We start from the raw sequence: 57,245 nt of genomic DNA on the forward strand, positions 1-57,245 counted from the left end.
GACGTCGCCGGGGTCGTCCTCGACGAGCAGCACGTCGATCTCGTGGATCGGGTCGGTCACGGGGTCGCCTCCACAGGGCTCGCGGTCTCCGGGGACAGGACGGGCAGGGCGACGACGAACGTCGTCCCCGGTCCGTCGGTGGGTTCGAGCCACATCGAGCCGTCGTGGCGCTCGACGATCTTGCGGCACATCGCCAGCCCGATCCCGGTCCCGGGGTAGGCGTCCTTGGCGTGCAGTCGCTGGAAGATGACGAAGATCCGGTCGGCGTACTCGGCGTCGATCCCGATGCCGTTGTCGCGGAAGCGCAGCAGCCACCGTCCGTCGTCCTCCGGGTCGCGCTGCGCGTCGATCCGGACCCGCGGGGGCTCCTCGCCGCGGAACTTCAACGAGTTGCCCAGCAGGTTCTGGAACACGGTCGTGAGCAGGGCCGGCTCGCCGAGGACCTGGGGAAGCTCGCCGCGCTCGACGGTCCCGCCGGACTCCTCGAGCGCCCGCCCCACGTTCTCGGTCGCGGCGTCGACGAGCTCGCCGAGGTCCACCGGGCGCATCGGCTCGCCCTGCCGGCCGACGCGGGAGAACGCGAGCAGGTCGTTGATCAGCACCTGCATGCGCTTGGCGCCGTCGGTGGCGAACTCGATGTACTGGTCGGCGCGCTCGTCGAGCTGCCCGGCGTAGCGGCGCTGCAGCAGCTGGCAGAAGCTCGCCACCTTGCGCAGCGGCTCCTGCAGGTCGTGCGAGGCGACGTAGGCGAACTGCTCGAGGTCGGAGTTGGAGCGCGCCAGGTCGAGGCTGCGGGCGTCGAGCTCCTGGCGGGCCCGCTCGGTGTCGGAGAGCTCGCGGACGATGAGCCGGCGCATCGCCTCGACGTCCTCGCCGAGCTGGGTGATCTCCCGGGGCCCGGCGGGCGCGACCTCGTGCTCGAGCTCGCCGTCGGCCACCTGGCGGACCTCCGCCGCGAGCCGGTGCGTCGGCGCCACGACGACCCGGCGCAGCCAGAGCAGCAGGGCGGCGATGCCGAGCGCGAGCCCGAGCAGCGTGACGAGCCCGACCACGGCGAGCATGGTCGCGGCGCCGTCGAGGTTGTCGCGGGCGTCGTCGCGCAGGGTCTGCAGGTGCTCGCGCTGGACGTCGAGCGCGGCGCGCACCTCGTCGAACGCGGCGCGGCCCAGCTCCACCGACGGGGGCGCGCCGCCCTGGGTGATCGCGGCGACGGCGGGCTCGGCGTACACCGCCCGCCAGCGGGTCAGGGCGTCCTGCACGGCGCCGAGGTCGGCGAGGACGACCGGGTCCCCGCCCGCCACCGCGCGCAGGTCGGCGAGGGCCTGCGCCTCGTCGGCGCGCCCGCGCTCGTAGGGCGCGAGGAAGTCCGGCGTGCGGGCGAGGGCGTAGCCCCGCACCCCGGTCTCCTGGTCGACCGTGGCCGCGTCGAGGCGCTGGGCGGCCAGCAGCGCCGGGTCGAGCCGGTCGATCAGCGCGCTCCGCCGCTCGTCCAGCGCGGACAGCGAGACGGCCCCGATGACGGCGGCCACGAGCAGCAGGACCGCGACCACAGCCCCGGTGACCGCGAGGATCCGCCGCAGCGACCACCGCGCCAGGCCGGTGCGCCGCCGCGGGTGCGGGGAGACGAGGGGGGCGGGCCCCGGGGTCGGCGGTCCGGGCGCCGCGGTCCCGGTGTCGGCGTCCGTCGCGGTCGCGCTCACGTGTCCGACACCAGCAGCACGGCCGCGACGTCGTCGGGCCGGGCCGTCGACAGCGACCGCACGCGCTCCATCACGGCGTCCAGCATCGTCGCCGGGTCGTCGCGCCACGGCACCGGGCCCGCCGTGACCTCCCGCAGCAGCGCCTGCAGGCCGTCGGTCCACAGCACGTCGCCCGACGGCTGGCGGCCCTCGATGAGCCCGTCGGTGTAGAGCAGCAGCGACCACTTGGGCGGCAGCTCGACCTCCAGCGGCCGCCACGTCGTCCCGTTGCCGATGCCCAGCGGCAGGCCCAGGCTCTCGGTGGACAGCAGGCGGGTGTCCTCGCCCTCGCCGACCAGCGCCGGCGGCGGGTGGCCGGCCAGGCGCAGCGTCAGGCGCTGACGGGTCGGGTCGACGGTCGCCGCGGCCAGCGTCGTGAACAGCGTCGGGTGGTTGCGCTCGCTGATGAGCAGCTCGTGCATCGTCGGCAGCACCCGGTCGGGGTCGATGCCCGAGAGCACCAGCGTGCGCCACGCGATGCGCAGACTCACCCCGAGCGCGGCCTCGTCGGGCCCGTGCCCGCAGACGTCGCCGATCACCGCGTGCAGCTGCCCGTCCCGGTCCTCCACGACGTCGTAGAAGTCGCCGCCCAGCAGCGTCTGCTCGGTGCCCGGCTCGTAGCGGGCGAGGATGCGCACCGCGGGGTCGTCGAGCAGCGGCGAGGGGAGCAGGCCGCGCTCGAGGCGGGAGTTCTCGTCGGCGCGCAGCTGGGCGTCGCGCAGGGCCCGCCGGACGCGGTCGCTGCGGCGGCGCTCGACGGCGTAGCGCACGGCGCGGGCGAGCGTCGGGCCGTCGACGGCGTCCTTGACCAGGTAGTCCTGCGCGCCGACGCCCACCGCGTCGGCGCCGAGCTGCTCGTCGCGCCGACCCGTGAGGACGAGCACGGCGGGCCCGTCGGTGGCGAGCACGCGGCGCAGCCCCTCGAAGCCGTGGGCGTCGGGGAGCGCCAGGTCGAGCAGCACGCAGTCCGGCCCGGACGCCCCGTCGCCGCCGTCGGCGCCCGCGAGCACGGCCTCGGCGTCGGCGAGCGACGCGGCGCGCTCGAGATCGACCGCGAGGTCGGCGTCGGCGAAGTGCTCGGTGACGAGGAGGGCGTCGGCGTCGTCGTCCTCCACGAGCAGCACCCGCAGCGGCGCGGACGCGTCCGGCTCGACCGGCTCCATGCGTCCTCCCTCCCTGCTCACGGGCCCCCCGACCGTAGTCGCTCGGCGTTCTCCGACCGGGTGCGGGCGCCCCTCCTGCGCCGACCGTGCCCGTAGGCTCGGCCGAGTGAGTGCCCCGACGGTCCCGAACGTGCTGGCCGCCCGGTACGCGTCCCCCGAGCTGACCGCGCTCTGGTCGCCCGAGCGCAAGATCGTGCTCGAGCGCGAGCTGTGGATCGCGGTGCTGACCGCGCAACGCGAGCTGGGGGTCGAGGTACCCGACGGCGTGCTGGAGGATTACCGCGCCGTCGTCGACCGGGTCGACCTGGCGTCGATCGCGGCACGCGAGCGGGTGACCCGCCACGACGTCAAGGCGCGCATCGAGGAGTTCGACGCGCTCGCGGGCCACCAGCACGCCCACAAGGGCATGACCAGCCGCGACCTCACCGAGAACGTCGAGCAGCTCCAGATCCGTGACTCGCTGCGCCTCGTGGCGGACAAGACGGTCGCAGTGCTCGCCCGCCTGGCCCGGCGCGCCTCCGAGCACGCCGAGCTCGTCATGGCCGGGCGCAGCCACAACGTCGCCGCCCAGGCCACGACGCTGGGCAAGAGGTTCGCGAGCGCGGCCGACGAGACGCTCGTCGCGTACCGGCGGCTCACCGAGCTGGTCGAGCGCTACCCGCTGCGCGGCATCAAGGGCCCGGTCGGCACCGCGCAGGACATGCTGGGGCTCCTCGGCGGCTCCGCCGAGAAGCTGGCCGAGCTCGAGCGCCGCGTCGCCGAGCACCTGGGTTTCACCGAGGTGCTCACCAGCGTCGGGCAGGTCTACCCCCGCTCGCTGGACCACGACGTGCTCTCCGCGCTGGTCCAGCTCGCCGCGGGCCCGAGCAGCCTCGCCACGACCATCCGCCTCATGGCGGGCCAGGAGCTGGTCACCGAGGGCTTCCGGCCGGGCCAGGTCGGCTCCAGCGCGATGCCGCACAAGATGAACACCCGCTCGTGCGAGCGCGTCAACGGCCTCGCGGTGGTGCTGCGCGGCAACGCGGCGATGGTCGCCGAGCTCGCCGGCGGGCAGTGGAACGAGGGCGACGTGTCCGACTCGGTCGTGCGCCGCGTCGCGCTGCCCGACGCGTTCTTCGCCGTCGACGGGCTGCTCGAGACGATCCTCACCGTCCTCGACGAGTTCGGCGCCTACCCGGCGGTGATCGCCCGCGAGCTCGACCGCTACCTGCCCTTCCTCGCCACCACCGCCGTGCTCATGGCCGCGGTGCGCGCCGGGGTGGGTCGCGAGACCGGGCACGAGATCGTCTCCGAGCACGCCCGCGCCGTCGCCCTGGACATGCGCGAGAAGGGCACCGAGGGCAACGACCTGCTCGCCCGCCTCGGTGGCGACGCCCGCCTCGGGCTCACGGCGGCCGACCTCGACGCCGCCGTGGGCGACCCGCGCGCCTTCGTCGGGGCCGCCGGGGCGCAGGTCGCCGAGATCACCCGGCAGGTGGACGCGATCGTGGCGCAGCGACCCGACGCGGCGGCGTACACGCCCGCCCCCATCCTCTAGGAGGGTGGAGCTCCCCATCGGCGTGCTCCCCTGATCGGCGTCTCCCGTAACCTGCGCGCCCGTGGTCTCGCTGAGCAGCTATCGCCACCTCGCCTCCGGCAAGGTCCGGGACCTCTACGAGGTCGACGACGAGACCCTGCTGCTCGTCGCGTCCGACCGGATCTCGGCCTACGACCACGTCCTCGCGACGCCGATCCCCGACAAGGGCCGCGTGCTCACGGCGATGAGCGTGTTCTGGTTCGAGCTCCTCGGGGGGCCCGACGTCGCGACGCCGCCGATCGCCCACCACCTGATCGCCGCACGGGACGAGCGCATCCCCGACGAGGTGCGCGGGCGGGCGCTGCTCGTGCGCCGGCTGGAGATGATCCCGGTGGAGTGCGTCGCGCGGGGCTACCTCGCCGGCTCCGGCACCGCCGACTACCGCCGCGACGGCGCGATCTGCGGCGTCCCGCTGCCCGACGGGCTGACCGAGGCCAGCGTGCTCCCGACGCCGATCTTCACGCCCGCGACGAAGGCCGCCCGGGGCGAGCACGACGAGAACGTCAGCTTCGAGACCGTCGCCGCGACCGTCGGGCGCGACCTCGCCGGCGCGCTGCGCGACCAGACCCTCGCGGTCTACGCCCGCGGCGCCGCGTACGCCGCCTCGCGGGGCCTCATCCTCGCCGACACCAAGCTCGAGTTCGGCCTGTCCCCGGACGGCACGCTGGTGCTGGGCGACGAGGTGCTCACGCCCGACTCGTCGCGGTTCTGGCCCGCCGAGGGCTACGAGCCGGGCGCGGTCCAGCCGAGCTTCGACAAGCAGTACGTCCGCGAGTGGCTCACCTCGCCCGCCTCCGGGTGGGACCGGCACTCGGGCGAGGCGCCGCCGCCGCTCCCGGACGACGTGGTCGAGGCCACGCGGGCCCGCTACATCGAGGCCTACACGCGCCTGACCGGCCGGGAGTGGCCGCCCGCGATGTGACCGTGGGAGCGGCGCGTGCGGCCGTCGTCCGGCCGAGCCGCGGTGTTCACCCGACGGACGCCCGCCCGGCACCTCCACCTGGCCTCATGGGTCCCGTGACTCGCGCCGCCCGCCTGCTCGTCTCGGTCACCGGTCTCGAGCCCGGCGCGCCCCTCGCGGCCGCCGTGGCGCTCGCCGATGCCCTCGACGCCCGCCGCGTGCCCGTGACCTGGCTCGCCGGCCCGCGCCCGCACCCCGAGGTCGTGGCCTGGGCGACCGCGCGCCGCCGCCTCGGCGAGGCCGTGCTGCTGCACGGCACGCGCCCGGAGTCCGCAGGCGGCACGCGTCGTCCCTACCGTCGCCTGCCCGCCCACGAGGCCGGCCTGCGCCTGACGGCCGCGCTGCGCAGCCGCGACGCCCTCGGCCTCCCGGTCGACGGGTTCGCCGCGCCGGGCTGGGCCGCCTCGCCGGGCACCCGGACCGCGCTCACCACGGCCGGCATCGGCCTGCTCCTCGACGACGGCGGCGTGCACCGGCTCGGCCTCGGCGGCGCGCTCGTCACGTCGTGGGAGGGCCCCGTCGTCGGCCCCGAGCCGCGGCGCGCCCGTCCGTCGCGCCGCCGCGTGGAGCCGGACCTGGTCCACCTCGCCCTGCCCGCGGGCCTGCAGGCCGCCACCGCCGGCGAGCTCGTCGACCGGGCGCTCGCCGAGGGCGCCACCCCGCTCGGCGCCGCCGAGCTCGTGCCCCGCCGTGCCCCGCGCCGTCGCGGCGCCGCCGGCGACCCGGAGCACTGGTCGATCACCGCGTAGGTGCGCTCCGCGCTCGTGAGCACTTCGGAGTGCTCCAGCACTCCTTTCTGCTCACGTGGCGAACGCCACCCCGCGGGGCGCGATCCGCACGTCGGTGCCCTGGGGGGCGAGGTTCGCGAAGAGGTTGTAGTGCAGATCGGGGTTGGCCAGCACGGCCTCGTGGATCGGCACCGCGAGCGGCGGGGCGACCGCGCGCAGGTAGTCGACGGCCTCGGACGCCTTGAGCCACGGCGCCGCGGTCGGCAGGAGCAGCACGTCCGGGGTGCGCTCGGGCACGGTGAAGGCGTCGCCGGGGTGCAGCACGCTGCCGTCGATCCAGTACCCGTTGTTGGCGATCCCCGGGATGTCGGGGTGGATCACCGCGTGGTCGCCGCCGATCACCTCGATCTCCGCGCCACCGACGGTGAACGTCTCGCCGGGCTCGCGGACCGTGTGGGCGATGTCCCGCTCGCGCAGCTGCTCCGCGGTGCCGGGGTCGACGACGAGCTCCGCGTCCGGGTTCTGCCCGAGGAGCGCCGGCAGCTTGTCGAGGTCGAGGTGATCGACGTGCTGGTGCGTCACGAGGATCGCGGTCAGGCCCTCGAGGGTCTCGTAGCCCGACGAGAAGGCGCCGGGGTCGATGAGGATGCGCGCCGAGCCGGTGTCGGCGACCACGCACGCATGGCCGAGGTGCACGAGTTCCACGCCACCCGAGTTCCCCTCCCGCGCCCCGGTAACCTGGACGGCGTGGCTCGCGTGATCGTCGACGTGCTCCCCAAGGCCGAGATCCTCGACCCGCAGGGGCAGGCGGTGGCCCGCGCGATGGGCCGCCTCGGGGTCAGCGGGGTGGCCGACGTGCGTCAGGGCAAGCACTTCGAGCTCGAGGTCGACGACTCCGTCGACGACGCCGAGCTCGAGCGCATCGCCGGGTCGCTGCTGGCCAACCCGGTGATCGAGGAGTGGGTCGTGCGGAGGGTGCCGTGAGCAGGATCGGGGTCATCACGTTCCCCGGGACGCTGGACGACGTCGACGCGGCGCGCGCCGTGCGCTATGCCGGCGCCGAGCCGGTGGCGCTCTGGCACGACGACGCCGACCTGCAGGGCGTCGACGCGGTGGTCGTGCCGGGCGGGTTCTCCTACGGCGACTACCTGCGCGCCGGCGCGATCGCCGCCCGCTCGCCGGTGATGGGACCGGTCGTCGAGGCCGGCCGGGCGGGCATGCCCGTGCTCGGCATCTGCAACGGCTTCCAGATCCTCTGCGAGGCGGGGCTGCTGCCCGGCGCGCTGGTGCGCAACCACGGTCTGCGCTTCGTGTGCCGCGAGGTGGGCCTGCGGGTCGAGGCCGACACCGCGTGGACCTCGAGCTTCACCGTGGGCCAGGAGATCCGGGTGCCGCTGAAGTCGGGCGAGGGCCGCTACGTCGCCGACGCCGCGACCCTCGACGCGCTCGAGGCCGAGGGTCGCGTGGTCTTCCGCTACACCGAGCCCGCGCCCAACGGCGCACTGCGCGACATCGCCGGCATCAGCTCCGCCGACGGTCGCGTCGTCGGGCTCATGCCGCATCCGGAGCACGCCATCGACGCGCTCACCGGCCCGGGCACCGACGGCCTGGGCCTCTTCACCTCCGTGCTGCGCCGCCTCACGGCAGCAGCGTGACCCGCAGCTCCCAGAGATCGGCGTAGACGAGCAGCATCCGCCCGCCGAGGTGCAGCACGAGCCCGCGCATCTCGTCGGGCCGGTCGACGTGGGTGAGCAGGCGTGACACGTCCTCGACGGCCTCGCCGACGACCTCGTCGAACGGCGCGTCCGCCGAGACGTCGCGCCCGCCGGGCTCGCTGGGCTGGGCCGCCGGGAGCAGGGGCACGACCGTGTCGCCGCGGGCACCGGGCGCCAGCGCGAGCACGACGACACCACCGGAGCCGTCGTCGACCAGGAACTCGAGCATCCCGGCGGCCGCGTCGACGTGTGGCAGGACGCTCTGCGGGACGCGGCCGGCGAGCTCGAGGGCGTGGCGGCGGACCCCGAGCAGCTCCCGGTCGAGCACCAGCGGGAGCTGCGCGAGGACGTCGCCGGCCCCCGGCGTGGACGCCGCGGCGTCCTCGCCGGACCCTGGGCCGGACGCCGTGCCGGTCGCCGAGGAGACGGAGGCGGTGGTCATGGCTCCATGATGTATCGAGGGTCCGACACTCCCGGGTATTGCCCGACACGCCAGCATCGTGTCGCGGCGAAATGACCGTACGGAACCATGAACGGCCATCCGATCGAGCGAACGGCCCATGCCGCTCCCGCGAGTGGTGGTGCACACGGTGGGCGTGTGGCGTATGTCGGTCGGTGGAGTCGGTGACGTGCCCCTGAGCGGGTTTGTCGACCGCACGTCGTGGGTAGCGGCGCGCTCACCGCGCGCGACCGGTCGTGAGCGGCCCGGCGAGACCCGGCCCACGGCCCCGACGGCGACCCGCGCGGGGCGCCTACCCTCGTCGGGGTGACCGTCCCCCAGGGTCCGGCCCCCGTCGCCCCCGTGCAAGCCAGTCCCCCTGCACCGTCCTCGGCCCCGCCCGTCGACACCGTCGAGCGCGCCGCGAGCACCCCCGACGAGGCCCAGCCCCACGCGGCGCTCGGCCTGCGCGACGAGGAGTACGCGCGCATCCGGGACATCCTCGGTCGCCGTCCCACCGAGGCCGAGCTGGCCATGTACTCGGTGATGTGGTCGGAGCACTGCTCCTACAAGTCGTCGAAGGTCCACCTGCGCCGCTTCGGCGAGACCACCACCGAGGCCATGCGCGCGCGGCTGCTCGCGGGCATCGGGGAGAACGCCGGCGTGGTCGACGTCGGGGACGGGTGGGCGGTCACCTTCAAGATCGAGTCGCACAACCACCCGTCGTACGTCGAGCCCCACCAGGGGGCGGCCACCGGCGTCGGCGGGATCGTCCGCGACATCATGGCGATGGGCGCGCGGCCGGTGGCGGTCATGGACGGGCTGCGGGTGGGCCCGCTCGACGCGCCGGACACCGCACGGGTGCTGCCCGGCGTCGTCTCCGGGGTCGGCTTCTACGGCAACTGCCTGGGGCTGCCGAACATCGGCGGCGAGGTCGTCTTCGACCCCACCTACGCCGGCAACCCGCTGGTCAACGCCCTGTGCGTCGGCGTGCTGCGCCACGAGGACCTGCACCTCGCCTTCGCGTCGGGCACCGGCAACAAGATCGTGCTGTTCGGCGCCCGCACGGGGCTCGACGGCATCGGCGGCGTGTCGGTGCTCGCCTCCGAGACGTTCGACGCCGCGGACCCCACCCAGGCCCCGAGCCGCAAGAAGCTGCCGAGCGTGCAGGTCGGCGACCCGTTCGCCGAGAAGGTGCTCATCGAGTGCTGCCTCGAGCTCTTCGGCGGCGGGCTGGTCGTCGGCATCCAGGACCTCGGCGGTGCCGGGCTGTCCTGCGCGACGTCCGAGCTCGCGAGCGCCGGCGACGGCGGCATGCACATCGACCTCGACGCCGTCCCCCTGCGCGCCGCGGACATGACCGCCGCCGAGATCCTCTCCAGCGAGTCGCAGGAGCGGATGTGCGCGGTGGTCACCCCGGAGAACGTCGACGCGTTCATGGCGGTCTGCCGGCGCTGGGACGTCACGGCGACCGTGATCGGCGAGGTCACCGACGGCGACCGCCTGCGCATCACCCACCAGGGCGCGACCGTCGTCGACGTGCCGCCGCGCACCGTCGCCCACGACGGCCCGGTCTACGAGCGGCCCTACGCGCGGCCCGCCTGGCAGGACACGCTGCAGGCCGACAGCGTCGCCGGTCGCCCGCGACCGTCGACGCCCGGCGAGATCGCCGAGCAGGTCCGCGCCCTCGTCGCCTCGCCCGCGCTGGCCTCCCGCGCCTGGGTGACCGAGCAGTACGACCGTTACGTGCGCGGCAACACCACGTCCGCGACCCCGGCGGACGCGGGTGTGGTGCGCGTCGACGAGGAGAGCGGGCGGGGCGTCGCGGTCGCCATCGACGCGAACGGCCGCTTCTGCCAGCTCGACCCGCGGGCCGGCGCGCAGCTCGCCCTCGCCGAGTCGGTGCGCAACGTCGCCTCCTCGGGCGCGGTGCCGGTGGCGGTGACCGACTGCCTCAACTTCGGCTCGCCCGAGGACCCGGCGGTGATGTGGCAGTTCGCCGAGGCGGTCGCGGGCCTGGCCGACGGCTGCGCGGCGCTCGGGCTGCCTGTGACCGGCGGCAACGTCAGCTTCTACAACCAGACCGGCAGCACGGCGATCCTGCCGACGCCGGTGGTCGGGGTGCTCGGCATCCTCGACGACGTCACGCGCGCGGTGCCGCACGGGCTCGGCCCCGAGGGCCACGCGGTGTGGCTGCTCGGCGAGACCCGCGACGAGCTCGACGGCTCGGCGTGGGCGGGCGTCGTCCACGACCACCTGGGCGGGCGGCCCCCGCAGGTCGACCTCGCGGCGGAGGCCCGGCTCGCCGGGCTCGTGGCCGGCGCCGCGTCCGAGGGCCTGCTCTCGGGCGCGCACGACCTCTCCGACGGCGGCCTGGCGCAGGCGCTGGTCGAGGCCGCGCTGGGCACCGGGCGGGGGGCGCGCGTCGCGCTGCCGTCCGGGCCGCAGGGCCTGGACGCCGCGACCGTGCTGTTCTCCGAGTCCGGCGCGCGGATGCTCGTCACCGTGGCCCCGGGCGACGAGGCCGAGCTCGCCCGCCGCTGCGCCGACGCCGGCCAGCCGGCGGCCCGGCTCGGCGAGGTCGGCGGGGACGCGGTGGCGATCGAGGGCGTCGACGACCTCCCGCTCGCCGAGCTCCGGTCGCTCTGGGAGGCGACGCTGCCGGCGGCGCTGGACTGAGCACCGCCCCCCGTGGCAGCGAACGGCGCGTTCGCTGCTTCTAGCGCAACGAACAGCGCGTTCGCTGCTGTCGGGGTCGGCTCAGAGCGCGGCGACGAACGCCCGCCCGTAGCGCCGGTAGCCGCGGCCGTTGGGGTGGGCGAGGTCGGGGCCGCTGTCGAGCAGGCGGTTGATGTCGTGCGTCGCCGCCTCGAGCGCGACGGGGCGCAGGTCCGGGTGGGCGGCGACGACCTCGCGCGCGACGGCCGAGAGCACCCGGCCCCGCCGCTGCACCACGCCGCGCTGGAGGTCGGGCACGTCGGCGACCAGCGCGCCGGACGGCAGCGCCGCGCACAGCGCGTCGAGGTCGCGGCGGAAGTCCCCGACCGGTGTGTCCTGCGCGGCGTCGTTGGTGCCGACCGCGAGCGCGACGACGGCGTCCGGGCCGGTCCAGCCGTCGGGCACCGCCGGCAGCTGCTCGGCGAGGACGTCGGCCACGGTCGCGCCGACGACGCCGAGGTTCACCACCCGCACGCGGACGCCCCGGCGCTCCTCGATCGCGTCCGCCAGCCGCCCGGCCCACGAGCGCTCCGGGTGCACGGCGCCCAGGCCCTGCGCGAGCGAGTCGCCGAGCGCCACGAGCAGCACGTCGCCCGGGCTGCGCCGGCGGCGCCGCCAGTACGCGGCGTGGTCGGTCTCCATCGTCGTGGCGATCCACAGGCGGCGCGCCTGCCAGGCCACGAGGCCGAGCACGCCGGCGAGGAACAGGGCACGGGCGCGCGGCACCCGATCACGCTAGCCGGTGGTCTCCGGCCCGCCTCTCCGCCTGCCGGCCCCCGTTATCCTCGACCACCGTGCCGAAGCGAGCCCCCGACCCCGCGCAGGTGCGCGCGGACCTGCTCGCGGTCGCCGGCTGGGTCCGCGACCCCGAGGGCCACGAGCGCCCGGCGCGCCCGCTGCTCGCCGCGGCGGTCCGGTCGTCGCTGCGCACCCTCGAGCACACCGCACCCGGGCACAGCGTCGAGGTGCGCGTACCCCCGTTCGGCGCTGTGCAGTGCGTCGAAGGGCCGCGCCACACCCGCGGCACCCCGCCGAACGTCGTGGAGACCGACGCGGCGACGTGGCTCGGGCTCGCGCTCGGGGTACTCACGTGGGACGCCGCCGCCGACCGGATGTCGGCGTCGGGCCATCGCGCCGCCGAGATCGCGCGATGGCTCCCGGTGGTGGACGTGCATCGAACGTGTGAGAACAGCTGATCTCTCTCGGGTGCGCCCGTACCATGACCATCACCGCACCGTGACGGACCGGTCAGGTGGACCGCGGAGGGAGGCCGGGTGCAGCGGCCGAGCTGGGCTCCGGACGAGGTCGACATCGAACGGCCCAGCGCCGCCCGGGTCTACGACCACTACCTCGGTGGTCTCCACAACTTCGCCGTCGACCGGGCGATGGCCGCCCGCGCCGTCGCCGACTGGCCCGAGCTGCCGCGGATCATGCAGGCCAACCGGGCGTTCCTGCGCCGCGCGGTGCGCCACCTCGCCTCGCAGGGCATCGACCAGTTCCTCGACATCGGGTCGGGCATCCCGACGGTCGGCAACGTCCACGAGGTCGCCCAGGCGGCGAACCCCGACGTCCACGTGGTCTACGTCGACATCGACCCCGTGGCCGTCGCCCATTCGCGCGCGATCCTCGCCGACGACCCGCGCACCGGCGTCGTCCAGGCCGACTTCACCGACGTGTCCGCGGTCCTCGACGACCCCGTGACGCGCTCGCTGCTCGATCTGTCCCGCCCGGTCGGCGTGCTCGTGGTCGCGCTGCTGCACTTCGTGGGCGACGAGCGGCGGCCCGCCGAGGTCCTCGCGCGCTACCGCGAGGCCATGGCCCCGGGCAGCTTCCTCGTCGTCAGCCACGCCAGCGCCGACGGCGCGCCCGACCGCGCCGACGAGCACCAGTCGCTCTACCGGCGCACGGCGACGCCGATGACGATGCGCTCGCGCGACGAGGTGGGGGCGCTGCTCGCGGGATTCACGCTCGAGGAGCCCGGGATCGTGTTCCTGCCCGAGTGGCGCCCCGACGACCCGGCCGCCGCGCCCGCGCACCCCGAGCGCTTCACCGGCTACGCCGCCGTGGGTCGTCGTGACTGAGCCCGGGGTGCCCGCCGACGAGCCGGACGAGCCCGGCGACCCCGTCGACGCGCTCGCCGCAGCCTGGGCCGCTGAGGTCGAGGGCACCAGCTACGTCCCCATGGCCGCCGACGAGCTGCAGGCGCACCTGCGCGCGCTCGCCGGGCTCGTCGTCGACGGCGTGCTGGCCGACCCGCCGCGCCCGGAGGTGGGCGCCGAGGTCGGCCGGCGTCTCGTCGCCGCGCACTTCACCGGGCCGGCGACCCTCGAGCGCACCGTGCTGCTGCTCGCGCGACGCCTGCCCGCGGTGTGGGGCGACGGGGTCCTGCCGGCCGTGCAGGCGCTCACCGGGACGCTCGCCGCGGGCTACGCCGAGGCGCTGCGCGACCGGACGCTCGACGAGCAGGAGGCGATCCGGCGCGCCGTGCTCGCGGCGCGCCACCACACCGAGCAGGCGCTGCACGCGAGCGAGGCCCGGTTCCGCGCCATGTTCCACGAGGCCGCGATCGGCATCGGCCTCGGCGACATGGAGGGCCGGATCCTCGAGGTCAACCCGGCCCTGACGCGCATGTTCGGCCACACCGCCGACGAGTTCCGCAGCCTGACCGTCGGCGACCTGACCCACCCGGACGACGCCCCTTCGGTGTGGCGGCTCTACGAACGCCTGCTGCGCGGGGAGATCGACAACTTCCGCCTCGAGAAGCGCTTCTTCCGCCGCACGGGCGAGGAGATCATCGGGCACCTGACGCTGTCGCTGGTGCGCGACGGGGAGGGCCGGCCCGCCTACCAGCTCGCCATGCTCGAGGACGCCACCGAGCGGCACCGCCTCCAGGAGCACCTGGCCTACCAGGCCTACCACGACCCGCTCACCACGCTGGCCAACCGCACGCGGTTCACCGAACGCCTCGAGCGCGTCTTCGCCGAGGCCGGGCCGGACCCGGACCGCCGGGTCGGCGTCTGCTTCCTCGACCTCGACGGCTTCAAGACCATCAACGACAGCCTCGGCCACAGCGTCGGCGACCTCATGCTCCAGGAGGTGGCCCGCCGGCTCGCCGCGTGCGTCACCGAGGGCGAGCTGGTCGCGCGCACCGGCGGCGACGAGTTCGTCGTGCTCGTCGAGGACACCCACGGCGTCGACCGCCTCGTCGAGCTGGCCGATCGGCTCCTCGCCGCCCTCGCGACCCCGCTGCGCCTGGCCGGGCAGGAGCTCGTGGTCGGCGCGAGCATCGGGGTGGTCGAGCAGGCGGTCACCGAGACCACGGCGTCGGAGCTGATGCGCGCCGCGGACATCACGCTCTACACCGCGAAGAACGAGGGCCGCGGGCGCTGGGCCGTCCACGACCCGTCGCGCGACGAGGCCGAGACCGCGCGGTTCACCCTGTCGGCGGCGCTGCCCTCGGCGGTGGCGCACGACGAGTTCTTCGTGCTGTACCAGCCGCTGGTGTCGCTCGCCGACCAGCGGGTCCGCGGGGTCGAGGCGCTCGTGCGCTGGCAGCACCCGCGCCTCGGGGTGCTCTCGCCGTCGCTGTTCATCGAGCCGGCCGAGGAGACCGGGATCATCGTGGCGCTGGGCCGCCAGGTGCTGGAGCACGCCTGCCGCGACGCCCGCGCGTGGTACGAGGAGTTCGGTCCCGCCGCCCCGTTCGTCAGCGTCAACGTGGCGCCGCGCCAGCTCCAGGAGCCGGGCCTGGTCGCCGAGGTCGCCGCCCTGCTCGACCGCACCGGACTGCCGTCCGACCGCCTGCAGGTCGAGCTCACCGAACGCGCGCTGACCATCGACGAGGGCGCCCCGCTCAAGGCGCTCGACGGCCTGCGCGCGATGGGCGTGCGCATCGCCGTCGACGACTTCGGCACCGGCTACTCGAACCTCTCCTACCTGCGCAAACTGCCCGTCGACGTCATCAAGCTCGACGGCTCGTTCGGCGAGGGGCTGCGCGAGGAGGAGCTCTCCGACGAGGTGGACGAGCGCATCGTCGGCACCCTCGTCGCGCTCGGGCACGCCCTCGACCTCACCGTCACCGCCGAGGGCGTCGAGACCGCCGCCCAGGCCGCGCGGCTGCGCACCCTCGGGTGCGACGAGGGCCAGGGATGGCTGTTCGCGCCCGCCCTGCCCTCGGCGGACATCGCCCGCATCCTGCGCCGCGGCACGCCGCTGGGGCCACGGCCCGGCGACCTGCTCGGGGCGTGACCTCCGGGACCTGGTCCCGGGTCGGATCTCCGGGTGATCTCCCGGTGATCTGCCGGCGATCTCCGGGCCCGACGAGGGGGACCGGCGTCACGGCGCGTCCGGCCCCGAGCGCCCCTACGGGCCCCGGCGGGCGCGTACGCTGGCCAGCGGCACGACTCGTGGCACACCGTCGACAAGGAGCCGTCCCGGTGGACCCAGCCGGAAACGATCCACGGCCCACGTCAACCACCACCTCCCCTCCAGACCCGGAGCCCGCGTTCGACGAGGGCCCCAAGGAGGAGTGCGGCGTCTTCGGCGTGTGGGCGCCCGGCGAGGAGGTCTCGAAGCTCACGTACTTCGGGCTCTTCGCGCTGCAGCACCGCGGCCAGGAGGCCGCCGGGATGGCGGTCAGCGACGGCCGGCAGATCGTGGTCTTCAAGGACCTCGGGCTGGTCAGCCAGGTCTTCGACGAGCAGTCGCTGTCCTCGCTGCGCGGCCACCTCGCGGTCGGCCACACCCGCTACTCCACGACGGGCTCGCCGACGTGGGAGAACGCCCAGCCGACGTTCCGCACCACCGCGGCCGGCACCGGCCTCGCCCTCGGGCACAACGGCAACCTCGTCAACACTGCCGAGCTGGTCCGACGCCGTGACGCGCTGGCGGTGGGCAACGGCCACGGCCACCGTCGCGGGCGCTCGGCGCTCGACGGGGCCACCACCGACTCGGACGTCGTCACCGGCCTGCTCGCCGACTCGGCCGCGGACCTCGGGGTCGAGGAGGCGGCGCTGCGCCTGCTGCCCGACCTCCAGGGCGCGTTCAGCCTCGTGTTCTGCGACGAGACCACGCTCTACGCCGCCCGCGACCGCCACGGGGTCCGCCCGCTGGTGCTCGGCCGGCTCGACCGCGGGTGGGTCGCGGCCTCGGAGACCGCGGCGCTGGACATCGTCGGCGCCTCGTTCGTGCGCGAGGTGGAGCCCGGCGAGCTCATCGCCATCGACGCCGAGGGCCTGCGCAGCTCCCGCTTCGCCGCGCCGGAGCCGAAGGGCTGCATCTTCGAGTACGTCTACCTCGCCCGGCCCGACACCACGATCGCCGGCCGCGGGGTCCACTCCGCGCGCGTCGAGATCGGTCGCCGGCTCGCCCGCGAGCACCCGGCCGAGGCCGACCTCGTCATCCCGGTGCCCGAGTCGGGCACGCCCGCCGCGATCGGCTACGCCGAGGCCTCGGGCATCCCGTACGGCCAGGGCCTGGTCAAGAACGCCTACGTGGGCCGCACGTTCATCCAGCCCTCGCAGACCATCCGCCAGCTGGGCATCCGGCTCAAGCTCAACCCGCTGCGCGAGGTCATCCGGGGCAAGCGCCTCGTCGTCGTCGACGACTCCATCGTCCGCGGCAACACCCAGCGCTCGCTGGTGCGGATGCTGCGCGAGGCCGGCGCGGTCGAGGTCCACGTGCGGATCGCGAGCCCGCCGGTGCGCTGGCCCTGCTTCTACGGCATCGACTTCGCCTCGCGGGCCGAGCTCATCGCGAACGGCCTCGACGACGAGGGCGTGCGCCGCTCGGTGGGCGCCGACAGCCTGGGCTTCATCTCGCAGGAGGGCCTCGTCGCCGCCACCGACCAGCCGCGCTCGCGGCTGTGCACGGCGTGCTTCTCGGGCGAGTACCCGATCGCGCTGCCCGAGGACGCGATGGTCGGCAAGCACCTGCTCGAGGACGTCACGGGCGCGAGCTGCGGCGACGGCGGGGACGCCGGCGGCCCGGTGGTCCACACCGGGCGGGCAGGCGGGGCCGGCATCTCGCTGGGGAGCCCGGGTTACGGTGCCGAGGACGCCCTGAGCCGTCCCTGACCGTCCCGGATCGACCGCCGACGCCCGTCCCCTGCGAGGAACCCCACCGATGACCGACGCCTCCGCCGAGCCCGACGGCCCGCTCGCCAGCTACGCCGCGGCCGGGGTGGACGTGGAGGCCGGGGAGCGCGCGGTCGACCGGCTCAAGCCGCTCGCGAAGTCGACGCATCGCGCGGAGGTCCTCGGCGGCATCGGCGGATTCGCGGGGCTGTTCGCGCTGCGCACCGGCAAGTACCGCGAGCCGGTGCTGGCGGCGTCCACCGACGGCGTCGGCACCAAGCTCGCCGTCGCCCAGGCCGCCGACCGGCACGACACCGTCGGCCGCGACCTCGTCGCGATGGTCGTCGACGACCTCGTCGTCTGCGGGGCGGAGCCGCTGTTCCTGCAGGACTACCTGGCGATCGGGAAGCTCGTCCCGGAGAAGGTCGAGAAGATCGTCTCGGGCATCGCCGAGGGCTGCCGGCTCGCGGGCTGCGCGCTGCTCGGTGGGGAGACCGCCGAGCACCCCGGGGTCATGGAGCCGCACCACTACGACCTCTCGGCCACCGGCGTCGGCATCGTCGAGGCCGACGGCATGCTCGGCCCGGACCGCGTCCGCCCCGGCGACACCGTGGTGGCCATGGCGTCGTCGGGCCTGCACTCCAACGGCTACTCGCTGGCGCGCCAGGTGCTGCTCGAGATCGGGCGCATGTCGCTCGACGGGCACGTCGAGGAGTTCGGCCGGACGCTGGGCGACGAGCTCCTGGAGCCCACCCGCATCTACGCCCGCGACTGCCTCGCCGTCGCCGCCGAGACCGACGTCCGCACGTTCGCACACGTCACCGGCGGCGGGCTGTGCGCCAACCTCGCCCGGGTGCTGCCGGCAGGCCTGACCGCCGAGCTCGACCGCACGACGTGGACCCCGGCGCCGGTGTTCAAGCTGATCGCCTCGCGGGGCCGCGTCACCCGCGAGGAGATGGAGCGCACCTTCAACATGGGCGTCGGCATGGTCGTCGTCCTGCCGCCCGACGACGTCGACCGGGCGATGGCGGTGCTCACCGCCAAGCACGTGCCGTCCTGGGTGCTGGGCGAGGTGCGCGCGACGACGGACGCCGACGAGGCGCCGGCCGACGCCGGCCACGCGGTCCTCCGGGGCGACCACCCCCGCTTCTGAGCTGCCCGCGCCGAGGAGGTGCGGCACCCGGCGCTCCTACGTCGCGCTGTCCACCGACCTCCGGCGCGCTCCGCCGGTCACCACGGGTGCGCCGGCGGGGTCGAAGCGCCTCTTCATGCTGAAGGCGCGGGGCGTCGGGCCGTGCCGGCGCAGGTGCGCGAGCCGGGCCAGTGCCGCGTCCGGGGTGGGGCGCTCACCGTCACGGACCCACCACAGGGCCGTCGGCGGGCCGCTGCTCGGCAGGAGCCACTCGCGCTGGCGGCGCACCAGCTGACCATGGGGGCCGCGGTAGACGAACCGGTGCAGCGCCTCGTCGTCCTCCCACACCGACAGGTTCACCACCGTGAGCGGCTCGGCGCCGTCGGGCGGCCGGTGCAGGCCACGGTGCGCCTCGGGGTCGCGCCAGACGAAGCCCGGCGTGACGTCGGCCAGCCGATTCACCCGGTCGACGACGGCGAGGAAGCCGGCCAGGCGGGGATCGTCGACCGGGTGGCGCAGGCGCGCGACGTTGACCTGCGCGAGCTGCATCCCGATCAGTCGGGCATGAGCTCGGAGTGGAGCTTCAGCACCGTCTTCCCGTTCGACTGCTCGAGGACGTAGGCGGGGTTGTCCTCGGAACCGTTGCGGGTCTGCTTCTTGCCGTCGATCTGGCGCTCGACCCGCTCGGTGTGCACTTCCTTCACCGAGGCCTCGGCCTGGCCGTTGCCCCAGTTCCACTTGACGTCGTCGCCCTTGCTGAACGCCTTCGCCACGTCCACTCCTCGCGTCCGGGGCGCTCGGGGTGAGCGACCGGTGCGCGCGGTTACCCGCCCGGGGAACGACGAAGCGTCCCCGTCCCCGGGCGGGTCGACCGTGTCAGCAGGCGGCCCCAGGGCGAGCGGGCGTCACCGCTCGTCGTAGCTGTACTCGGCCCAGCGTGCGTCGACCTGGTCGTCGTCGTCGGAACGGGCGGCGAAACGGTCGTCGCCGCTGCCCAGTTCACGCTGCAGAGCATCGAAGTCCGTGTTCGGGGAGCTGTACTTGAGCTCTCGGGCCACCTTCGTCTGCTTGGCCTTGGCTCGTCCGCGTCCCATGGCTGGACCCCCTCGCACAGGGCGGGGGCGGCCGGAGCATCTCCGGCGGCCCCCTGAAATCTGAGGTAACTCTCGTGCTCACGACAATACCGTGTGTCCGATCGGGGTCGCGACGTGACATGGCACGATCGGCGCCCGTGCCCGCCCCCTTCGTCTGCTACCTGCGCGTCTACGAGCCGCTGGGTGCGCTGCGCGGGCCGTTGGCCCAGCGGGTGCGGGCCGGACTGGCTCGTGGAGCGGTCCCGGTGGCCGATGCGGGGCAGCGTGATCGCGAGGTGTGTCTTCGCGCACAGTTGGGCGTCCCGCCCCGGTTGTTGCCCGGCGAGCGGATCGACGGCACGGCCATCGAGGCCCCCGCCGACGTCCTGCTCGCCGACGGCCCGGGCGGTGCCGCGGGGCAGGAGCCGATCGGACCGCAGACGCTCGTGTGCCCGCTCGAGACCCGGCCGCGGGCGGCCGCTGCGCTCGTCGGCTTCCTGTCCAGCGAGACGCCGGTGCTGCGCACGGCCGTGCTGACCGCCGAGGAGTCGGTGGTGCGTTCCCGGGCGGAGGCGGTCGTCGCGGAGCTGGGCGACGCGGCCACCCACATCGTCTCGGCGACGTGGACGGTGCCGCTGCCGTGGTTCGCGTTGGTCGAGCCCGCCGAGCGGATCCTCGTCCTGCCCAGCGAGGATGCGGTCACCGCGCCCGAGGCGCCGGTCCGCCGCTGCTACTGGCGCGTCGCGATGGGCGACGCGCTCGCCCGTGCCGACGCCGGCGCCGACCTGCTCGCCGAGACCCTCGGCGACGACGGGCCCTCCGACGTCCTGCGCGACACCGCCCGCTGGCTGCGCCACTTCGACCCGGGCTCGCTCGTCGAGCTCGACTACGGCGGCATCGTGGCGCTGCTCGACGACCAGACCCTCGCCGCCGACACCTCGGCCGAGGACGTCGCCGAGGCGCTCGAGGCCCTGCGGGCCGGCGACGCCGAGCGCGCGATGGCGAGCTACCGGCGCCTGCGCGACTTCTGGGCCGGCATCGCCGTCCACCAGCGCGCGAACTAGGTGCGCCTCTCGTGGCAGTGGGCGCGCCGAGGGGCGAGCCGACCGACCCACGAGCCCGTCAGGCGCCCTCGCGCTCGCGGCGCAGCAGGTCGTCCACCGACGCCGAGCCGTCGCGGTAGCGGCGGCCCATCTCGTCGTTGCAGGCGTCCATGACCTGCTGCACGCGCCCGCGGTGCTCCGAGACCGACGCCTCCTCCTGCGCGTAGGCCTCGGCCGCGGCGGTCAGGTCGGTCTCGGAGAGCGTGGCGACGTCGGAGAGACCCGTGTCGGCGAGGAGCGCCTCGACGTGACGGCGGTGCGACTCGGCGCGCGACGGCTGCACGGTGTGGTGCCGCCCGCGGCCGGCGGCCGGGCCGAGGGCGTTGGCGGCGAGGATGCGGGGCAGCTCGTCGACCAGCGACGGGCCGTCCTCGCCCCGCGTCTCCGCGTCACGCCGGCGCTGCTCGAACCGGACGATGTCCATCCGCGCGTGCAGCAGACGGCGCAGGTAGGACAGGTCGGTCTCCTCCTGGGCGGCGTCGTCGCGCTTGGCGCGCACGTCGTCCATCGGGCAGGTCGCCAGGTCCGCGAGGAAGGCGGGGTCGAGCACGCGGTCGAGGCGTCGACGGCCACCCTGCCGGAACTCGATCATGTCTTCATGGTGCGCGCCACGGCGGGGCGGTGTCATCCCGCACCCGGGTCGGCGCGTCGAGAGGTGCGTGTCGCGCGCGCGCCGGTCGACCGAGCCCCGCCGGCTCACCCGAACGTCGGCACCGGTGAGCGTTCGTGCTGGTCGGCGAGCACCCGGGCCAGCCAGGCGGGGTCGACGTTGCCGCCGCTCACCACGGCGACGGTGCGTCGGGTGCGGTCGGCGGGCGGCAGGGCGAGCCATCCGGCCGTGGCGACGGCGCCGCTCGCCTCGCACGCGACGCCGGCGGCGTGCAGGCGGCGGGTGGCGTCGGCGATGGCCTCCTCGTCGATGGTGACGACGTCGGCGACGAGGTCGCGCACGTGCGGCCAGGTCAGCTCGCCGAGCACGGTGGCGCGCAGGCCGTCGGCGGCGGTCGCGGCGACCTGCTCGCGCGGGAAGCGGACCCGCTCGCCCGCGCGCCGGCTCGCCGCGGCGTCACCCGCGAGCTCCGGCTCGGCGCCGACGACCCGCACCCCGGACCCGCGCAGCGCGGCGGCGATCCCGCTGATCAGCCCGCCGCCCCCGATCGGCACGACGACCTGCTCGACGTCCGGGCGGTCGGCGAGGATCTCGGCGCCGACCGTGCCCTGACCGGCGATGACGTGCGGGTGGTCGTACGGCGGGATCAGCGTCCCCCCGGTCTCGGCGACCACGGCGTCGGCCGCGGACTCCCGCTCGTCGGCGGGCACCCGGACGAGACGGGCCCCGAGCTCTGCCATCGCCGCGACCTTGGTCTCGACGGCGTCGTCGGGGGCCACCACCGTGCACGGGACCCCGAGGCGGCGCGCGACCCAGGCCAGCGCCCGCCCGTGGTTGCCCGAGGAGTGGGTGACGAGCCCCGCCGCCTGTCGCTCGGGGGCGAGCCGGCTCGCGGCGTGGAAGGCGCCGCGCACCTTGAAGGCGCCGACCGGCTGGAGGTCCTCGCGCTTGACGGCGAAGCCGTCCGCGAGGTCGGTCAGCGGGGTGCGGACGGCCACCCCGTCGAGCACCGCGGCCGCCGCGGCGACGTCCTCGGGACCGAGCAGCGGTGCACGGTCGAGCTCCCCCGTCGGCGTGCTCCCCTGGTTGCTCCGTCTCCCGCTCATCCCCGCAGGCGCCGCATCGCCGCGCGCCCGGGCGGCTCGCCGGTGTCCGGCGGGATCGAGTCGGGGTCGACGGCGGCCGGGCCCGCGACCAGGTCGTCGGACTCCGGCGCCACCCACAGCGGGTCGCCGCCGGGCGCGGACGTCACCGCCGAGCGCTTGAGCAGCGCGAGGGCGACGGTGCCGAGCTCGTGGTGGCGCACGGCGGAGCCGAGCCGGCCGACGGCGCGCCCGCCCTCCTCGCCGAGCACCGGGGTGCCGGGCGGGGGCAGCGGGTCGTCGCCGGACTGCAGGTGCAGGAGCACGAGCTGGCGCGGCGGACGGCCGAGGTTCGCGACGCGCGACACCGTCTCCTGCCCGCGGTAGCAGCCCTTCTGCAGGTGGACGGCGGCGCCGATCCAGCCCATCTCGTGCGGGATCGCTCGCTCGTCGGTGTCGAGGCCGAGACGCGGGCGCAGCGCGGCGACCCGCAGGGCCTCGAAGGCGTCGTGGCCGGCCGCGCGCGCCCCGGCGCCGCGCAACCGCGACCACCAGGACCCGAGCTCGGCCCGCGGGACCACCAGGTCGACCGCGGCCTCCGCGTCCGGGCCGGGCCAGGGCATGCGGCGCACGATGCCGGCTCCGGAGGTCGAGCTCCGCTGCGCTCCGTCTCCGACGCCCGGGAGGGCGGCCGCGGCGTGGTCGCCGTGCGGGGCGGGGACGCCGGCGGCGGTGAGCACCTCGTCCACCGCCGGACCGACGACGGAGAGCAGCGCCCACGCGTCGGTCTCGTCGGCCACCTCGACCTGCGACCAGAAGCGCATGCGGTCGAGGTAGTCGGCGAGCGCGGCGGCCCGGCCGGGCTCGACGTCGAGCCACACCGTGTCGTCGACGTGGGCGAGGACGGCGTGGTGCTCCACGCGGCCCTGCGCGTCGAGCACCAGCGCCTCAGTGCCGCCGCCGTCGGGCAGGTCCGCGACCTGCTGGGACAGCAGCAGGTGCAGCCAGCTCAGCCGCTCGGGACCGGTGACGCGGACGACGCCGCGGTGGGAGCGGTCGACGACGCCCGCGCGGCGGGTCATCGCGCGCTGCTCGCCGAACGGGTCGCCGTAGTGGGCGGGGACGGCGGCGTCCAGGGCGTCCTCGGCGTCCACCGGGGCGACGGCCCCGGGTTCGTCGAAGGGAGAGGTGGTCACGGTGCGTCCTCCGCGAGCTCGGCGTCGGCGCGGTCGGCGCAGTCGCGGCACGAGCCCGACAGCGCGACGTGGGTGGCGTCCAGGCGGAAGCCGTGCGACTCCCGGAGGGCGGCCGTCAGGTCGTCCAGGGCGGCGACGTCGATCTCGTCGACGCGGCCGCAGTGGTGGCAGACGAGGTGGACGTGCTCGTGCTCGGAGGTCGCGTACGTCGGCGCGCCGTGCCCGAGGTGGGTGTGCTTGACGACCCCGAGCTGCTCGAGCAGGTCGAGCGTCCGGTAGACGGTGGTGATGTTCACCGCCGGCGCCGTCTCCTGCACCCGCGTGCAGACCGCCTCGGGCGTCGCGTGCCCGAGCTCCGCGACGGCGTCGAGGACCAGCTGGCGCTGCGGTGTCATACGCAGACCGCGGCGGTGCAGGGTCTGCCGCAGTTCGGTGTCCACCCCGTTCATGGTAGGCGCCTCGACCACCCCGCCGAGCGGGTGCGGCTCCGTGCGCCGGGCGGCGCTGGTCCCTACGATCGGAGACTTCCGCGCCGGACCGGACGGCGTCGGAGAGACCCCGGCAGCAGGCAGGTGACGATGACGACCGGTGAGCAGGGACGCACACCGCCCGACGCCGAGCACTACCTGGATCTCTCGGGTGTCGAGGAGGACAGTCCCGGCCCGCACTTCGACGTCGTCCTGCGGGGTTACGACCGTCGTCAGGTCGACGAGCACGTCGCCGGCCTGCGGCGCATGAACGCCCAGCTCCGGGCGCAGCTCGCGGTGCGTGAGCGGCGGCGGGGCAGCGCCCCGGCGGCCTCGGCGCTCGAGGGGCGTCTCTCGGACACCATCCCGGAGGCCCGCCGCTCCCCGGCGGGCGACCAGCCGGCCGGGAGCCCGGACATGGTCGGCGCCTTCAACGACCGCCTGCGCGGCATCCTCCAGGCCGCCGAGCAGGAGGCCCAGCTCGTGCGCAGCAAGGCCGCCGAGTCGCTGCTGGCCGAGCACGCCGAGTCCCGCGCCGCCCTCGCCGACCTGCGCGCGCAGCGCGACGCCGTCGTCGACGAGCTCGTGCGCCTGCGCGGACGCCTCGACGAGATCGTCTCCGGTCCCGTGCGCCCGTCCGCGCCGCCGCCGGGCCCGCCGCGGCCACCGGGGCAGGGAGGCCCCATCGGCCCGCCCGCTCCGTGGCGCGGCCCGGGTCGGCCGCCCGGCCCGCCGTCGCCCGGTCCCCGCCCGCACGGGCCGTACGGCGCGGCGCCGCACGCCGCGCCCGTGGGACCGGACGCCGGCCCCGGTGCGTCCGCGGAGGACACCATCACGGTGGATCCCACGGCGTCGGACGGCGCCGCCGAGGCCCCGGCGGACACGAGCGCCGACACCGCGGCCGACACCGCGGCCGACACCGCCGCCGTGGACGCCGTGGACACCCCCGCGGACGGGACGGCCGGCGAGGCCACCGCCGACGTCACCGAGGGCGCCGACTCGTCGGACCGGACGGTCCGCTCCGCCGCGGCGACCCCGGAGCGTGCGGCAGACGGGTGACTCCGTCCGTCCGTCCGTGACCACGACGACCGGCTCGGCGCCTCCGGACGGCGTACCGTCTGCGGCCATGGGCGTGCTCGAATCCCCGATCACGTGGATCGTCGTCGCCGCCGTCCTCGTGGTCATCGCGGTGGTGCTGCTCGTGCTCTCCGCGGTCCGCCGCCGGCGGGCGCGCCGGGCCGCCGCGGCCGCCGCCGCCTGGCCGCCCCCGGCCCTCGAGGCCGGCCGGGTCGACCCCGACGCGCCCTGGACGGGACCGACGCCCGAGGTCGCGCGCGAGCGTGTCGGCGTGCGCACGCCGGTGTCGAACCTCTCCGGGCGCGCCGACGCCGCGGCCGCCACGCGCTACGCCGAGCCGGACACGTCCCCCATCGACGTCGACACCATCCGTGCCCGCCTCGCCGCCGAGCCGGCGCGCGCGGACCCGCCCACCAGCGATGGCGACCCGGGAGCCACCGAGGCCGCCAAGGACCGCCTGCTGGGCGTGCTGCTGCGCGACCCGCAGGCCGCGATCAGCGCGGTCTCCGCGATCACCGCGCTCACCGCCGCGGGGACCGGGCGGCCGGGCGAGGGCCACGGCGACGTCACCGCCCTCCTGCGCGCCGGGCTGAGCCCCGCCCAGGTCGCGCGGCTGGTCGGCGTGGACGAGCGCGCGCTCGCCACCGTCGTCGCGCGCGGCCTGGGACTGCTGCCGGCGGATCAGGCGTCCGGCGGCGGCGTCGCCACCGGCGAGAACCGCACCGACGACCCGGGTCGCAGCTGGGCGAACACCGCCAGCTCCGCGGGGTCGACGACGCCGACGACGGGATAGCCGCCGGTCGTCGGGTGGTCGGCGAGGAAGACGACCGGCTGCCCGTCCGGCGGCACCTGCACGGCCCCGCCGACCAGGCCCTCGCTGCGCAGCTCCTCGCCCCGGCGGTCGGCGGCCCGCTCGAGCGCGGGGCCCTCGAGGCGCACGCCGACACGGTCGCCGGTCGGCGCCACCGTCCACGTGCCCGCGCGCAGGCGGCCCGCGGCGTCGTCCACCCAGTCGGCCCGCGGCCCGAGGTGCACGCGCACCGTCACCGCGTCGGGCGCCGCCGAGACGCCGAGCGCCCCGGTGCCCACCGGCGGGATCGTCGTCGGCGGGCCCAGCGGCAGCCGCGTGCCGACCTCCAGCGGCGCCGGCCCGAGTCCCGAGAGCGTGTCGGCACTGCGGCTGCCGAGCACCGGGTCGACGGCGATGCCCCCGCCCACCGCGAGGTAGCCGCGCAGGCCGGAGGTCGGCGACGGCACGACCACCTCGTCACCGGCGGTCACGTGGACCGGCTGGTGGGACGGCACGGTCCGCTCGCCGCCGGCGGCGCGCCGGACGCGCAGGCCACCGGGCGGTCCGGTCAGCGCCACGGTCGTCGCCGCGCTCACGCGCACGGCCAGCCCGCCGAGGAGCACCTCGAGCCCGGCCTCGTCGGGCCCGTTGCCGACGAGGCGCTGCGCGAGCGCGTGGGCGGGCCGGTCGAGCGCGCCGGCGGCCGGCACGCCGATGTGCGCCCAGCCGGGCCGGCCGCGGTCGACCACCAGCGCCTGGGGCCCGACCGCGGTGACCTCGAGCTCGCGCCTCACCCGGCGTCCCGGAAGCGCACGGTGGTCCCGGGGACGAGCAGGGCCGGCGGGTCGCGGTCGGGGTCGAAGAGCGTCGGCGCGTCCTCGGTGAGCCGGCCGATGAGGCGCCAGCCGCCGGGGGAGGTGCGCGGGTAGACCCCGCCGAACTCGCCCGCGACGCCCACGGCACCGGCGGGGATGCGCGGGCGGGGGGTGTCGAGCCGCGGCTGGTGCAGGGCCTCGGGGAGCCCGGTGAGGTAGGCGAAGCCCGGCGCGAAGCCCCCGAACGCCACGGTGAGCTCGGCGCCCGTGTGCGCGGCGACCACGTCGGCGGTCGACCAGCCCGCGTCCCGGGCGACGAGCTCGAGGTCCTCGCCGTCGTAGTGCACCGGCAGCTCCACGGAGCCCGCCGCGCCGCGGTCGGGTGCGGCGCCCAGGTCGATCCCGTCGAGCAGCGCGCGGACCGCTCGCAGCGCCTCGGGCGCCCCCGGGGCCGTGACCAGCACCGTCCTCGCGGCCGGCACGACGTCGACGACGCCCGGCAGCGCGCCGCGCTCCAGCGCGTCGCGCAGGGCGGCACCGGCCACGGCGACGGCGTCCAGCCCGTCGAGGTCGACGATCAGCGCCTCCGGGCCCACCGGCCGGACGTCCACGGGTGCGTCAGCCGACGATGCGGCGCAGCCGGGCGGAGGTGTGCGGCTGGAGCGGCTGGCCCTCCATGGCGCGCTCCTCGACGTAGGCGAGGTCGCCGTCCTCGACGATGCCGTACAGCCGCGTCGCCCCGTTCACCTCCTTGGCGGTGGAGGTGCGGGCGATGGCGTCGGTCTGCAGCTCCCACGACGTCTGGGTGCGGCTCGCGCCGTAGTAGAGCTCGATGATCCCCGTGTGGTGGGCGAGCAGGAGCTCGATCGTCCCGTCGTCCTGCGCGCGCCACCAGCCGACCTCGCGGGCCGCGGGACGCACGACCGCGCCGCCCGGCCCGTCGAGGATCCACGACCGCGCCTCCCACGACAGGAACGGCCGCCCGTCGTGCGCCACGGTGATCTGCTGGCCGAAGTGGAACGGGCCGTCGATCGTCGGGTAGACGACCTCGCCCTCCCCGCGCCACACCCCGACCATCGGCAGGAGGCCCAGCAGCGCGTCGTTCAGCTCCGGGCCCAGCCGCAGGTTCGCGGTGTCGTTCCGGACGGGCAGGTCCGGCCACGACGGCAGGTTCGCGTCGCGGGTGCGCTCGGCCCGCTCGGCCGCCGCGCGGATGGCCTCGTTGCCGCTGGTGCCCTCGGGCACCTCGCCGCCCTCGTCGGCGAAGGGGGCGTCGCTCATCGTTCCTCCTCGACCGTGAGCAGCTCGTCGCGGAACAGCCGCCGGGTCAGCACGACGCCGCCGCCGAGGATGCCGGCACTGCACGCGGCGAGCAGGACCGTGTAGAACCACGCCACCGGTCCACCCTAACGACACCGCCCGCCCCGCCTCGGGAGGCGGGACGGGCGGTGCGTACGTCGGGTGATCGAAGTACCGATACGGACGCTGGGTGTCAGCGACGGCACTTCGCTGACACCCGTCAGGCGACCTGCACCTCGTTGGTGAAGAGGCCGGGGCCGCCGACGGACACCTCGGTCTGGCCGTTGCCCGAGCGCGAGAGTGCGCGGACGGTCCAGGTGCCCGGACGGGCGAAGAAGCGGTAGTCGCCGGACGCGGACGAGACGACCTCGGCGGTGAACTCGCCGGTGCGGTCGAGGAGCCGCACGAAGGCGCCGCCGACGGGCGAGCCGCCGTTGGTCACCTTGCCGACCAGCACCGACTCCTTGGTGAGGTCGGTGCCGGCGGGCAGCTCGGCGGTCTGCTCAGGGGCGCTGCACATCAGGACTTCCCACTCCCACTCTGTCCGGGCCCGGTCTCGATCGGCACGCCGATGAGCGAGCCATACTCGGTCCAGCTGCCGTCGTAGTTCTTGACGTCGGTCTCGCCCAGCAGCTCGTGCAGGGCGAACCAGGTGTGCGAGCTGCGCTCGCCGATGCGGCAGTACGCGATGGTCGGGCGCGACGAGTCCAGGCCCTGCTCCTCGTAGAGCGCGCGCAGCTCGTCGTCGGACTTGAACGTGCCGTCCTCGTTGGCGGCCTTCGACCACGGCACGTTGAGCGCCGACGGGATGTGGCCGCCGCGCTGCGCCTGCTCCTGCGGGAGGTGCGCCGGCGCGAGGAGCTTGCCGGAGAACTCGTCGGGCGAGCGGACGTCGACGAGGTTCTTGGTGCCGATCGCGTTGACGACCTCGTCGCGGAAGGCGCGGATCGAGGTGTCCTGCTCCTTCGCGGTGTACTGCGTCTGCGACCGCTGCGGGACCTCGGTGTCGAGCTTGCGCCCGTCGAGCTCCCACTTCTTGCGGCCGCCGTCGAGCAGCTTGACGGCCTGGTGCCCGTACAGCTTGAAGTACCAGTAGGCGTAGGCGGCGAACCAGTTGTTGTTGCCGCCGTAGAGGATGACGGTGTCGTCGTTGCTGATGCCCTTGCTCGACAGCAGCTCCTCGAAGCCGGCCTTGTCGACGAAGTCGCGACGCACCGGGTCCTGGAGCTCGGTCTTCCAGTCGAGCTTGACCGCGCCGGGGATGTGCCCGCCCTCGTACGCGGTGGTGTCCTCGTCGACCTCGACGAAGACGGTGTTCGGGGCGTCGAGGTTCTGCTCGGCCCAGTCGGCACTGACCAGGGCGTCCTGGCGGCTCATGTGTGGTACTCCTCGGGTGCTCTTCTCGGAACGGGGTCCTGCGACAGGACGACGCACGCGACCGGCACCCGTCGCTGTGCAGCTCCGTCGAGGGAGAGCGACCTGGTGGACCGTCCGGGACGCGAGGCCGTCCGGGAGGGTCAGCGACAGAGGCTGGAGTCGACGCGGCACAGGTCGATCGCGCGCCGCTGGGTGAGCCCTCCGTCCACGGGCGTCACGCTACCGAAGAATCGGGCAGGCACCGAGCGCCGGCCGAGGGTGATGTCACCCGTCCGATCCCCGAGGTCAGCCCGTGCGGCGCAACGGCGCCAGCGTGCCGAGCAGGTCGGCCCGGCGGGGGACGCCGACGGTGCGCGCCAGCTCCACGCCCGCAGGGTCGACGACGAGCGTGGTCGGCGTGCGGCGGATGCCCAGCAGCCGGACCAGCTCCGGGCGCACGGCCACGTCGACCTCCCGGACCGTGACGCCCGGGTGCTCCGAGGCCACGTCGGTGAGCACGGCGCGCGTGGCCCGGCAGTCGGCGCAGAACTGCGAGGAGAGCTGCAGGAGGGCGAGGCCGCCGGGCGGGGCGGCGAGGTCGCGCGGCAGCACGCCGCCGACCGAGGTCCCGGGGCGGGGCGCCACGGGCCGCAGGTCGCGGCGGGTGCCCTCGGGTCCGGGGTCGTCGACGGGGAGGGGATCAGCGGCGTCGGCGGGGACCCGGCGGCGCCGCCCGCGCAGCACCACGAGCACGAGACCGGCGAGGAGCACCACGACGAGGGCCGCCATCCCGGCCACGAGCACCCAGCTCGACACCCATCCTCCCGACGGCCCCCCGAGGGCCATTGCGGACCCTGCGCGCTGTTCGCGCAGCGTAGCCCGGGGGTGGTGGACGCCGACGCGCCGGGCGCCGGCGTGACGTGGAACGCGCGGGCGGGTGACGGCGCGGTGAACTGGTCTATCGTCCTCCCCACGATCGCGGAGGGAGAAACGCGTGGAGCTGCTGCTGCTCACCGCCGACCCCGAGCCGACGTCAGTGTTGCCGTCGCTGGCCCTGCTACCCCACGGACTCCGGACCGCGGCCCCCGAGGTCGCGGCCCTGCTCGATGCCGGCCCGCACGACGCCGTGCTGGTCGACGCCCGCCACGACCTCGCCGCCGCCCGCAGCCTCTGCCGCCTGCTGGGCTCCACCGGCCTCGACGTGCCGGTCATCGCCGTGCTCACCGAGGGTGGGCTCGTCGCCGTGTCCCTCGAGTGGGGTGTCGACGAGGTCCTGCTGCCCGGTGCCGGCCCGGCGGAGATCGACGCCCGCCTGCGCCTGCTGCGGGCCCGGCGAGCCTCCGACGGCGCGGGCGCGGAGGGCGCGCTGGTGCTGGGCGAGCTGGTCATCGACGAGTCCACCTACACCGCACGCCTGCGCGGGCGCCCGCTCGACCTCACCTACAAGGAGTTCGAGCTCCTCAAGTACCTCGCCCAGCACGCCGGCCGGGTCTTCACCCGGGCCCAGCTGCTGCAGGAGGTCTGGGGCTACGACTTCTTCGGCGGCACCCGCACCGTCGACGTCCACGTCCGTCGCCTGCGGGCCAAGCTCGGCTCCGAGCACGAGCAGCTCATCGGCACCGTCCGCAACGTCGGGTACAAGTTCGTCCGCCCGGTGCGCGGCGTCCTCGGCACCTCCCGGGCCGTCGCGGGCGACGAGGCGGGCGCCGAGCGCGCCGAGCCCGACGAGGAGGACGGCTCCGGCGGGCCCACCGCGCCCTCCCCGACGCCGGCGACCTCCCGCACGCCGGCCACCCCGGTGCCGCGGTCGACCGGGTCGTGGGACGAGGCGCGGGTCGTCCGGCCCGCCGCCTGGGCCCGCGGTCGGTAGACCCGGGCGGTGAGCGTCCCGGAGCGGGCCCGCACGACGGCGGGCGGGCCCGCTACCGTCGGCGGCGTGCTGACCAGCCGGTGGATCGCGGGGGCGCCCAGCGAGGCGGACGCCGACGCCGTGCGCGCCCTCGTCGACGCGGTGGCGACGGCCGACGGCGTGGACGCCTACGCCGAGCCCGCCCGTCGCGACATCGCGGCCCTGGGCACCGGCGGCGGCCGCCCGACCACGCGCCACCTGCTCGTGCACGACGACAGCAGCGACGGCGGCGGCCTCGTCGGCCACGCCCTGCTGGACACCGAGCACCCCGACGACCCGGTCGCCGAGCTCGCCGTCGTCCCCGCGCGGCGTCGCGAGGGCGTCGGGGCGGCGCTCGTGGACGCCGTCGTCGAGGAGGCCCCGGCTGCGCGGTTCTGGGCGCACGGCGACCACCCGGGTGCCGCGCGCCTGGCCGCACGGGTCGGGCGCCGCCGCGTCCGCGAGCTCTGGCGGATGCGCCGGCCCGCCCCCGGTCACGAGGCCCCGCCGCTGCCCGAGCTCGTCGTGCCCGCCGGCGTGGCCATCCACCCGCTGCGGGTCGGCCGGGACGAGGACGCCGTCGTCGCGGTGAACAACCGCGCGTTCTCCTGGCACCCCGAGCAGGGCGGGTGGACGACCGCCGCCGTCGCCGAGATCGAGGCGGAGCCGTGGTTCGACGCCGCCGGCGTCCTGCTGGCGTGGGACACGGCCACCGAGGAGCTCCTCGGCTTCCACTTCACGAAGGTCCACGCGGTGTCCGCGACCGTGCCCGAGCCGCTGGGCGAGGTCTACGTCGTCGGCGTCGACCCGTCGGCCCAGGGCCGCGGCCTCGGCAAGGCCCTCACGCTCGCCGGCCTGCACCACCTGGCCGGCCTCGGCCTGCGCACGACCATCCTCTACGTCGAGGGCGACAACGCTGCGGCCATCGCCACATACCGGGGCCTGGGCTTCGAGCGCGACGCGGTGGACGTCTCCTACCAGCGCTGATACGGCTGCTCAGGGCGTGATGATGCTCTCGTCAACGACCCTGTTCACCTCGCGTTCATACGCGCAGCTCCGGGCGTTCCCCCGGTCTCCTTAGGGTCCGCGTCCGGCGTCGACCGCGGCGCCGCGAGCGCCCACGGCAGTCCACACCGGTCGCGGTGGGCACGACCCAGACTCGGAGGATCCCTGTGAGGTATCAGCGGCGCGCAGCGGCGATCGGTCTGGTCGCCGCCGGAGCGCTCCTGTTCAGCGCCTGCGGCAGCGACAATGCCGGTGGCGGCGGCGAGCAGGGTGGAGCCAACGCCGCGGCCTGCGGTGGCAAGCAGAACCTGCGGGCCAGCGGCTCGTCGGCGCAGGCGAACGCCATGACGCGTTTCGTCACCGCGTTCGAGCAGGCCTGCGAGGGCCAGACCGTCGCCTACACCCCCAGTGGGTCGGGCGCGGGCCGCAACGAGTTCCTCGGCGGTCAGACGGACTTCGCCGGGTCGGACTCGGCGCTCAAGGACGACGAGGCCCAGCGCGCCCAGCAGCGCTGCGCGTCGCCCGCGTGGAACCTGCCGATGGTCTTCGGCCCGGTCGCGATCGCCTACAACCTGGCCGGTGTGCCGGACCTGGCGCTCGACGGGACGGCGATCGCCCGCATCTTCAACGGCCAGATCACCACCTGGAACGACCCGGCGATCGCCGCGCTGAACCCGGGCAAGCAGCTCCCGGCCGCCCCGATCATCGTCAACTTCCGTTCCGACGAGTCGGGCACCACCGAGAACTTCCAGAAGTACCTCGTGGCTGCCTCGAACGGCGCCTACGGCAAGGAGGCCGAGCAGACCTTCCAGGGCGGCGTCGGTGCCGGCGCCCGGGGCAGCCAGGGTGTCGCCGACGCGACCCGCAACACCCCGAACTCGATCACCTACGTCGAGTCGTCCTTCGCCACCCGCGCCGGGCTGGGCGTCGCCCAGGTCGTGAACAGCGGTGGCGGGCAGCCGGTGCCGCTGACGGCCGAGAACGTCGGCAACGCGATCAACGACGTCGCGGTCACCGGCCAGGGCAACGACCTCGAGCTGGACCTCAACAGCATCTACACCACGCGGACGCCGAACGCGTACCCGATCGTGCTGGCGACCTACGAGATCGTCTGCTCGAACTACCAGGACGATCCGACCGGCCAGGCCGTGCGGGGCTTCCTGACCACGGCGCTGTCGCCGGAGGCCCAGCAGGGCCTGCCGGAGGCCGGTTACGTGCCGGTCCCCGATCGCTTCAAGCAGCGGCTGACCACGGCCGTCAACGCGATCCAGTGACGTCGCGGCCGCGGCCCGCCGGCGATCCCGGCGGGTCGCGGCCCTGTCGCTCTCACCGAACCGAGAAGGGTATGCGAGCGTGAGCGAGCGCATCGAGCAACGAGCTCCCGGCTCCGAGGGCGAGGAGGACCCGATCGTCCCCTCGTCGAGCCCCGTGCCCGAGTCCACCCCGCGGCGGGCCCCGTCGAGCCGTCGCGGCGAGTCGGTCTTCCGCTTCCTCGCCTCCGGCTCCGGTGTCCTCGTCGTCGCGGCCATCGCGCTGATCGGCCTGTTCCTGCTGATCCAGGCCGTGCCGTCGCTGATGGCGAACAACGCCAACTTCTTCACCTCGCCCGAGTTCAGCACGGGCGACGCGAACAACCTGTCGTTCGGCATCCGCGACCTGTTCCTGGTCACGGTGTTCTCGTCGGTGTTCGCGCTCGTGCTCGCCATGCCGGTCGCGCTCGGCGTCGCGCTGTTCCTCACGAACTACGCGCCCAAGCAGCTCTCCCGGCCCTTCGCGTACGTCGTCGACCTGCTCGCCGCCGTACCGTCGATCATCTACGGCCTCTGGGGCATCCTCGTGCTGGCGCCCGCGATCGAGCCGATCGCGCGGTGGCTGAACACCAACCTCGGCTGGATCTTCCTCTTCCGCACCGGCAACCTCCCGGTCCTCTCCGGCACGATCTTCACCGGCGGCGTCGTCCTCGCCGTGATGATCCTGCCGATCATCACGGCGGTCAGCCGCGAGGTCTTCGCCCAGACGCCGCGCTTCCAGATCGAGGCCGCGAAGGCCCTGGGGGCGACGCGCTGGGAGGTCATCCGGATGGCCACGCTGCCCTACGGGCGCAGCGGCTACATCGCGGGCTCGATGCTCGGCCTCGGCCGCGCGCTCGGCGAGACCATCGCGGTCCTCATCGTCATCCGCGCCTCGACCTCGCCGATGACGTTCAGCCTCTTCGACGGCGGTTACACCTTCGCCTCGCTGATCGCCTCGGCGGCCTCGGAGTTCAGCCAGCCACTGCCGACCGGCGCCTACATCTCCGCCGGCCTCGTGCTCTTCGTCCTGACCTTCGTCGTCAACGCGCTGGCGCGTGTCATCGCCGGCGGGAAGGTGAACGGCTGATGTCCACCGTGACCGGGGCCGACCTCGAGCGGCCCGCCTCCGAGCCGCCCACGCGGCGGATCAGCCTGAGCCGGCGGATCAAGGACAACGTCGCCACGGTGCTCGTGAGCCTCGCGTTCCTCATCGCCGTCGTGCCCCTGGTGTGGGTGCTCGTCACGGTGGTCTCGCGCGGCGCGCCCGCCCTCTTCTCCGCGGACTGGTGGGGCACCTCGCTGTCGGGGATCCTGCCCGAGGAGTACGAGGGCGGCGTCTACCACGCCATCTACGGCACGCTGATCCAGGCGCTCATCGCGACGGTGATCGCGGTGCCGATCGGCATCCTCGCCGCGATCTACCTCGTCGAGTACGGCCGCGGCGCGCTCGCCCGCACCACCAGTTTCATGGTCGACATCCTCGCCGGCGTCCCGTCGATCGTCGCGGCGCTGTTCGTCTTCGCTGCGTTCATCTCGATCCTCGGGGCGCCGCAGAGCGCCTTCATGGTGTCGCTGGCCCTCGTGCTGCTGATGCTCCCGGTGGTCATCCGCAACACCGAGGAGATGCTGCGGCTGGTGCCCGACCGGCTGCGCGAGTCCGCCTACGCGCTCGGGATCCCGAAGTGGAAGACGATCCTGCGGATCGTCCTGCCGACCGCCTTCTCCGGCACCGTCACCGGCGTGATGCTGGCGATCGCGCGCATCATGGGGGAGACCGCGCCGGTGCTCGTGCTGGTCGGGTACTCGCGGGCGATCAACTACGACCCCTTCCAGGGCAACATGGCGTCGCTGCCGCTGCTCATGTACAGCGAGCTGTCGAACCCCGAGGCGGCCGGCCAGTACCGCATCTGGGGCGCGGCGCTGACCCTGATCATCATCATCATGATCTTCCAGGTGGGTGCGAGCCTGCTCTCGCGCTTCTCCGCGATCCCCAAGTAGAAGAACGGGCGGACAGGACAGCGATGGCCAAGCGCATCGACCTCAAGGACGTCGACATCTACTACGGCGCCTTCCACGCCGTGCAGAACGTCAACCTGACGGTGATCCCGCGCAGTGTCACGGCCTTCATCGGCCCGTCGGGCTGTGGCAAGTCCACCGTGCTGCGCACGCTCAACCGCATGCACGAGGAGATCGCCGGGGCGCGCGTGGAGGGGGAGATCCTCCTCGACGGCGAGAACATCTACGACCGCGGCACCGACGCCGTCGCCGTGCGCCGCACGATCGGCATGGTGTTCCAGATGCCGAACCCGTTCCCGACGATGTCGGTGCGGGACAACGTCGTCGCGGGCCTGAAGCTCCAGGGCGTGCGGGACAAGAAGAAGCTCGACGAGGTCTGCGAGGCCTCGCTGCGCGGCGCGAACCTCTGGAAGGAGGTCAAGGACCGGCTCGACAAGCCGGGCGGCGGCCTCTCCGGCGGTCAGCAGCAGCGCCTCTGCATCGCCCGCGCGATCGCGGTGCAGCCCGACGTGCTCCTCATGGACGAGCCGTGCTCGGCCCTCGACCCGATCTCCACGCTGGCGATCGAGGACCTCATCGCGGACCTCAAGAAGGAGTACACGATCGTCATCGTCACCCACAACATGCAGCAGGCGGCGCGGGTGAGCGACCAGACCGGGTTCTTCAACCTCGAGGCCACCGGCAAGCCGGGCCACCTGGTCGAGATCGACGACACCGAGAAGATCTTCTCGAACCCCACCCAGCAGGCCACCGAGGACTACATCTCGGGCCGCTTCGGCTGAGCCCGACGAGACGGCGAAGGCCCCTCCCGCCGACCGGTGGGAGGGGCCTTCGTCGTGTGCGGGCGCTCAGGCCTCGGGGGTGTTGGGCATCTTGCCGGTGACCATGTAGACGACGCGGCGGGCCACGGCCACGGCGTGGTCGGCGAACCGCTCGTAGAAGCGGCCCAGCAGCGTCACGTCGATCGCCGGGGCGACCCCGTTCGGCCAGTCCTTGCTCAGCAGCAGAGTGAACAGGTGGCGGTGCAGGTCGTCCATGGCGTCGTCGTCGGACTCCATGGTGAAGGCGAGCTCGACGTCGCGGGTGAGGATGACCTGGCGGGCGTCCTGCGCGAGGTCGAGGGCCACGCGGCCCATCTCGGCGAAGTAGGGGGCGACGTCCTCGGGCAGCACCTTCTGCGGGTGACGGCGACGGGCCGCCTTGGCGACGTGGAGGGCGAGGTCGCCCATCCGCTCGAGGTCGCCGGCGGAGTGGATCGCGGCGATGACCGACCGCAGGTCGCCCGCGACCGGCGCCTGGAGCGCGAGGAGGCCGAACGCCTGCTCCTCCGCCGCGCTGCGCAGGGCGTCGATCTTGGTGTCGTCGGAGATGACCTCCTCGGCGAGGTCGAGGTCGCCCTCGAGGAGGGCACTCGTCGCCTTCTTCATGGCCTCGCCGGCCATGAGGGACATCTCGGCCAGCTCCCCGGACAGGGCATCGAGCTTCTCGTGATAGGCCGTGCGCATACCGCGCAACCTACGCGGAGCCGCCGTCGCTCATCCGACCGCAGCGTGAACCGGGGATGAACGCGATCTCGAAAACGCCTCGTCAGGGGCGTGATGTCGGTCCTACGCGCAGGAGGCGTCGGCGGCGGTGATGGTCGGGTTCACGGGCGCCGACGGCGCCGTGCCCCGCGGGCCCTCCCCGGACCGGACGCGGCCGTCGAAGTCGTCCCCGAGGACGAGCGTCAGGGTGCCGGGGCCGGACGCGCTCGGGTCGAGCGTCGCGCCGGGGACGGCGGCGGCGAGCGTCTGCGCGGCGAGGGCCTGGTCGGGGGAGTAGCGGATGGTGGTGCCGCCGGTGCCGGTCGCCGAGGAGCCGCTGTCGTCGGTGACGACGCCGAAGCCCGCGCTGCGGATGCGCTCCGCGATCGACGAGGCCGACGGCCCTTCCTGCTCGGCATCGCCGTCGTCGGAGTCCTCGGAGTCCTCGGAGTCCTCGTCGTCGGAGCTGCTCTCCTGGACCGGCGACCGCGCGTCGACGAGGCGCACGTCCGCCGGGGCCGGCGCGGGCGCGGTCGGGCCGGCAGGCGCGCCGGGGGCGCCGGGCAGCGGGCGGTCCTCGATGATCGCCGAGAACAGCGCGCGCTCCTCGCCGGGCCGCAGCACCTCGTTGCCACGGTCGTTGGCGATGCCGGTGGTGGGCACGGTGACGAAGGTGACCGTGCGCGGGTCGAGGCTGCCGAGCGACTGGGTCAGCGTGAGCAGCTGGTCGGAACCGATGTTCTCCCCGAACGTCGAGCGCGACACCGCCGCGACGAGACCCTCGAGGCGGCCCGGGTCGAGGAGCGTGCCCGCCGAGAGCACCGACCGGAGCAGGGCGCCGAGGAACCGCTGCTGGCGCTGGATGCGCCCGTAGTCGCTGGACGGATCGCCCTCCACGTGACGGGCGCGGACGTAGTCGAGCGCCTGCTGGCCGGAGAGCACGGTCGGGCCGGCCTGGGGGACGATCGGGCCGAGCACCGAGTCGCGCACCGGGCGCTCCGTGCAGATCGGCACGCCGCGCACCGCGTCGACCATGCCCTGGAAGCCCTGGAAGTCGACGCCGAGGAACCGGTTGATCGCCAGGCCCGAGAGCTCCTGCACCGCGCGGGTCACGCAGCGCGGCCCGCCGGCGGCGTACGCCGAGTTGAGCTTGACGCGCGGCGCGGGTGGGAGCACCTGGGGCGTGTAGGCGCCCGTGATCGGGTCCCAGCGCTCGCAGGCCGGACGGGTGATCTCCAGGTCGCGCGGGAACGACACGACGATCACGCCCGAGCGGTCCTCGGGGACGTGGACGACCATGATCGTGTCGGTGCGGGCGCCCGGGACGTCGGCCGTGTCGCCGGCGTCCTCCGAGGCCGGGGCGCCGGCGCGGGTGTCGGAGCCGACGACGAGGAAGTTCTGGTCGCCGACCTGGGCCGCGGCGTCCTGGATCGCCGACGAGTTCGGGTCGAGCGCGCCGATCTGGCGCACGGCGGCCTCGACCCACGACGCCGCGCCCCACCCCAGCCCGCACACGACGACGACGAGCACCGCGCACATCGCGGTGGCCAGCCGGGCCACGCGGCGCCAGGTCCAGCGCCGGCGCCAGGTCGCGAACCGCGAGCCCACGGCGGCGAGCACGGCGGACGTCGCCGCGAAGTCGGCCTCCCGCGCTGGCGCGGCGACCGCGCGTCGCTCCTCCGCGGGGGCGGCGGCCGAGGCGGCCGGGGCGGCCGAGGCGGCCGGGGCGGCCGGCGCGGCCGGCGCGGCCGGGGGCTCGGCAGAGGCCGGTGCCGCGGTGGGCCCGGCGCCGACCGGGGCACGGTGGTCGGCGTGGTCGGCGTGGTCGGCACGGTGGTCGGCACGGTGGTCGGCACGGTGGTCGGCACGGTGGTCGGCGCCGTCGCCGGCGGGCGAGGTGGTGGCTGCCGGAGCGGGCGCCGTCGGAGGGGGCGTTCGCGGGCGGGCCGCGGGCGGCGAGCCCCCGGGCGCGGACGCCGTCGGTGGTGTGGCCGCGGAGCCGCGCGGCAGGGGCGCCAGGGGCACGGGCGGGCGGGGCCTCTGGGGCGGCGTGGGCGGCACGGGCCGTCCCCCGCCAGCGGGCGGGACCGGCGGGGCGAGGGGCGGCACCGGCCGGGTCGGGGGTACCGAGGCGTCGCTCTCCTCCGCCGCCGTCTCGGTGCCCGCCGCATCCGTCGTCGCCGCCGGGCCCGCCGGCACCGCCGCCGTCGGAACCGCCGCCGTCGGCTCCGGCTCGTCCTGCTCGCCCGCGCGCCTTCCCGGCTCGCGGACCCGCGTCGGCACGCGACGGACCGCCACCCGACCCGGCGGCAGGGTCACGGCGTCGGCCGGCGACCGCGTCGACGGCGGGTCGGCCGCCGCCGGCGACGGGATGCCGGACGAGGGCGTGCTCGGCACCGCCGGTGCGGACGACGACGAGGCCGCGGCCGACCCGGTGGTGGCGGTGGGCGCCGTGACCAGCGCGGCGCCCGGTGGCCGCAGCCCGAGGCGCGGGCCGCGGCGACGGGTCAGCGGCACCATCGTCGGGCGACGCCCGTGGTGCGGCGCCGCGACCGGGATGCGGAAGGGCGCCGACGCCGGACCGGAGACGGAGGGACGGGCCGCGTCGCCACCGGTCGTCGCGGGGCCGGGGCCCCGGACCGGATCACCGGCGCGGTCGTCGGTCACGCATCTCCTCGAGGGTGGCACCCCCGGCCGTCGCCCCTGGTGGTCCGGGCAGGGTCCGGGCTGGTCAGCAGCGGGATACTACGGCGTAGCCAGGGGCCCTCGGCGCGGGGTCCACTACGCCACACGGACACCCGGGCACAAGACGGACACCGCGGGCGCCACACGACCGGGCGACACGAGTGACCCGGTCGGTCACCCCGCGGATCGACCGGTCAGCCGGTCGGGAACGCGCGACGGGCGGCGGCCGCGATGCCCCGACGAGCCGCGGCCGCGCCGGCGAGACGCACGGTGCCGTCGCCGTCCCGGTGCGCCACGGCGTTGCGTCCCGCGCGCTTGGCGACGTAGAGCAGCGCGTCTGCGGCATCGAGCCCGGGGGAGCCGGGACGCCCGCTGTCGGCCGCGTCGAGGCAGGCGACGCCGACGCTGACCGTCACCCGCAGGTCGTCGGCGATCTCGTGCCACGGGTGGGCGTCGACGCGTGCCCGGGCCTCCTCGCACACCCGCACCGCCTCTGCGGGCTCGAGCCCGGGCAGGACGAGGGCGAACTCCTCGCCGCCGTAGCGGGCGCAGAAGCCGTCCGGCGGCAGCTCCTCGCTCATGAGGTCGACGAGCCGGCGCAGCACCTCGTCGCCGAGCGCGTGGCCGTGGGTGTCGTTGACGTGCTTGAAGTGGTCGACGTCGGCGAGGGCGACGCACACCGCGCCACCGTTCGACGAGTCGTGACGCAACGTGCTCAGCCGCTCGTCGAGGTAGCGCCGGTTCCACGTCGCCGTGAGGCTGTCGCGGCGGCTCTGCTCGCGGGCCTCGGCGCGCTCGCGACGGAGACGATCGACCTCGACGCGTAACTGATCGGGCACGCCCGCCGGGAGCGTCCGCTCGTCGCGCACGAGCGAGACGGCGGCCTTCATGTGCTGGTACGCGCGGCGCCAGTCGCCCCGGTCGGCGAGGACCTCGGCGGCCGCCTCGTGGGCCCGCGCCTGGTCGGCGCGGCCGTCCGGAGAGAGGTCGTCGGCGGGCACCGTCTCCAGCCCGACGATCGGGGAGGTGGGGAAACCGCAGGTGACGACGGCCTCGGGTGTGACCACGGGCGCCTCGGGCGCCGCGACGTCACCGTCGCGCACCGGCTCGGCGGTCGTCACCGCACCGTTCCCGCGTCCGCCGAGCAGCCCGGCCAGCCGCACCCACACCACCTCCGTCCACCTCCAGTGTCGCCCCGGACCGCCGCGGTGTAACGCTGATTCGCCGCGTCGCCGGCAACTTCAGTCGTCCGGCGCAGGTGACGCTGCGTAGACGGATCCCGCGCCGACACGTTCGGCCCACCTTGAGTCGCCCGCGCCGGTGGTCCTGCGGGGACCGTGCGTGCCGCCGGTGATGTGAGATCGACGTGACCCGCCGGACCGAGTACGAAGAGTAGTGCCTCGGAAGGGTGTCAGCCGCCGGAGTGCATGACGTCGGCGGCCGTGGGGACGGTGTCGTCCTCGGGGTCGTCGAGCCAGCCCTCGGGCAGCGTGACGTGCGCCGGCGAGCCCTGACGGCCGCGCGGGCCGTCGGCGTCGGCGGGGAACGGGAGATCATGGTCGAGGCGGGCCAGCAGCTCGTCGAGGCGGTCCAGCCCGTCGATCATCCCGAGCTCGCGGCGCAGCTCCGAGCCGACCGCGAACCCGTGCAGGTACCAGGACATGTGCTTGCGCGAGTCGCGCACGCCCTTGTGGTGGCCGTGGTGGGCGATGAGCAGCTCCACGTGCCGGCGCATCACCGCCGCGACCTCGCCGAGCGTCGGCGGCGTCGGGATCGGGCGCCCGGCCAGCGCCGCCTCGAGCTCGCCGAACAGCCACGGTCGCCCGAGGCACCCGCGGCCGACGACGACCCCGTCGCACCCGGTCTTCTCCATCATCGCCACGGCGTCGGCGGCCGCGAAGATGTCGCCGTTGCCCAGCACCGGCGTCGTGGCCGGCAGCGCGTCGCGGAGCTCGGCGATGCGGTCCCAGTCGGCGGTGCCCGAGTAGCGCTGCGAGGCGGTGCGCGCGTGCAGGGCGACCGCCGCCGCGCCCTCGTCGGCGGCGATGCGGCCGGCGTCGAGGAACGTCACGTGGTCGTCGTCGATCCCGACGCGCATCTTCACCGTCAGCGGCAGCCCGCCCTGGCGCGCGGCCTCGACAGCGGCGCGCACGATCGACGCGAACAGTCGGCGCTTGTAGGGCAGCGCGGCGCCGCCGCCGCGCCGGGTCACCTTGGGCACCGGGCAACCGAAGTTGAGGTCGACGTGGTCGGCGAGGTCCTCCTCGACGATGCGGTCGACCGCCCGCCCGATCGTCACCGGGTCGACGCCGTAGAGCTGCATCGACCGCGGCTTCTCGTCCGCGTCGAACGCGATCATCTCGGCGGTGCCGGGGTGGCGTTCCACCAGCGCCCGCGCCGTGATCATCTCGCAGACGTAGAGCCCGGCGCCCTGCTCGCGGCAGAGGCGCCGGAACGCGACGTTGGTGATGCCCGCCATCGGTGCGAGCACGACCGGCGTCGGCAGCTCGAGGGGACCGATGCGGAGCACGACCTCTACTCTCCCAGCTTCTCGGTCTCGATCCTGCTGGCACGGATCTCGTGGCCCGCGGACGTCAGGCAGCGACCGGTCTTCAGGTTGAACTTCCAGTTGTGCAGCGTGCAGGTCAGCACGTCGCCGTCGACGGCGCCGAACTTCGACAGGTCGGCCGACAGGTGCGGGCAGCGGGCCTGCACGCGCCAGCCGTCGAGCTCGATGTCGCGGCCGTCGTCGTTCTGGGCGTCGTACCAGTTCTCCACGTAGTCCATCCGCTCCTCGGACAGACACTTGAAGAACGTGTAGAGGTACTCGTTGTACTGGCCCACGCGGGTCGCGGAGAAGCGCACCGAGAGGAACAGCGAGTTCGACCAGTCGACCTCGCCGGTGGCGATGTTCGTCTGCACCAGCGTCGCCGGCACGCCCCAGCGGTAGCGGCACTGCTCGCCGTTCCAGACACGGATCTCGCGGGCGGTGAAGTCGAACGCGAGCGAGAGCGTGCCGTCCTCGTCGACGCCCGGCGTGTCCTCGGGCATGCCCTGCAGGTCCATGCGCACCGGGCCGCCGATGCCGTCGCACATGTGGTCGGCCCGCTTCATCAGCGGCTCGATCCACTCCTTGAGCTGGCGCAGGATGTCCGGCTGCGGGGCCGCCCACCGCGCCTTCTGCGCCTCGATCGCCGGTCGCGCGCGCTCGGCGAAGTCGCGCAGGTAGCGCTCCTTGTCGAGGAAGATCGTCTCGATCTCGGCGTCGCTGACCGGGTGCGTGAGGTCCTCGACGGTGCCGTGACCGATCTCGGCGGTGGTGCCGGGCAGCAGCAGGTGGCCCTGCTGGTCGCTCCCGGCCGAGTGCCCGAGCTCCCGCATCCGCTCCAGGAACTCCCACTGGTCCGTGAAGATCGACTCGCCCTCGACGCCCTCGTAGCCCAGGGCGTTCCACCGGAACAGCTCGTCGTCGAGGAAGCAGGGCGGTCCGGCGGTCGGGAAGATGTGCGGCGCGCCGACCTCGCGGATGTAGCGCATGGCCCGGTCCTCCTGGCCGATGCGCTTGCGACGGGCGAACTCGCGCTTGGCGGCCTTGGGGAGGTCGTAGACCATCGGCCACCAGATCGCGCCGGAGAACTGCGTGAAGTGGGCGTCGTAGGCGCCGAACTCCAGCAGCTTCGGGATGTCCAGCGGGTGCGCGTCGTTCTGGTCGACGATGCGCGCGGTGCCGTCGTCCAGTGAGAGCGCGGAGTCGCCGATGGGGCCGTCACCCGGGCCCTTCAGCGACGTGATCATGAACCGCAGGCCGCCGTCGAGCTCCTGCGGGACGCCCGTCTCGGTGCGGATGAAGTGCTTGAACCCCAGCTCGCGCAGCTCGTGCTCGAGCTCGTCGGTGGGGTAGTCCGGCAGCAGGACGCGCGCGTCCTTCGAGACGTGGTCGCGCAGGTTGTCGGCGTCGAAGTGGTCGCGGTGCAGGTGGGAGACGTAGAGGTAGTCGCAGTCCCCCAGCGCGTCCCAGTCCAGCTGCGTGTTGTCGGGGAACGGCACCCACGACGCGAAGAACGTCGGGTTCACCCACGGGTCGCACAGCACGCTGCCGGCCGTGGTGTCGAAGCGCATTCCCGCGTGCCCGACTCCGGTCACCCGCACGAGCAGACCACCTCCATGACGTCAGCCCAAATCACTGTGGCTGGCACCGATTGTCCGTGGTGGCGTGGCCCACGGCCGCCTCGGGTGGGGTATCCCTGACCACGTGACCGCCCTCCCCGTCGATGGTGACCCGATTGCCGCACTCCGCGCCGTCGCCTTCTACCTCGAGCGCGAGCGGGCCGAGACCTACCGGGTGAAGGCCTACCGCTCGGCGGCGGAACGGCTGGCCGAGCTCGACCCCGACGACGTGGCGAGACGCGCCGGCAACGGCACGCTGACCGACCTCAAGGGTGTGGGCAAGAAGACGGCCGCCGTCGTCACCGAGGTCCTCGACGGCGGGACGTCGGCGACGCTGGCGGAGCTCGAGGCCCGCCACACCGAACCGGTGGCCGGCGGCGCGGCCATCCGCGCTGCCCTGCGCGGCGACTGCCACACGCACTCGACCTGGTCCGACGGCGGCAGCGACATCCTCGAGATGGCCCGCACCGCCCGCGACCTCGGTCACGAGTGGATGGTGCTCACCGACCACTCGGAGAACCTCACCGTCGCCAACGGCCTGACGCCCGAGCGGCGCCGGCGGCAGTTCGACGTCATCGGCGAGGTGAACGAGGAGCTCGCGCCGTTCCGGCTGCTCCGCGGCATCGAGGTCGACATCCTCGAGGACGGCGACATCGACGCCCCCGACGACCTGCTCGAGGAGCTGGACCTCGTCGTCGCCAGCGTGCACTCGAAGCTGCGGGCGCCCAGCGAGCTGATGACCGCGCGCATGATCGCCGGGGTGTCGCACCCCCTGGTCGACGTGCTCGGGCACTGCACCGGCCGCCTCGTCACCGGCGGGCGCGGCACCCGGCCGCCGTCGACGTTCGACGCCGAGGCGGTGTTCGACGCCTGCATCGAGAACGGCGTGGCGGTCGAGATCAACTCCCGCCCCGAGCGCCTCGACCCGCCGCGGGACCTGCTGCGCCAGGCCCTCGCGGCGGGCTGCGAGTTCGTCGTCGACACCGACGCCCACGCCCCCGGCCAGCTCGACTGGCAGCCCTACGGCTGCGAGCGCGCCGAGGAGTGCGAGGTCCCGCTCGACCGCATCGTCAACACCCGCTCCGCCGCCGACCTCGCCGCCTGGCGTTCTCGGGGTTGACCAGCCTGGCGTCCACGCTGACATTCAACGTCAGGAAAGCCCCCACGATCACTCGATGCCGACGACCTCGCCGGTCTCCAGCACCGACTTGAGGTTCGACAGGATCCCCGGCCAGCCCTGCGAGACGCCCCGGAGCATCTCGCTGTCGGGCGCGAAGTCGTCGTGGGTGACGGTCAGCTTGACGGCCTGCCCCGCCGGCTCGATGTCGAACGTGACCTTCGAGCGCTTCTCCTGCTGCAGCTCGGCCAGGCGCTCGTCGCTCCAGCCGAACATCTCCTGCATCTCGGGCTGGTAGTTGTGCCACGTGTACGAGAGCCGCCGCGGCGGGTCGGCCTCGAGCACGTGCTGGTCCCAGTCGTGGTGGGGCTCGCCCTGCATCGACCAGAGCACCCTCGAGCCCACCTGCCAGTCCGAGCTCGGCCCGCCGCCCTCGAAGTACCGGGTGATGAACGCCGGCTCGGTGAGCGCCTGCCACAGCTTCTCGGGCGTCGTGCGGATGTAGGTCACGTAGACGAAGTCGTCGGACATGTCGTTCTCCTCGAGCGCCTGCTTGAGATCGGCGAGGGTCTGCGCCCGCGCCCGGTCGTACCGCCGGATCCACCGGTCGGCGACGTCGTTGATCGGTGCGGCGTTGAGGTGGTGGTGCTTCTCCCGCCCGTGCCACGAGGTGACGACGAGCCCGGCCGCCTCGAGCACGCCCAGGTGCTTGGCGACGGCCTGGCGCGTCATGTCCAGGCCCTCGCCGAGCTCCCGCAACGACTGCCCGCCGCGGTCGCGCAGGGCGTCGAGCAGCGCCCGCCGACTCGGGTCGGCGAGGGCGCGGAACACCTCGTCCATCACCACTCCGATCCGGCAACCATCGGGTTGCCTGTCCGACGATAGGCAACTCCGAGGTTGCTCGTCAACGGTGTGACGGAACCCGTTTGCGGGGTGATCGCCGCGCGCCTAGCTTGGGAGTACACGGGAAAGGAGGTGGTCCAGCGTTGATGAACGACAGGACTCGTGAGGTGTCCGTCAGCTAGCCGCTCGAAGGCCGTGGAATGGCCGGTCCGCGGGCAGTGATGCACTGATCACGCGGCAGGGCGGCCAGCGAATCCAGGCAGGACACCAGCCCCCGGAGCCCTCGACCCTCGTCCAGTCGAGGCCCGATCCGCCCGGCATCGCCGGGACGGACGGGAGACGCTCCGGGGGCCTGCCTGTCTCGAGGGGCAGGCGCTACCAGCGCGCGGCGTGGACCTGGTCGTCGACGCCGAACGACGCGCCGTAGGGGGCGTCGAACGTCGAGCCGTAGGGACGCTCGCCCGTCACCGTCGAGCCGTAGGGACGCTCGCCCGTGACCGTCGAGCCGTACGAGCGCTCGCCCGTGACTGCGGTACCGGCTGACTCTCCGTGCGGGTCGCCCGCGAGGGGTCGCTCGTCGAGCGCGGTGGCTGCGGACGAGGACGGGGTCGCCCAGCCGCCGGAGGCGGGGAACGGGGCGGCCCAGTCGCCCGTCGCGGGCAGGGCGGTCGACCCGGTCCAGGCCGACTCCTCGAGCGGCTGCGCGGGCCGTTGGATCGGCCCCGAGAAGAGCGCGTCACGGGTCTCGACACGGGGCTCCGGCTCCGGCGGGGTCATCCGCGTCCGGCTCGGCCCCGGACCGTGTGGGCCGGTGCCGGGCAGGCCGCCCTCGGCGACCCACTTGGCCTCCTGCGCGATGCGGTAGGTCTGGCACGGCCAACTCGCGCGCCCCCCGGCGTGGAAGCACTCGCGGCAGTTCTGTCGCTCGTCCGGCACGTGCTCCGCGAGCACCTTGCGCCAGACGTCGGGCATCTCGGACATGACCACGGCCATCGACATCTCGGTGGCCTCCTCTCCGTGCGGCCGGCGCGCCGTTGGGTCCAGCGCCCCGTCGGGGCCCGCGGGCAACCGTGACTGCGGTCGAGGCGTCGGATCGGGGAGTGCTCGGCCGCTGCTCGGGTCGTGCGTCCGGAGGCGGGACCTCCGGTGCCTGCTGTTCGTACTCGTTTCCTGTCCGCAGCACGACAGTGACCCGTCCGTGACTTCCGGTGACGGTGCGTCAGAGTCGACCCCGGCGTTTCGCTCCGGCGTGTCGCGCCCTTCTCGGTGCTCACGAGATCCAGCTCGCCGCTGAGCAGGGGAAACGCTGTCCCGGCGTCACCGCGGCTCACCCGTCCAGGACAGGCGACTGCGCCGAGTGGGGTCACGACCACGGCGCGCGCCGACGTGCCCGACGACGACGACCGCTCGCCGAACGCCACGCTGGCTGCGCCGAACGGACCATCCCCCGACCGCCACGGGCGCTCCCAACGGCCGCCGCGGGCCACGCGGCTACGCTTCTCCCGCGGCTCGTCGTGGTCGCGGGCCTCTAGCTCAATCGGTCAGAGCTACGGACTTTTAATCCGTTGGTTGTGGGTTCGAGTCCCACGGGGCCCACAAGTCTCTGACCAGCTACTTCGTTGGCGCCCCCACGGTCGTGACCCTCGGACTCTGGCTTGAGATGCGGCGTCGTGGTGCGGGTCGTGGACGCTTCATGTCGCTGACCAGCGCAGATGTCGCTCGAGCGGCTATGGGACAAGTACGAGCGCCGCCGGCGGAAGCGGTCTGGGGCTATACGTAGTTCCGCACCCTTGCTCGCGAGGGAAGACGAGAAGGTGCACGGGCGGAACGAGCGGCCACCGCGCCAGCGCTGGGCTTTCCCGGCACGGCAAGCGTGCAACACCCTTGGATCGCACCACCAGCTGTACGCGCCGCCGCGCCAGCGTCATCACAGCCGAGCAAGCCGAACGATGCCACCGCCACCCGGCCGACGTGGGCTGGTTCCGGCGACGTCGGCAGCTTCGGCCTGAACGCGCTTCCGCGCCGAGGCACCTGATCACCTGCGGTGCTGCGACATCACCCGGTACCGCACCGGCGAGGGCTCCCTCTACTGCGCGGTGGTCCTCGACGTCTCCTCGCATCGGGTGGTCGGCTGGTCCATCGCCGACCACCTGCGCAGTGAGATCGTCGTCGATGCCCTGGACATGATCTGGCTGGCGATGCAAGCCCGCGGGCCAGGAGATCGTGTTCGCGCTGACATGGCAGCCGATACACCTCGTGTGCCTCAATTCCCGACGCCGGCACTCCGCGCTGGGGCTTCCGCAGCCCCACCGAGTACGAGAACCTCCAATGGACTGCTATCGCAGCGGCTTCACCCCAACCGCACCCGTCAGCGGAACCGGGGAGGGCCACCGGGCCTGGGGGACGCGCCGGCGCGGGCGAGGATGGGTCGCCCTGACCGCCGACTGTGGCCGGACCCGTCTACGGGAGGGGGAGCCGTGACGAGACCTTTTGCAGTGGAAGCCGACGGCGGCGTGGCGACCTGGACCGACAGCCTCAATCTCTTCAAGGCCCTCGCCGAGGACACCGGCGGCGCGCTCTCGTTGTGGGAATCGCTCATACCTCGCGGTTCGTCGCCTCCGCTCCACGTCCACCGTCGCGAAGACGAGGCGTTCTATGTGCTCGGCGGCGAGATGACGTTCAGGATCGGCGATCAGCTCGTCCCGGGGCGGACCGGGACGTTCGTCTGGGCACCGCGAGACATTGCGCATCAATGGCGGGTCGACAGTCACACCGCGAGGCTCCTGACCCTCTTTGTCCCGGGCGGGGGTGAAGGCTTGTTCTTCCACTTGTCGCGGCCGGCCGAAGCGCTGACGTTGCCACTGCCGTCGAACGAGCCGGTCGAGGGCCCGAACGAGGAGCAGGTGGCGGCGCTCGCCAAGCGCTACCTGATGGAGGTGGTCGGACCTCCGATGGCTGTGACAGGCGGCGGGGAGGACGGCAAGCCCGATGGATGACGACGGAGCGTCCTGCGCGTCGGGGCGGCCGCTCTCCCTGCACGCGGCGGCGCCGCCGAGTGACGCGCCGGGCGCCCGTTCCCGAACCTCGTAGCGGATTCCCACGGCCCGCCGAGCGGACTGTCGTGCCCACCGACAAGCACGCGGACGTTAGTCGTCCGATAACCGGCTTGCATGACGACCGCCGGTATGAAGACGAACCGGTTGCAGGCCCGCGGCCAGTGGTCACTGATCTCCACATCAGGCGTCGGGAATCTCTTTAATCCGTTGGTTGTGGGTTCGAGTCCCACGGGGCCCACCGGGTTTCGGACAGGCTTCTCGGCCTTCGTGCCACGCCTCGTGCTGCGAGAGGCGCGAGTGCTCGAGCAGTCGCCGTGCGGAGTGACATGGACTCGTCGGTGCACCGGCGCCATCCTGGTCCGGCGGCCGCCGGGGGGTGGGGGGTGGCGCGACCTCGACGAGGAGGGGCCATGGCCGAGGACGGTAGGGAGCTCGCGGCGACGGTGGGGCAGCTCGGGCTGTGGACGGCGCAGTTCGATGGACAGCCGTTCGACCAGGTGCGATCGAGCATCGCCGACCTGGAGAGCCAGGGGTGGCCCGCGTTGTGGCTCATCGAAGCCCTCGGTCGGGAGGCGTTGTCGCAGGCGGCACTGTTGCTCGGCGCCACCGAGCGCCTCGTCGTGGCCACGGGGATCGCCAACGTCTGGGGCCGCGATGCGTTGTCTCTCGCCGCGGCCCGCGGCACGTTGGCCGAGGCGCATCCGGGCCGTTTCGTCCTCGGGCTCGGCGCGAGTCACGGGCCGTTGGTGGGTCTGCGTGGTCATGAGTACGAGCGGCCGCTGGCCCGTGTGCGGGCTCGGGTTCACCGACGACGACGTCGCCGACGGCGGCAGCGATCGGCTCGTCGACGCCATGGTCGTCGCCGGGGGCGCCGATCGGGTGGCCGAACGGGTCCGGGGACACCACGACGCCGGCGCCGACTACGTCTGCCTCCAGGTCCTGCCGGCCGATCCCTCCGCCGTGCCGGTGCAGGACTGGTCCGACCTGTCCGACCTGCTACATCGCTGACCGACGCCCTCGAGCAGAACGTCGGCCGCAGCGCCCGGTCATGGAGTCGACCGAGCTCGGCAGGGAACGGTTGGTGTCGCCACGACGGCCCGCGCCGAGCACCGCCGCCATCTGGGCCGATAGCTCTGGGAACATCGTCGTCGGCACCTCCTACGCGGCGGCTGGCGGCGTCGGGACGCTGCCGCTCGCCTCCTTCGCGTGACGGGGTTGGTCCGATCGAAGCCCGCCCGCGACGATGGAGCGGACGGAACGCGCGGAGGTGGGTCGTGGCCCGAGGTCGGTCCAACACGGTGTTCTCGGCGGGCTTCTTCGCCGACGAGGGGTGGGACTTCGCCGTGCGCATCGCCCTCGGCGCCTGCCAGGCGGGCACCGCCGACGCCGGGGAGGTGCTCGCGACGGTGGCGCGGATCCGTGACGCCGCGAGCTGGACCGCCGAGTGGTCGGCGCGCGCCACCCACCTCGCGGAGGCCGGCGAACACCGGGCCGGCGGCGGCGACGCGCGCGGCGCGGCCGCCGCGTTCCTCCGGGCGGCCACCTACTGGTCGCTCGCCCTCGAGGGGCTCACCGCCGAGGAGGACTCGGAGCGTCTGACCAGGACGTTCCGCGATCACCGACGATGCTGGGAGCGCTTCGTCGCCTGCTCGGCCGGGCATCACGTGCCGCTCGATGTGCCCTACGAGGACACGACGCTGCCCGGCTGGCTGCTGCGCCCGGACGACTCGGGCACGGCTCGGCCGACGCTGGTGATGACCAACGGCAGCGACGGAGCGATCAGCTCCCTGTGGGGCAGCGGCGCGGCCGCTGCGCTGGAGCGGGGGTGGAACGCGTTCGTCTACGACGGTCCCGGCCAGCAGTCGTTGCTGTTCGAGCGCGGTGTCGGCTTCCGTCACGACTGGGAGGCCGTCCTCACCCCGGTCGTCGACGCCCTGGTCGACCGCGACGACGTGGACGCCGCGCGGCTCACCGCCTACGGCATCAGTCAGGCCGGGTACTGGTTGCCGCGGGCCCTGGCTTTCGAGCACCGCTTCGTGGCCGCCGTCGCCGACCCCGGGGTGGTCGACGTGTCCACCGCCTGGACCGAGCGACTGCCCGGGAGCATGGTGGCGATGCTCGAGAAGGGCGAGCGGGCGAAGTTCAACCGCAACATGCGCCTGCCGATGCTCATCCCCGCGATGGCCCGGACGTTGCGGTTCCGGGCCCGCCCCTACCAGCGCGACGACTGGTACGACACCTTCACCGAGGCGCGCCGCTACTGCCTGACCCCGGAGCTCGCCGCGCGGATCCGCACCCCGCTGATGATCACCGACCCGGAGGACGAGCAGTTCTGGCCGGGCCAGGCCGCGCAGCTGGCCGACCTCGTCACGGGGTCACACCGCGTACCCTTCCTGGCCGCCGAGGGCGCGAACATGCACTGCCAGCCGATGGCGCGCCTGCTCACCCACGAGCGCATGTTCGCCTGGCTCGACCAGCATCTCGCCGCGGTCGCCCCCTGAGGAACTCCCGTCGCGGCGGTGGACCTGCTGTTCCGGCGGTATCGACGCGTTCGAGGCGGAGGATGAGCGGTGACGCCGCAGCGTGCTCCTCGGTCTGGTCGTGGATTGGGCTGGAGAGCTCGCGCACCCGCTCTCAGCGCCGGTCGCGAGCCATGAAACCGCTCCGCCTGCTCCCACGGCACCTTCAGCCGAGCCGGCGGGCCCCACTCCTCGCGGCCCCGCTGGTCGGGATCGAGGAACCGCACCAAGACCCGCGCCGCTCGGCGCGAGCCCAGAGGTGACACCTCCACCGGACCACGCGACGAGGTTTCTGCACCGCCCGACGCCGCCCCCCCCGGCATGACCTCGCCGAGCGGCCCGGGCGACACGTAGCCGCGGTCGTCGCCCATCCAGACAGCCCGCGTCAGGGCCTCGTCGTAGCCGGCTTCGGCCACGCCCAGCACCCGTGGCCATCTGCACCGGCAACCCCTCGCCGCTGCCTGGAGAGTCGTGCACGCCCTCAGGGGTGGTTGTCGCGGTGGAAGAGCTCGAGCTGGAACTCGTCGGGGTCGCGCAGGCAGAGCACCGCGCCGTAGTCCCGGTCGACGACGGGGGTGGACATGCCGAAGGGTCCCGAACCATGGGGGCGGCGCCTCGTCACCTCGTCCAATCCGGTAGGGGGCGGGGCGGGATGGCGGTCCAGCGTACTGCTCTCGGTGAGATCGAGCGGTGGAATTGCGCCGTTCTCGCTACGGCCTTGCTGCGGGACAGGCACGAACGGTGACTGCGCCATCACTACACGTTCAGTGCGCGCGGCGGGAGGTCGAGCGGTACGGACCCGCTGCCTGCTGTTGGCGGGCGCCGGAGAGCTCCGCCCGCACGCTGGCCGGCGCAGGGCTTCGAGGCGGCCGTTGATCGCTTCGCCCGAGCGTGGCCAGTTCCTCGAGCCCGGCGGGTATCGCCGCTCGGACCACGTCGCCGGAGATGGCGACGCTCTGACCACTGGTGCACCGTCACCGGCGCCTGCTGCTGTGGAACGTGCGGAACCTGCCGTGGATGCGCGTCGTCGCCCAGATCGTCCGTCGGCAATTCGCCGCGAGACCGAAGAAGAGGTGCGTGGGCACGCCACGCTAATCGCTGTATCCGGTCACCGATCTGATCGCCATGCTGACGGCAGGAGCCCGGGTCGGGGAGGCGCGCCGGGGCCGGTGACACCTTCTCGGAGAGACGACATGGTCGAGCTGACGGCTGACGAGCCGCCCCAGGCCCTCAGGACCGGCTCCCGCGCGCAGGCGCCGACCGCAGCGCGCCGCGACGAACCGATACCGGCCGGTCGGTCGGGGGTGGCACGCTTCGCCGACCGGGTGCCGGACCTCCTCGCCGGCTACCTCGCGTTCGTCGCGACCTTCTGCGCCGTCACGGCGATCGTGCCGCCACTGCGCGCCCCCCTGGAGTGGCTGCGGACCGCGATCGAGGTCGTGTCGGTGGAGGCGCCGCCGAGCCTGGCCACCGCGACCTTCCTGGGCATCCTCGCTTCCGCGGTGCGCCGACGGATGCGCGCGGCGTGGTGGTTCGTGGTGGCCTACGTCGTGCTGAGCCGCGTGCTGGGCGGTGTCGAGCTCACGATCGACACGGAGGCGGACGACCCGGTCACCCTCGTCGTCGGGGGCACGGGGACGTGGCTGAGGCTGGTGTTCGGCATTGCGGCGCTCGCGATCCTGCTCATCGCCCGTCCGTGGTTCACCGCGAGGACCCAGCAGCACAGCGGGTGGCGCGCGCTGGGGACCTACCTCGCTCTCGTCCTCGCCGGCACCCTGCTCGGCTGGGGCCTGCTGCAGCTGTTCCCGGGCACGCTGACCAATCCCGCGGACCGGCTCGGGTGGGCCGTCACCTACGTGCTCGGCGGTCTCGGCGACCCCGGAGCGGTGGGCATCGACGGCGCCGGGCCGCGTGCGGTCACGTTCCTGTGCGGGCTGTTCGGCGCCCTCGCCGTGCTGGCCGCCGCGTACGTGCTGTTCCGGCCTCGGCTCGACCGCCGCCGGCTCGACCCCGCCGACGAGCAGCGGCTGCGGGTGCTGCTCGAGCAGTACGGCGACGACGACTCGCTGGGCTACTTCGCCACCCGCCGCGACAAGGCCGCTGTGTTCTCGAAGTCGGGCAAGTCCGCGGTGACCTTCCGTGTCGTCTCCGGCGTCAGCCTCGCCAGTGGGGACCCGATCGGCGATCCGGAGGCGTGGCCGGGCGCGATCGAGGTCTGGCTCGACGAGGCGCGCCGGTACGGCTGGCTGCCTGCCGTGATGGGCGCGAGCGAACGCGGTGCCCGCGCCTACGCGGGCGTGGGGCTGAGCGTCGTCGAGCTGGGCGACGAGGCGGTCCTCGACGTCCGGGAGTTCTCGGTGGAGGGCCGGTCGATGCGGGTGGTCCGCCAGGCCGTGAGCCGGGTGGAGCGGACGGGCCACACCGTCCGGGTCCGGCGGCACGCCGACCTCTCCCCGGACGAGATGAAGGAGGTCGTCGAGCGCGCCGACGCCTGGCGCGACACCGACGCCGAGCGCGGCTTCTCGATGGCGCTCTCCCGCCTGGGCGATCCGGCCGACGGGCAGTGCGTGCTGGTCGAGTGCTTCGACGGTGCCGGGGAGCTGCGCGCGCTGCTGTCGTTCGTGCCGTGGGGCCGTCACGGCCTGTCCCTGGATCTCATGCGCCGCGACCGCACCGCCGAGAACGGCCTGACCGAGTTCATGGTCGTCTCACTCGTCGAGCAGGCGCGCGCCCTCGGGGTGGACCGCCTGTCTCTCAACTTCGCGATGTTCCGCGCCGCGTTCGAGCAGGGCGAGCGGATCGGGGCCGGCCCGGTGCTCCGGCTGTGGCGACGCCTGCTCGTGCTGGGGTCGCGCTGGTGGCAGCTCGAGTCGCTCTACCGTGCGAACGCGAAGTACCAGCCGATCTGGACGCCGCGCTACCTGTGCTATCGCGCCGCCCGCGACCTCCCACGGCTCGGTCTGGCCGCTGCGGCCGCGGAGGGGTTCCTCACCACCCCGACCCTGCGGACCCTGCAACGCCGCGGCCTCGCCGAGGAGGGCGGTCCGGCCGTCGTCCTCCCCCCGCCGTCCCCGGTCGAGGCGGAGGATCCCGTCGCGGCGCAGCTCGCGGCCCGCCTGTCCCGGCTGCCCGAGCAGGTCCGCGTGCGGCACGCCAAGTACGAACGGATGCTGGCCGGCGGCGTCGACCCCTACCCCGTCGGCCACCCGCGCACCGCGAGCCTCGCGCAGATCCGAGCCCGGTTCGGGCACCTCGAGGCGGACGCGGCGACCGGCGAGCGCGTGGCGGTGACCGGACGGGTCGTGCGTGTCCGCGACTTCGGTGGGCTGTGCTTCGCCGTGCTGCAGGAGGGGGACGCGCAGCTGCAGGTGATGCTCACGGCCTCCCGGCTCGGCCGCGACGGCGTGCGCGACTGGGCGCGGCAGGTCGACCTCGGTGACCACGTGGGCGTCACCGGCGAGGTGGGGACGTCCCGCCACGGGGAGCTGTCCGTGCTGGCCACCGCGTGGTCGATCACCGCGAAGTGCCTGCGCCCCCTGCCCGACAAGCGTCGCGGCCTGGCCGACCCCGAGGCCCGGGTCCGTCAGCGCTACCTCGACCTGGTGGTCAACGGCGCGGCCCGCCGCATGCTGCGGCAACGGTCGGACGCCGTGCACGCGGTGCGCGAGTGCCTCACCGGCCAGGGCTACCTCGAGGTCGAGACCCCGATGCTGCAGCCGGTGCACGGCGGCGCCAACGCCCGGCCTTTCACCACCCACATCAACGCCTACGACATGCGTCTCTACCTGCGCATCGCGCCCGAGCTTTACCTCAAACGACTCATGGTCGGGGGCGCTGAGAAGGTGTTCGAGCTCAACCGCAACTTCCGCAACGAGGGCGCGGACGCCACCCACAACCCCGAGTTCACCATGCTCGAGGCGTACGAGGCCTACGGCGACTACGACACCATGCAGACGATGGTGCAGGACATGATCCAGCAGGCCGCCCGCGCGGCGCTGGGCGGCACCGTCGTCGTCCACCAGGGCCGCGAGTACGACCTCGGCGGGACCTGGCGCGCCACGACCGTCAACGCGGCCATCTCCCACGCACTGGGCGAGGAGGTCACCGCCGACACCACCATCGAGGAACTGCGCCGCCTCTGCGATCGCGTCGACGTCCCCTACGACCCGGACTGGGGTCGCGGAGCCGTCGTCCTGGAGCTCTACGAACACCTCGTCGAGGACCGCACCCTCGAACCGACCTTCTACCGCGACTTCCCGACCGACGTGTCCCCGCTCACCCGCCAGCACCGCGACGACCCGCGCCTGGCCGAGCGCTGGGACCTGGTCTGTTTCGGCGCCGAGATCGGGACCGCCTACTCCGAGTTGATCGACCCGGTCGAGCAGCGCAAGCGGCTCACCGAGCAGTCGCTCCTGGCAGCCGGTGGGGATGCCGAGGCGATGGAGCTCGACGAGGACTTCCTGCTCGCCCTCGAGTACGCCATGCCGCCGTCCGGCGGGCTGGGGATGGGGGTCGACCGCATGGTCATGATGCTGACCGGCAGCACCATCCGCGAGAGCGTGCTCTTCCCGATCGTCCGACCCGGGCGCTGAACCCGGACCGCGTCCCTCGTGCGCCGGGACCGGGTCGCGGGGCAGGGCGGGGACGGCCCGCGGGGTTTCGCCGAGCGCCGAGACAGCCCGCAACACCCGAGGTCGATCAGGTCGAGCCCGGACGAGATAGGTGCCGAGGGCGGCGAGCCGGTCCGCGTCGGCCGGCGTGGCCCATGCCCGCAACGGCGGAGTAGTGACGGCAACGGGTGGGAGGCAGGCCCAGGCCGCACCGGGCCGCGGCTGTTCCCCGAAGCTGACCCTCCGGGCTCCTTGCCCCGCTTCAGTGACGTGCGTCACGCTTTCGTGGTCGAACGGTGCTGAGCACGCGGCGCCATCCACTGAGGCAACGCGAGACCGACGAGCAAGGGAAAGCAGTGGGTTACGGGCTCGGTGTCGACCTGGGCACCACGTTCACCGCCGCCGCTGTCGAGCGCCACGGGCACGCGGAGATGGTGACGCTCGGGGACCGGTCGGCGGCCGTGCCGTCGGTGGTCGTCGTCCGCGCCGACGGTGAGGTCCTGACCGGAGACGCCGCGGATCGCCGGGCCGCGATCGATCCGGATCGCGCCGCGCGCGAGGTGAAGCGGCGCCTCGGCGACCCGGTACCGCTGGTGCTCGGCGGCTCGCCGCACTCGGCCGCGGAGCTCATGGGCTTGCAGCTGCGCGCCGTGGTGGGGTTGGTCAGTGAGCGCGAGGGCCGCATGCCCGACGCGGTGACGCTCACCCACCCCGCCAACTGGGGCCCGTACAAGAAGGAACTGTTCGACCAGGTGCCGCGGATGGCGGGACTGCGGTCTGTCCGGATGATCACGGAGCCGGAGGCGGCGGCCGCGCACTACGCGTCGAACGAGCGTCTGGAGGAGGGTGCGCTCGTCGCGGTCTACGACCTCGGCGGCGGGACGTTCGACGCGACTGTTCTGCGCAAGACCGGCCTGGGATTCGAGATCCTCGGGACGCCGGAAGGCCTCGAGGGGCTGGGCGGCATCGACTTCGACGAGGCCGTGTTCGAACACGTCGATCGCAGCCTCGGCCGCCCGCTGTCCGGTCTCGACCCGTCGGACCCGCACGACACCACGGCCGTCGTCCGTCTCCGGCAGGACTGCGTGCGTGCGAAAGAGGCTCTCTCGGCCGACACCGAGGCCACCGTGCCGGTGATCCTGCCGAAGCTGCAGACCGAGGTGCGTCTGACCCGCGGCGAGTTCGAGGACATGATCCGTCCGTCGATCGGCGCCACCATCGAGGCACTGCTCCGAGCGTTGCTGTCCGCCGGCGTGGTGGCCGACCGCCTGTCCACCGTGCTGCTGGTGGGCGGCTCGTCACGGATCCCACTGGTCTCGCAGATGGTGTCGGCCGAGTTGGGCCGCTCGACCGCCGTCGACACCCACCCGAAGCACTCGATCGCGCTCGGTGCGGCGGCGATGTCCGGTCG

Annotated in this window: 53 protein-coding genes, 1 tRNA gene and 2 pseudogenes (2 of these 56 only partly in view); 30 read left to right on the forward strand and 26 right to left on the reverse strand. The window is 74.2% G+C overall.

Translation table 11 applies throughout. The features are described 5' to 3' along the window. The 3 genes in view from PGB27_RS10020 to PGB27_RS10030 are tightly spaced (each overlapping or abutting the next) and all read right to left on the reverse strand, a layout consistent with a single transcriptional unit that may run on beyond the window. Positions 1–60, reverse strand: the 5' end (the start) of a protein-coding gene (locus PGB27_RS10020; RefSeq protein ID WP_274200226.1) for a response regulator. Its footprint begins 378 nt before the window's first position; the window shows 60 of its 438 coding nt (coding positions 1–60); it begins with the start codon at positions 58–60; its stop codon lies off the left edge, out of view. Continuing rightward, on the reverse strand, positions 57–1,700 hold the full coding sequence (locus PGB27_RS10025; protein ID WP_274200227.1) for a sensor histidine kinase: 1,644 nt from the start codon (positions 1,698–1,700) through the stop codon (positions 57–59). Before PGB27_RS10025 ends, PGB27_RS10020 begins: the two co-directional genes overlap by 4 nt. After that, a complete protein-coding gene (locus PGB27_RS10030; RefSeq protein ID WP_274200228.1) occupies positions 1,697–2,902 on the reverse strand; it encodes a PP2C family protein-serine/threonine phosphatase in 1,206 nt (401 codons plus the stop codon). The genes PGB27_RS10025 and PGB27_RS10030 overlap by 4 nt, the downstream gene beginning before the upstream one ends. A 106-nt stretch (positions 2,903–3,008) precedes the next feature. Here PGB27_RS10030 and purB point away from each other — a divergent pair, with 106 nt between their 5' ends. The 3 genes from purB (at position 3,009) to PGB27_RS10045 (ending at position 6,188) form a co-directional block, all read left to right on the forward strand. Further along, positions 3,009–4,439: an adenylosuccinate lyase gene (gene purB, locus PGB27_RS10035; protein WP_274200229.1), complete on the forward strand. Its 1,431-nt coding sequence runs from the start codon at positions 3,009–3,011 to the stop codon at positions 4,437–4,439. A gap of 61 nt (positions 4,440–4,500) precedes the next feature. Further along, positions 4,501–5,400, forward strand: coding sequence for a phosphoribosylaminoimidazolesuccinocarboxamide synthase (locus PGB27_RS10040; RefSeq protein ID WP_274200230.1), 900 nt, complete (start codon positions 4,501–4,503; stop codon positions 5,398–5,400). Positions 5,401–5,495: 95 nt separating this feature from the next. Beyond that, positions 5,496–6,188: a DUF2334 domain-containing protein gene (locus PGB27_RS10045; protein WP_274200231.1), complete on the forward strand. Its 693-nt coding sequence runs from the start codon at positions 5,496–5,498 to the stop codon at positions 6,186–6,188. A gap of 51 nt (positions 6,189–6,239) precedes the next feature. Here PGB27_RS10045 and PGB27_RS10050 read toward each other — a convergent pair whose 3' ends face one another. Next, positions 6,240–6,872, reverse strand: coding sequence for an MBL fold metallo-hydrolase (locus PGB27_RS10050; RefSeq protein WP_274200232.1), 633 nt, complete (start codon positions 6,870–6,872; stop codon positions 6,240–6,242). A gap of 42 nt (positions 6,873–6,914) precedes the next feature. Between PGB27_RS10050 and purS the strand changes: the two genes are divergently transcribed. Continuing rightward, positions 6,915–7,151, forward strand: a complete 237-nt coding sequence (gene purS, locus PGB27_RS10055) for a phosphoribosylformylglycinamidine synthase subunit PurS (protein ID WP_274200233.1) — start codon at positions 6,915–6,917, stop codon at positions 7,149–7,151. Next, positions 7,148–7,822: a phosphoribosylformylglycinamidine synthase subunit PurQ gene (gene purQ / locus PGB27_RS10060; protein WP_274200234.1), complete on the forward strand. Its 675-nt coding sequence runs from the start codon at positions 7,148–7,150 to the stop codon at positions 7,820–7,822. The genes purS and purQ overlap by 4 nt, the downstream gene beginning before the upstream one ends. Here purQ and PGB27_RS10065 read toward each other — a convergent pair. Further along, positions 7,806–8,324 carry a hypothetical protein gene (locus PGB27_RS10065; RefSeq protein ID WP_274200235.1) on the reverse strand — a complete coding sequence of 173 codons (519 nt, stop codon included), beginning with the start codon at positions 8,322–8,324 and terminating at the stop codon, positions 7,806–7,808. The two genes, purQ and PGB27_RS10065, sit on opposite strands and share 17 nt — an antisense overlap. Before the next feature lie 360 nt (positions 8,325–8,684). Here PGB27_RS10065 and purL point away from each other — a divergent pair, with 360 nt between their 5' ends. Further along, positions 8,685–11,000, forward strand: coding sequence for a phosphoribosylformylglycinamidine synthase subunit PurL (gene purL / locus PGB27_RS10070; RefSeq protein ID WP_274200605.1), 2,316 nt, complete (start codon positions 8,685–8,687; stop codon positions 10,998–11,000). A gap of 81 nt (positions 11,001–11,081) precedes the next feature. Here the strand turns inward: purL and PGB27_RS10075 are convergent, their stop codons facing one another. Then, a complete protein-coding gene (locus PGB27_RS10075; protein ID WP_274200236.1) occupies positions 11,082–11,765 on the reverse strand; it encodes an SGNH/GDSL hydrolase family protein in 684 nt (227 codons plus the stop codon). A 68-nt stretch (positions 11,766–11,833) separates the two neighbouring features. Here PGB27_RS10075 and PGB27_RS10080 point away from each other — a divergent pair, with 68 nt between their 5' ends. From PGB27_RS10080 to purM, 5 genes are all read left to right on the forward strand, one after another. Next, entirely contained in the window at positions 11,834–12,235 is a 402-nt protein-coding gene (locus PGB27_RS10080) for a sterol carrier family protein (protein WP_274200237.1), read from the forward strand. Positions 12,236–12,313: 78 nt separating this feature from the next. Beyond that, on the forward strand, positions 12,314–13,120 hold the full coding sequence (locus PGB27_RS10085; protein ID WP_274200238.1) for an SAM-dependent methyltransferase: 807 nt from the start codon (positions 12,314–12,316) through the stop codon (positions 13,118–13,120). Further along, positions 13,113–15,287 carry a putative bifunctional diguanylate cyclase/phosphodiesterase gene (locus PGB27_RS10090; RefSeq protein WP_274200239.1) on the forward strand — a complete coding sequence of 725 codons (2,175 nt, stop codon included), beginning with the start codon at positions 13,113–13,115 and terminating at the stop codon, positions 15,285–15,287. Before PGB27_RS10085 ends, PGB27_RS10090 begins: the two co-directional genes overlap by 8 nt. Positions 15,288–15,475: 188 nt before the next feature. Beyond that, the gene (purF, locus tag PGB27_RS10095; protein WP_274200240.1) at positions 15,476–17,113 is read left to right on the forward strand and encodes an amidophosphoribosyltransferase; all 1,638 of its coding nucleotides are present in this window, start codon (positions 15,476–15,478) and stop codon (positions 17,111–17,113) included. Positions 17,114–17,162: 49 nt separating this feature from the next. Further along, positions 17,163–18,266: a phosphoribosylformylglycinamidine cyclo-ligase gene (gene purM, locus PGB27_RS10100; protein WP_274200241.1), complete on the forward strand. Its 1,104-nt coding sequence runs from the start codon at positions 17,163–17,165 to the stop codon at positions 18,264–18,266. A gap of 36 nt (positions 18,267–18,302) precedes the next feature. Here the strand turns inward: purM and PGB27_RS10105 are convergent, their stop codons facing one another. The 3 genes from PGB27_RS10105 to PGB27_RS10115 form a co-directional block, all read right to left on the reverse strand. Continuing rightward, positions 18,303–18,794, reverse strand: coding sequence for a DUF3291 domain-containing protein (locus tag PGB27_RS10105; RefSeq protein ID WP_274200242.1), 492 nt, complete (start codon positions 18,792–18,794; stop codon positions 18,303–18,305). 5 nt (positions 18,795–18,799) lie between these two features. After that, positions 18,800–19,018: a hypervirulence associated TUDOR domain-containing protein gene (locus PGB27_RS10110; RefSeq protein ID WP_274200243.1), complete on the reverse strand. Its 219-nt coding sequence runs from the start codon at positions 19,016–19,018 to the stop codon at positions 18,800–18,802. A gap of 132 nt (positions 19,019–19,150) precedes the next feature. Further along, on the reverse strand, positions 19,151–19,339 hold the full coding sequence (locus tag PGB27_RS10115; protein WP_274200244.1) for a DUF3073 domain-containing protein: 189 nt from the start codon (positions 19,337–19,339) through the stop codon (positions 19,151–19,153). Positions 19,340–19,476: 137 nt separating this feature from the next. Here PGB27_RS10115 and PGB27_RS10120 point away from each other — a divergent pair, with 137 nt between their 5' ends. Continuing rightward, positions 19,477–20,382: a hypothetical protein gene (locus PGB27_RS10120; protein WP_274200245.1), complete on the forward strand. Its 906-nt coding sequence runs from the start codon at positions 19,477–19,479 to the stop codon at positions 20,380–20,382. A gap of 58 nt (positions 20,383–20,440) precedes the next feature. On the opposite strand, the gene PGB27_RS10125 is transcribed toward PGB27_RS10120, so the two are convergent. The 4 genes from PGB27_RS10125 to PGB27_RS10140 form a co-directional block, all read right to left on the reverse strand. After that, entirely contained in the window at positions 20,441–21,013 is a 573-nt protein-coding gene (locus PGB27_RS10125) for an RsiG family protein (protein WP_274200246.1), read from the reverse strand. A gap of 104 nt (positions 21,014–21,117) precedes the next feature. Further along, on the reverse strand, positions 21,118–22,137 hold the full coding sequence (locus tag PGB27_RS10130) for a threonine ammonia-lyase (RefSeq protein ID WP_274200247.1): 1,020 nt from the start codon (positions 22,135–22,137) through the stop codon (positions 21,118–21,120). Further along, complete coding sequence (ygfZ, locus tag PGB27_RS10135; RefSeq protein ID WP_274200248.1) at positions 22,134–23,309, reverse strand: CAF17-like 4Fe-4S cluster assembly/insertion protein YgfZ; 1,176 nt, start codon at positions 23,307–23,309, stop codon at positions 22,134–22,136. Before ygfZ ends, PGB27_RS10130 begins: the two co-directional genes overlap by 4 nt. Then, the gene (locus PGB27_RS10140) at positions 23,306–23,758 is read right to left on the reverse strand and encodes a Fur family transcriptional regulator (RefSeq protein ID WP_274200249.1); all 453 of its coding nucleotides are present in this window, start codon (positions 23,756–23,758) and stop codon (positions 23,306–23,308) included. Before PGB27_RS10140 ends, ygfZ begins: the two co-directional genes overlap by 4 nt. A 129-nt stretch (positions 23,759–23,887) precedes the next feature. Here PGB27_RS10140 and PGB27_RS10145 point away from each other — a divergent pair, with 129 nt between their 5' ends. Then, on the forward strand, positions 23,888–24,835 hold the full coding sequence (locus PGB27_RS10145) for a hypothetical protein (protein ID WP_274200250.1): 948 nt from the start codon (positions 23,888–23,890) through the stop codon (positions 24,833–24,835). Between the two features lie 67 nt (positions 24,836–24,902). Further along, positions 24,903–25,646, forward strand: a complete 744-nt coding sequence (locus PGB27_RS10150) for a hypothetical protein (protein ID WP_274200251.1) — start codon at positions 24,903–24,905, stop codon at positions 25,644–25,646. Here PGB27_RS10150 and PGB27_RS10155 read toward each other — a convergent pair. The 6 genes from PGB27_RS10155 to PGB27_RS10180 form a co-directional block, all read right to left on the reverse strand. Continuing rightward, positions 25,535–26,437 carry a 5-oxoprolinase subunit C family protein gene (locus tag PGB27_RS10155; protein ID WP_274200252.1) on the reverse strand — a complete coding sequence of 301 codons (903 nt, stop codon included), beginning with the start codon at positions 26,435–26,437 and terminating at the stop codon, positions 25,535–25,537. The genes PGB27_RS10150 and PGB27_RS10155 overlap by 112 nt on opposite strands. Then, entirely contained in the window at positions 26,434–27,069 is a 636-nt protein-coding gene (locus PGB27_RS10160) for a 5-oxoprolinase subunit B family protein (RefSeq protein ID WP_274200253.1), read from the reverse strand. Before PGB27_RS10160 ends, PGB27_RS10155 begins: the two co-directional genes overlap by 4 nt. A 7-nt stretch (positions 27,070–27,076) precedes the next feature. Then, positions 27,077–27,739, reverse strand: a complete 663-nt coding sequence (locus PGB27_RS10165; RefSeq protein WP_274200254.1) for an FABP family protein — start codon at positions 27,737–27,739, stop codon at positions 27,077–27,079. Between the two features lie 238 nt (positions 27,740–27,977). Continuing rightward, positions 27,978–28,277 (reverse strand): DUF1416 domain-containing protein, encoded by a 300-nt coding sequence (locus PGB27_RS10170; protein ID WP_274200255.1) that lies wholly within the window; start codon positions 28,275–28,277, stop codon positions 27,978–27,980. Continuing rightward, positions 28,277–29,134 carry a sulfurtransferase gene (locus tag PGB27_RS10175; protein WP_274200256.1) on the reverse strand — a complete coding sequence of 286 codons (858 nt, stop codon included), beginning with the start codon at positions 29,132–29,134 and terminating at the stop codon, positions 28,277–28,279. Before PGB27_RS10175 ends, PGB27_RS10170 begins: the two co-directional genes overlap by 1 nt. Positions 29,135–29,419: 285 nt before the next feature. Beyond that, positions 29,420–29,929: a TlpA family protein disulfide reductase gene (locus PGB27_RS10180; RefSeq protein ID WP_274200257.1), complete on the reverse strand. Its 510-nt coding sequence runs from the start codon at positions 29,927–29,929 to the stop codon at positions 29,420–29,422. A 178-nt stretch (positions 29,930–30,107) separates the two neighbouring features. On the opposite strand from PGB27_RS10180, the gene PGB27_RS10185 reads away from it, so the two are divergent. The 6 genes from PGB27_RS10185 to pstB all read left to right on the forward strand — a co-directional run bounded on the left by PGB27_RS10185 (position 30,108) and on the right by pstB (position 36,096). Beyond that, positions 30,108–30,983 (forward strand): winged helix-turn-helix transcriptional regulator, encoded by an 876-nt coding sequence (locus tag PGB27_RS10185; RefSeq protein WP_274200258.1) that lies wholly within the window; start codon positions 30,108–30,110, stop codon positions 30,981–30,983. A 66-nt stretch (positions 30,984–31,049) separates the two neighbouring features. Next, positions 31,050–31,988, forward strand: coding sequence for a mycothiol synthase (mshD, locus tag PGB27_RS10190; protein ID WP_274200259.1), 939 nt, complete (start codon positions 31,050–31,052; stop codon positions 31,986–31,988). 185 nt (positions 31,989–32,173) lie between these two features. Next, a complete protein-coding gene (pstS, locus tag PGB27_RS10195; RefSeq protein ID WP_274200260.1) occupies positions 32,174–33,280 on the forward strand; it encodes a phosphate ABC transporter substrate-binding protein PstS in 1,107 nt (368 codons plus the stop codon). A gap of 154 nt (positions 33,281–33,434) precedes the next feature. Next, positions 33,435–34,385 (forward strand): phosphate ABC transporter permease subunit PstC, encoded by a 951-nt coding sequence (gene pstC, locus PGB27_RS10200; protein ID WP_274200606.1) that lies wholly within the window; start codon positions 33,435–33,437, stop codon positions 34,383–34,385. After that, on the forward strand, positions 34,385–35,296 hold the full coding sequence (gene pstA, locus PGB27_RS10205; RefSeq protein WP_274200261.1) for a phosphate ABC transporter permease PstA: 912 nt from the start codon (positions 34,385–34,387) through the stop codon (positions 35,294–35,296). Before pstC ends, pstA begins: the two co-directional genes overlap by 1 nt. Positions 35,297–35,319: 23 nt before the next feature. Further along, positions 35,320–36,096 (forward strand): phosphate ABC transporter ATP-binding protein PstB, encoded by a 777-nt coding sequence (gene pstB, locus PGB27_RS10210; RefSeq protein ID WP_274200262.1) that lies wholly within the window; start codon positions 35,320–35,322, stop codon positions 36,094–36,096. A 66-nt stretch (positions 36,097–36,162) separates the two neighbouring features. Here the strand turns inward: pstB and phoU are convergent, their stop codons facing one another. The 5 genes from phoU to PGB27_RS10235 form a co-directional block, all read right to left on the reverse strand. Further along, complete coding sequence (gene phoU / locus PGB27_RS10215) at positions 36,163–36,819, reverse strand: phosphate signaling complex protein PhoU (protein ID WP_274200263.1); 657 nt, start codon at positions 36,817–36,819, stop codon at positions 36,163–36,165. A 102-nt stretch (positions 36,820–36,921) separates the two neighbouring features. Further along, positions 36,922–39,504: an LCP family protein gene (locus PGB27_RS10220; RefSeq protein WP_274200264.1), complete on the reverse strand. Its 2,583-nt coding sequence runs from the start codon at positions 39,502–39,504 to the stop codon at positions 36,922–36,924. Between the two features lie 212 nt (positions 39,505–39,716). Next, positions 39,717–40,694, reverse strand: coding sequence for a GGDEF domain-containing protein (locus tag PGB27_RS10225; protein WP_274200265.1), 978 nt, complete (start codon positions 40,692–40,694; stop codon positions 39,717–39,719). Positions 40,695–40,933: 239 nt separating this feature from the next. Next, positions 40,934–42,052, reverse strand: coding sequence for a tRNA dihydrouridine synthase DusB (gene dusB, locus PGB27_RS10230; protein WP_274200266.1), 1,119 nt, complete (start codon positions 42,050–42,052; stop codon positions 40,934–40,936). Between the two features lie 5 nt (positions 42,053–42,057). Beyond that, on the reverse strand, positions 42,058–43,671 hold the full coding sequence (locus PGB27_RS10235; protein WP_274200267.1) for a Rieske 2Fe-2S domain-containing protein: 1,614 nt from the start codon (positions 43,669–43,671) through the stop codon (positions 42,058–42,060). Between the two features lie 103 nt (positions 43,672–43,774). Between PGB27_RS10235 and PGB27_RS10240 the strand changes: the two genes are divergently transcribed. Further along, complete coding sequence (locus PGB27_RS10240) at positions 43,775–44,809, forward strand: PHP domain-containing protein (protein WP_274200268.1); 1,035 nt, start codon at positions 43,775–43,777, stop codon at positions 44,807–44,809. A gap of 48 nt (positions 44,810–44,857) precedes the next feature. On the opposite strand, the gene PGB27_RS10245 is transcribed toward PGB27_RS10240, so the two are convergent. After that, positions 44,858–45,646, reverse strand: coding sequence for an ArsR/SmtB family transcription factor (locus PGB27_RS10245; protein WP_274200269.1), 789 nt, complete (start codon positions 45,644–45,646; stop codon positions 44,858–44,860). A 378-nt stretch (positions 45,647–46,024) separates the two neighbouring features. Continuing rightward, positions 46,025–46,648 carry a hypothetical protein gene (locus PGB27_RS10250; RefSeq protein ID WP_274200270.1) on the reverse strand — a complete coding sequence of 208 codons (624 nt, stop codon included), beginning with the start codon at positions 46,646–46,648 and terminating at the stop codon, positions 46,025–46,027. A 523-nt stretch (positions 46,649–47,171) separates the two neighbouring features. On the opposite strand from PGB27_RS10250, the gene PGB27_RS10255 reads away from it, so the two are divergent. The 9 genes and pseudogenes from PGB27_RS10255 to PGB27_RS10295 all read left to right on the forward strand — a co-directional run. After that, positions 47,172–47,245, forward strand: a tRNA-Lys gene (locus PGB27_RS10255). Between the two features lie 440 nt (positions 47,246–47,685). Then, a pseudogene (locus PGB27_RS10260) lies at positions 47,686–47,838 on the forward strand (DDE-type integrase/transposase/recombinase); the annotation flags it as partial. A gap of 306 nt (positions 47,839–48,144) precedes the next feature. Next, entirely contained in the window at positions 48,145–48,645 is a 501-nt protein-coding gene (locus tag PGB27_RS10265; protein WP_274200271.1) for a cupin domain-containing protein, read from the forward strand. Between the two features lie 470 nt (positions 48,646–49,115). Beyond that, positions 49,116–49,451, forward strand: a pseudogene (locus tag PGB27_RS10270) (LLM class flavin-dependent oxidoreductase); the annotation flags it as partial. Between the two features lie 16 nt (positions 49,452–49,467). Beyond that, on the forward strand, positions 49,468–49,713 hold the full coding sequence (locus tag PGB27_RS10275) for an LLM class oxidoreductase (RefSeq protein WP_274200627.1): 246 nt from the start codon (positions 49,468–49,470) through the stop codon (positions 49,711–49,713). 40 nt (positions 49,714–49,753) lie between these two features. Beyond that, complete coding sequence (locus tag PGB27_RS10280; protein ID WP_274200628.1) at positions 49,754–49,915, forward strand: hypothetical protein; 162 nt, start codon at positions 49,754–49,756, stop codon at positions 49,913–49,915. Positions 49,916–49,979: 64 nt separating this feature from the next. Continuing rightward, positions 49,980–51,206 (forward strand): alpha/beta hydrolase family protein, encoded by a 1,227-nt coding sequence (locus PGB27_RS10285; RefSeq protein ID WP_274200629.1) that lies wholly within the window; start codon positions 49,980–49,982, stop codon positions 51,204–51,206. A 1,322-nt stretch (positions 51,207–52,528) separates the two neighbouring features. Continuing rightward, complete coding sequence (lysX, locus tag PGB27_RS10290) at positions 52,529–55,816, forward strand: bifunctional lysylphosphatidylglycerol synthetase/lysine--tRNA ligase LysX (RefSeq protein WP_274200272.1); 3,288 nt, start codon at positions 52,529–52,531, stop codon at positions 55,814–55,816. Positions 55,817–56,190: 374 nt separating this feature from the next. Then, positions 56,191–57,245: the beginning of an Hsp70 family protein gene (locus PGB27_RS10295; RefSeq protein WP_274200273.1), read on the forward strand. 1,426 nt of this gene lie beyond the right edge of the window; 1,055 of the gene's 2,481 nt are visible here — the first part of the coding sequence; it begins with the start codon at positions 56,191–56,193; its stop codon lies beyond the right edge, outside the window.

The sequence above is a fragment of the Actinomycetospora lemnae genome, assembly GCF_028737315.1.
In the GTDB taxonomy this organism is placed as follows: domain Bacteria; phylum Actinomycetota; class Actinomycetes; order Mycobacteriales; family Pseudonocardiaceae; genus Actinomycetospora; species Actinomycetospora lemnae.

Bases quoted from the DNA above. Each gene is read 5' to 3' on its own strand.
- PGB27_RS10170 (WP_274200255.1), bottom strand. From the start codon at position 28,277: ATGTGCAGCGCCCCTGAGCAGACCGCCGAGCTGCCCGCCGGCACCGAC.
- PGB27_RS10105 (WP_274200242.1), bottom strand. From the start codon at position 18,794: ATGCAGCTCGCGCAGGTCAACGTCGCGCGCCTGCGCCACCCGGTCGAC.
- pstB (WP_274200262.1), top strand. From the start codon at position 35,320: ATGGCCAAGCGCATCGACCTCAAGGACGTCGACATCTACTACGGCGCC.
- PGB27_RS10150 (WP_274200251.1), top strand. From the start codon at position 24,903: ATGGGCGTGCTCGAATCCCCGATCACGTGGATCGTCGTCGCCGCCGTC.
- PGB27_RS10275 (WP_274200627.1), top strand. From the start codon at position 49,468: ATGAGTACGAGCGGCCGCTGGCCCGTGTGCGGGCTCGGGTTCACCGAC.
- phoU (WP_274200263.1), bottom strand. From the start codon at position 36,819: ATGCGCACGGCCTATCACGAGAAGCTCGATGCCCTGTCCGGGGAGCTG.
- PGB27_RS10250 (WP_274200270.1), bottom strand. From the start codon at position 46,648: ATGTCGATGGCCGTGGTCATGTCCGAGATGCCCGACGTCTGGCGCAAG.
- pstA (WP_274200261.1), top strand. From the start codon at position 34,385: ATGTCCACCGTGACCGGGGCCGACCTCGAGCGGCCCGCCTCCGAGCCG.
- PGB27_RS10165 (WP_274200254.1), bottom strand. From the start codon at position 27,739: ATGAGCGACGCCCCCTTCGCCGACGAGGGCGGCGAGGTGCCCGAGGGC.
- PGB27_RS10280 (WP_274200628.1), top strand. From the start codon at position 49,754: ATGGAGTCGACCGAGCTCGGCAGGGAACGGTTGGTGTCGCCACGACGG.
- PGB27_RS10115 (WP_274200244.1), bottom strand. From the start codon at position 19,339: ATGGGACGCGGACGAGCCAAGGCCAAGCAGACGAAGGTGGCCCGAGAG.
- PGB27_RS10245 (WP_274200269.1), bottom strand. From the start codon at position 45,646: ATGGACGAGGTGTTCCGCGCCCTCGCCGACCCGAGTCGGCGGGCGCTG.
- PGB27_RS10145 (WP_274200250.1), top strand. From the start codon at position 23,888: ATGACGACCGGTGAGCAGGGACGCACACCGCCCGACGCCGAGCACTAC.
- PGB27_RS10130 (WP_274200247.1), bottom strand. From the start codon at position 22,137: ATGAGCGGGAGACGGAGCAACCAGGGGAGCACGCCGACGGGGGAGCTC.
- PGB27_RS10065 (WP_274200235.1), bottom strand. From the start codon at position 8,324: ATGACCACCGCCTCCGTCTCCTCGGCGACCGGCACGGCGTCCGGCCCA.
- purM (WP_274200241.1), top strand. From the start codon at position 17,163: ATGACCGACGCCTCCGCCGAGCCCGACGGCCCGCTCGCCAGCTACGCC.
- PGB27_RS10125 (WP_274200246.1), bottom strand. From the start codon at position 21,013: ATGATCGAGTTCCGGCAGGGTGGCCGTCGACGCCTCGACCGCGTGCTC.
- PGB27_RS10030 (WP_274200228.1), bottom strand. From the start codon at position 2,902: ATGGAGCCGGTCGAGCCGGACGCGTCCGCGCCGCTGCGGGTGCTGCTC.
- PGB27_RS10140 (WP_274200249.1), bottom strand. From the start codon at position 23,758: ATGAACGGGGTGGACACCGAACTGCGGCAGACCCTGCACCGCCGCGGT.
- PGB27_RS10175 (WP_274200256.1), bottom strand. From the start codon at position 29,134: ATGAGCCGCCAGGACGCCCTGGTCAGTGCCGACTGGGCCGAGCAGAAC.